At 44.5% G+C, this 57,671-nt stretch carries 53 protein-coding genes (2 of these 53 cut by a window edge); 11 read left to right on the top strand and 42 right to left on the bottom strand.

Annotated features, from left to right (window positions below; translation table 11 throughout):
• The 3 genes from ACTD55_RS12560 to arcA form a co-directional block, all read left to right on the top strand.
• On the top strand, nt 1-754 hold the final stretch of the coding sequence (locus ACTD55_RS12560; RefSeq protein WP_438864681.1) for an ATP-binding protein. Its footprint begins 890 nt before the window's first position; 754 of the gene's 1,644 nt are visible here — the last part of the coding sequence; the start codon falls outside the window, past its left edge; the stop codon is at nt 752-754.
• Nucleotides 751-1,281, top strand: a complete 531-nt coding sequence (locus tag ACTD55_RS12555; RefSeq protein WP_438864680.1) for a YfiR family protein — start codon at nt 751-753, stop codon at nt 1,279-1,281. Before ACTD55_RS12560 ends, ACTD55_RS12555 begins: the two co-directional genes overlap by 4 nt.
• A gap of 178 nt (nt 1,282-1,459) precedes the next feature.
• Nucleotides 1,460-2,167 (top strand): two-component system response regulator ArcA, encoded by a 708-nt coding sequence (arcA, locus tag ACTD55_RS12550; protein WP_438864679.1) that lies wholly within the window; start codon nt 1,460-1,462, stop codon nt 2,165-2,167.
• A 33-nt stretch (nt 2,168-2,200) separates the two neighbouring features.
• On the opposite strand, the gene ACTD55_RS12545 is transcribed toward arcA, so the two are convergent.
• Complete coding sequence (locus ACTD55_RS12545) at nt 2,201-4,192, bottom strand: methyl-accepting chemotaxis protein (RefSeq protein WP_438864678.1); 1,992 nt, start codon at nt 4,190-4,192, stop codon at nt 2,201-2,203.
• Between the two features lie 153 nt (nt 4,193-4,345).
• Nucleotides 4,346-5,677 carry a metalloprotease PmbA gene (gene pmbA / locus ACTD55_RS12540; protein WP_438864677.1) on the bottom strand — a complete coding sequence of 444 codons (1,332 nt, stop codon included), beginning with the start codon at nt 5,675-5,677 and terminating at the stop codon, nt 4,346-4,348.
• A 64-nt stretch (nt 5,678-5,741) separates the two neighbouring features.
• Here pmbA and yjgA point away from each other — a divergent pair, with 64 nt between their 5' ends.
• Nucleotides 5,742-6,260, top strand: coding sequence for a ribosome biogenesis factor YjgA (gene yjgA, locus ACTD55_RS12535; protein ID WP_438864676.1), 519 nt, complete (start codon nt 5,742-5,744; stop codon nt 6,258-6,260).
• 96 nt (nt 6,261-6,356) lie between these two features.
• Here yjgA and tldD read toward each other — a convergent pair whose 3' ends face one another.
• The 28 genes from tldD to ACTD55_RS12395 all read right to left on the bottom strand — a co-directional run bounded on the left by tldD (nt 6,357) and on the right by ACTD55_RS12395 (nt 37,476).
• A complete protein-coding gene (gene tldD, locus ACTD55_RS12530; protein ID WP_438864675.1) occupies nt 6,357-7,802 on the bottom strand; it encodes a metalloprotease TldD in 1,446 nt (481 codons plus the stop codon).
• Between the two features lie 30 nt (nt 7,803-7,832).
• Complete coding sequence (locus ACTD55_RS12525) at nt 7,833-8,642, bottom strand: carbon-nitrogen hydrolase family protein (RefSeq protein WP_438864674.1); 810 nt, start codon at nt 8,640-8,642, stop codon at nt 7,833-7,835.
• Nucleotides 8,642-12,499 (bottom strand): YhdP family protein, encoded by a 3,858-nt coding sequence (locus ACTD55_RS12520; protein ID WP_438864673.1) that lies wholly within the window; start codon nt 12,497-12,499, stop codon nt 8,642-8,644. Before ACTD55_RS12520 ends, ACTD55_RS12525 begins: the two co-directional genes overlap by 1 nt.
• Nucleotides 12,496-13,962 carry a ribonuclease G gene (gene rng / locus ACTD55_RS12515; RefSeq protein ID WP_438864672.1) on the bottom strand — a complete coding sequence of 489 codons (1,467 nt, stop codon included), beginning with the start codon at nt 13,960-13,962 and terminating at the stop codon, nt 12,496-12,498. The genes ACTD55_RS12520 and rng overlap by 4 nt, the downstream gene beginning before the upstream one ends.
• Nucleotides 13,952-14,548: a Maf family protein gene (locus tag ACTD55_RS12510; RefSeq protein WP_438864671.1), complete on the bottom strand. Its 597-nt coding sequence runs from the start codon at nt 14,546-14,548 to the stop codon at nt 13,952-13,954. Before ACTD55_RS12510 ends, rng begins: the two co-directional genes overlap by 11 nt.
• A complete protein-coding gene (gene mreD / locus ACTD55_RS12505) occupies nt 14,545-15,027 on the bottom strand; it encodes a rod shape-determining protein MreD (RefSeq protein ID WP_438864670.1) in 483 nt (160 codons plus the stop codon). Before mreD ends, ACTD55_RS12510 begins: the two co-directional genes overlap by 4 nt.
• Nucleotides 15,017-15,883: a rod shape-determining protein MreC gene (gene mreC, locus ACTD55_RS12500; RefSeq protein WP_438864669.1), complete on the bottom strand. Its 867-nt coding sequence runs from the start codon at nt 15,881-15,883 to the stop codon at nt 15,017-15,019. The genes mreD and mreC overlap by 11 nt, the downstream gene beginning before the upstream one ends.
• A 94-nt stretch (nt 15,884-15,977) precedes the next feature.
• Nucleotides 15,978-17,021 carry a rod shape-determining protein gene (locus tag ACTD55_RS12495; protein ID WP_416307209.1) on the bottom strand — a complete coding sequence of 348 codons (1,044 nt, stop codon included), beginning with the start codon at nt 17,019-17,021 and terminating at the stop codon, nt 15,978-15,980.
• A 199-nt stretch (nt 17,022-17,220) separates the two neighbouring features.
• Nucleotides 17,221-19,113, bottom strand: a complete 1,893-nt coding sequence (locus tag ACTD55_RS12490; protein WP_438864668.1) for an SUMF1/EgtB/PvdO family nonheme iron enzyme — start codon at nt 19,111-19,113, stop codon at nt 17,221-17,223.
• A gap of 153 nt (nt 19,114-19,266) precedes the next feature.
• The gene (locus tag ACTD55_RS12485; protein ID WP_438864667.1) at nt 19,267-22,086 is read right to left on the bottom strand and encodes a DUF6701 domain-containing protein; all 2,820 of its coding nucleotides are present in this window, start codon (nt 22,084-22,086) and stop codon (nt 19,267-19,269) included.
• Between the two features lie 3 nt (nt 22,087-22,089).
• Entirely contained in the window at nt 22,090-22,518 is a 429-nt protein-coding gene (locus ACTD55_RS12480) for a type II secretory pathway protein (RefSeq protein WP_438864666.1), read from the bottom strand.
• Nucleotides 22,490-23,299, bottom strand: coding sequence for a PilW family protein (locus ACTD55_RS12475; RefSeq protein WP_438864665.1), 810 nt, complete (start codon nt 23,297-23,299; stop codon nt 22,490-22,492). The genes ACTD55_RS12480 and ACTD55_RS12475 overlap by 29 nt, the downstream gene beginning before the upstream one ends.
• The gene (locus ACTD55_RS12470; RefSeq protein WP_438864664.1) at nt 23,299-23,844 is read right to left on the bottom strand and encodes a type IV pilus modification PilV family protein; all 546 of its coding nucleotides are present in this window, start codon (nt 23,842-23,844) and stop codon (nt 23,299-23,301) included. The genes ACTD55_RS12475 and ACTD55_RS12470 overlap by 1 nt, the downstream gene beginning before the upstream one ends.
• Nucleotides 23,831-24,268, bottom strand: a complete 438-nt coding sequence (locus ACTD55_RS12465; RefSeq protein ID WP_438864663.1) for a type II secretion system protein — start codon at nt 24,266-24,268, stop codon at nt 23,831-23,833. The genes ACTD55_RS12470 and ACTD55_RS12465 overlap by 14 nt, the downstream gene beginning before the upstream one ends.
• A gap of 31 nt (nt 24,269-24,299) precedes the next feature.
• Nucleotides 24,300-24,827, bottom strand: a complete 528-nt coding sequence (locus tag ACTD55_RS12460) for a prepilin-type N-terminal cleavage/methylation domain-containing protein (protein WP_438864662.1) — start codon at nt 24,825-24,827, stop codon at nt 24,300-24,302.
• Nucleotides 24,828-24,896: 69 nt separating this feature from the next.
• Nucleotides 24,897-25,487, bottom strand: coding sequence for a prepilin-type N-terminal cleavage/methylation domain-containing protein (locus tag ACTD55_RS12455; protein WP_438864661.1), 591 nt, complete (start codon nt 25,485-25,487; stop codon nt 24,897-24,899).
• Nucleotides 25,488-25,533: 46 nt separating this feature from the next.
• A complete protein-coding gene (locus ACTD55_RS12450) occupies nt 25,534-26,046 on the bottom strand; it encodes a hypothetical protein (RefSeq protein WP_438864660.1) in 513 nt (170 codons plus the stop codon).
• A complete protein-coding gene (locus ACTD55_RS12445; RefSeq protein WP_438864659.1) occupies nt 26,046-27,275 on the bottom strand; it encodes a type II secretion system F family protein in 1,230 nt (409 codons plus the stop codon). Before ACTD55_RS12445 ends, ACTD55_RS12450 begins: the two co-directional genes overlap by 1 nt.
• Nucleotides 27,276-27,278: 3 nt before the next feature.
• Nucleotides 27,279-29,033 (bottom strand): GspE/PulE family protein, encoded by a 1,755-nt coding sequence (locus ACTD55_RS12440; RefSeq protein ID WP_438864658.1) that lies wholly within the window; start codon nt 29,031-29,033, stop codon nt 27,279-27,281.
• A 1-nt stretch (nt 29,034) separates the two neighbouring features.
• Nucleotides 29,035-30,117 carry a tetratricopeptide repeat protein gene (locus ACTD55_RS12435; protein WP_438864657.1) on the bottom strand — a complete coding sequence of 361 codons (1,083 nt, stop codon included), beginning with the start codon at nt 30,115-30,117 and terminating at the stop codon, nt 29,035-29,037.
• Nucleotides 30,114-31,022, bottom strand: coding sequence for an ExeA family protein (locus tag ACTD55_RS12430; RefSeq protein WP_438864656.1), 909 nt, complete (start codon nt 31,020-31,022; stop codon nt 30,114-30,116). Before ACTD55_RS12430 ends, ACTD55_RS12435 begins: the two co-directional genes overlap by 4 nt.
• A 3-nt stretch (nt 31,023-31,025) precedes the next feature.
• The gene (gene mshL, locus ACTD55_RS12425; RefSeq protein WP_438864655.1) at nt 31,026-32,726 is read right to left on the bottom strand and encodes a pilus (MSHA type) biogenesis protein MshL; all 1,701 of its coding nucleotides are present in this window, start codon (nt 32,724-32,726) and stop codon (nt 31,026-31,028) included.
• On the bottom strand, nt 32,716-33,069 hold the full coding sequence (locus ACTD55_RS12420; protein WP_438864654.1) for a hypothetical protein: 354 nt from the start codon (nt 33,067-33,069) through the stop codon (nt 32,716-32,718). Before ACTD55_RS12420 ends, mshL begins: the two co-directional genes overlap by 11 nt.
• A complete protein-coding gene (gspM, locus tag ACTD55_RS12415) occupies nt 33,070-33,738 on the bottom strand; it encodes a type II secretion system protein GspM (protein WP_438864653.1) in 669 nt (222 codons plus the stop codon). It lies immediately after the preceding gene.
• Entirely contained in the window at nt 33,725-34,345 is a 621-nt protein-coding gene (locus ACTD55_RS12410) for a PilN domain-containing protein (RefSeq protein ID WP_438864652.1), read from the bottom strand. The genes gspM and ACTD55_RS12410 overlap by 14 nt, the downstream gene beginning before the upstream one ends.
• Nucleotides 34,335-35,279, bottom strand: a complete 945-nt coding sequence (locus ACTD55_RS12405; RefSeq protein ID WP_438864651.1) for an MSHA biogenesis protein MshI — start codon at nt 35,277-35,279, stop codon at nt 34,335-34,337. The genes ACTD55_RS12410 and ACTD55_RS12405 overlap by 11 nt, the downstream gene beginning before the upstream one ends.
• A 274-nt stretch (nt 35,280-35,553) precedes the next feature.
• The gene (gene ssb / locus ACTD55_RS12400) at nt 35,554-36,114 is read right to left on the bottom strand and encodes a single-stranded DNA-binding protein (RefSeq protein ID WP_438864650.1); all 561 of its coding nucleotides are present in this window, start codon (nt 36,112-36,114) and stop codon (nt 35,554-35,556) included.
• 15 nt (nt 36,115-36,129) lie between these two features.
• The gene (locus ACTD55_RS12395; protein ID WP_438864649.1) at nt 36,130-37,476 is read right to left on the bottom strand and encodes an MFS transporter; all 1,347 of its coding nucleotides are present in this window, start codon (nt 37,474-37,476) and stop codon (nt 36,130-36,132) included.
• A gap of 246 nt (nt 37,477-37,722) precedes the next feature.
• On the opposite strand from ACTD55_RS12395, the gene uvrA reads away from it, so the two are divergent.
• From uvrA to ACTD55_RS12375, 4 genes are all read left to right on the top strand, one after another.
• The gene (gene uvrA / locus ACTD55_RS12390; protein WP_438864648.1) at nt 37,723-40,545 is read left to right on the top strand and encodes an excinuclease ABC subunit UvrA; all 2,823 of its coding nucleotides are present in this window, start codon (nt 37,723-37,725) and stop codon (nt 40,543-40,545) included.
• Between the two features lie 15 nt (nt 40,546-40,560).
• Nucleotides 40,561-40,959, top strand: coding sequence for an acyl-CoA thioesterase (locus tag ACTD55_RS12385; protein ID WP_438864647.1), 399 nt, complete (start codon nt 40,561-40,563; stop codon nt 40,957-40,959).
• Nucleotides 40,960-41,070: 111 nt separating this feature from the next.
• Entirely contained in the window at nt 41,071-41,733 is a 663-nt protein-coding gene (locus tag ACTD55_RS12380) for a methylamine utilization protein (RefSeq protein WP_438864646.1), read from the top strand.
• Nucleotides 41,714-42,982 (top strand): hypothetical protein, encoded by a 1,269-nt coding sequence (locus ACTD55_RS12375; protein WP_438864645.1) that lies wholly within the window; start codon nt 41,714-41,716, stop codon nt 42,980-42,982. Before ACTD55_RS12380 ends, ACTD55_RS12375 begins: the two co-directional genes overlap by 20 nt.
• Before the next feature lie 9 nt (nt 42,983-42,991).
• Here ACTD55_RS12375 and ACTD55_RS12370 read toward each other — a convergent pair whose 3' ends face one another.
• The 4 genes from ACTD55_RS12370 to ppa form a co-directional block, all read right to left on the bottom strand.
• Complete coding sequence (locus tag ACTD55_RS12370; protein ID WP_438864644.1) at nt 42,992-44,611, bottom strand: methyl-accepting chemotaxis protein; 1,620 nt, start codon at nt 44,609-44,611, stop codon at nt 42,992-42,994.
• A 224-nt stretch (nt 44,612-44,835) separates the two neighbouring features.
• The gene (locus tag ACTD55_RS12365; RefSeq protein WP_438864643.1) at nt 44,836-45,297 is read right to left on the bottom strand and encodes a DUF3299 domain-containing protein; all 462 of its coding nucleotides are present in this window, start codon (nt 45,295-45,297) and stop codon (nt 44,836-44,838) included.
• Nucleotides 45,294-46,529, bottom strand: a complete 1,236-nt coding sequence (locus ACTD55_RS12360; RefSeq protein WP_438864642.1) for an MFS transporter — start codon at nt 46,527-46,529, stop codon at nt 45,294-45,296. The genes ACTD55_RS12365 and ACTD55_RS12360 overlap by 4 nt, the downstream gene beginning before the upstream one ends.
• Before the next feature lie 135 nt (nt 46,530-46,664).
• Nucleotides 46,665-47,213 (bottom strand): inorganic diphosphatase, encoded by a 549-nt coding sequence (ppa, locus tag ACTD55_RS12355; protein ID WP_438864641.1) that lies wholly within the window; start codon nt 47,211-47,213, stop codon nt 46,665-46,667.
• Between the two features lie 270 nt (nt 47,214-47,483).
• Here ppa and ACTD55_RS12350 point away from each other — a divergent pair, with 270 nt between their 5' ends.
• Nucleotides 47,484-49,478, top strand: coding sequence for a sodium-translocating pyrophosphatase (locus ACTD55_RS12350; protein WP_438864640.1), 1,995 nt, complete (start codon nt 47,484-47,486; stop codon nt 49,476-49,478).
• Nucleotides 49,479-49,548: 70 nt separating this feature from the next.
• Entirely contained in the window at nt 49,549-50,541 is a 993-nt protein-coding gene (locus ACTD55_RS12345) for a glutaminase (protein ID WP_438864639.1), read from the top strand.
• A 50-nt stretch (nt 50,542-50,591) separates the two neighbouring features.
• Here the strand turns inward: ACTD55_RS12345 and trhA are convergent, their stop codons facing one another.
• Together trhA and ACTD55_RS12335 are read right to left on the bottom strand one after the other, a co-directional pair.
• Nucleotides 50,592-51,260, bottom strand: coding sequence for a PAQR family membrane homeostasis protein TrhA (gene trhA, locus ACTD55_RS12340; protein ID WP_438864638.1), 669 nt, complete (start codon nt 51,258-51,260; stop codon nt 50,592-50,594).
• 106 nt (nt 51,261-51,366) lie between these two features.
• The gene (locus tag ACTD55_RS12335; RefSeq protein ID WP_438864637.1) at nt 51,367-52,335 is read right to left on the bottom strand and encodes a class 1 fructose-bisphosphatase; all 969 of its coding nucleotides are present in this window, start codon (nt 52,333-52,335) and stop codon (nt 51,367-51,369) included.
• Nucleotides 52,336-52,662: 327 nt separating this feature from the next.
• Between ACTD55_RS12335 and ACTD55_RS12330 the strand changes: the two genes are divergently transcribed.
• Nucleotides 52,663-53,292 carry a flavin prenyltransferase UbiX gene (locus tag ACTD55_RS12330; protein ID WP_438864636.1) on the top strand — a complete coding sequence of 210 codons (630 nt, stop codon included), beginning with the start codon at nt 52,663-52,665 and terminating at the stop codon, nt 53,290-53,292.
• Nucleotides 53,293-53,305: 13 nt separating this feature from the next.
• Here the strand turns inward: ACTD55_RS12330 and ACTD55_RS12325 are convergent, their stop codons facing one another.
• From ACTD55_RS12325 to ACTD55_RS12300, 6 genes are all read right to left on the bottom strand, one after another.
• Complete coding sequence (locus tag ACTD55_RS12325; RefSeq protein WP_438864635.1) at nt 53,306-53,677, bottom strand: VOC family protein; 372 nt, start codon at nt 53,675-53,677, stop codon at nt 53,306-53,308.
• Nucleotides 53,678-53,718: 41 nt separating this feature from the next.
• Nucleotides 53,719-54,471 carry a gluconate 2-dehydrogenase subunit 3 family protein gene (locus tag ACTD55_RS12320; protein WP_438864634.1) on the bottom strand — a complete coding sequence of 251 codons (753 nt, stop codon included), beginning with the start codon at nt 54,469-54,471 and terminating at the stop codon, nt 53,719-53,721.
• A 1-nt stretch (nt 54,472) separates the two neighbouring features.
• The gene (locus ACTD55_RS12315; RefSeq protein WP_438864633.1) at nt 54,473-56,152 is read right to left on the bottom strand and encodes a GMC family oxidoreductase; all 1,680 of its coding nucleotides are present in this window, start codon (nt 56,150-56,152) and stop codon (nt 54,473-54,475) included.
• Complete coding sequence (locus tag ACTD55_RS12310; protein ID WP_438864632.1) at nt 56,152-56,853, bottom strand: 3-keto-disaccharide hydrolase; 702 nt, start codon at nt 56,851-56,853, stop codon at nt 56,152-56,154. The genes ACTD55_RS12315 and ACTD55_RS12310 overlap by 1 nt, the downstream gene beginning before the upstream one ends.
• Nucleotides 56,854-56,966: 113 nt before the next feature.
• Nucleotides 56,967-57,632 carry a CotH kinase family protein gene (locus tag ACTD55_RS12305; protein ID WP_438864695.1) on the bottom strand — a complete coding sequence of 222 codons (666 nt, stop codon included), beginning with the start codon at nt 57,630-57,632 and terminating at the stop codon, nt 56,967-56,969.
• A 16-nt stretch (nt 57,633-57,648) separates the two neighbouring features.
• Nucleotides 57,649-57,671 carry the 3' portion of a CotH kinase family protein gene (locus tag ACTD55_RS12300; RefSeq protein WP_438864631.1) on the bottom strand. It continues 736 nt past the right edge of the window, so 23 of the gene's 759 nt are visible here — the last part of the coding sequence; its start codon lies off the right edge, out of view; it ends in the stop codon at nt 57,649-57,651.

Raw genomic sequence — 57,671 nt, 5'->3', positions numbered from 1 at the left:
TTCGTTAGGTGACATGGTGGCGGGTATTGCCCATGAGGTGAATACGCCTATCGGACTAGGTGTTACCGCATCAACCATGATGATTGATCGGATTAACCAGATTCAACAAGACTTTGACAACAAGACCCTCAAAGCCAGCGCGCTAGAGAAATTTCTGGCCGAGAGTAAAGAAAACCTTAACATTGTTTATCGCAACCTTAATCGTTCAGCCGACCTGATTTCCAGCTTTAAGCAAGTTGCCGTTGATCAAAATAACGAAATTAACCGAACATTCCGCGTACATCAGTTAATTGATGAAATTTTATTGTCATTACGCCCGCGTTTACGTCAAACCAAACACAATATTGTTATTACTTGTGATGAACAGTTAATGGTCGAATGTAAAGCAGGACCTTTACATCAAATATTAATCAATCTGATTATGAATTCATTAATTCATGGATTTGAATTTATTGAAATTGGCACCATCAACGTAAGCGTAGAAATGCCAAGCAATGACAAACTTTGTATCACTTATACCGATAATGGCAAGGGCATGCCTGATGAACTAAAAAAACGTATTTTTGATCCATTTGTTACCACTAAACGCGGAAAAGGTGGCAGTGGCCTTGGCATGCACTTGGTTTTTAACCTAGTCACACAAGGTTTGGGAGGAACCATTAATGTTGAAAGTGAAGTGGATCATGGCGTTAAATTTGTTATTACCTTTCCAGTAATCAAAGTCGAATCTCCCGAGCAGGAGAACGACTTATGAAAGCACTATTGAAAACCACTATCAGCGCAGCTTGTTTGCTGTCTGCCTTTTCTTCAATGGCCGCCAACTTGAAGCCGGCACAAATTCGCGCCCCGTTACTTTATCATCTGGCCGAATTCACCCGTTTTCCTGCTGATAGATTATTAAAACAAAAGATTAATATGTGTTTTTTAGAAACACCGCCTTTTGCCCATGCCAAAGAACTTGAGAAGGCGAAAAAAGTCACGGTTAATGATACTCCACTGGATATAATTAAATTAACCAGCATCGATAGCATATCCACAAGCAACTGCCATTTGTTGTTTGTCTCTGAACCATACGAATCAGAACAATTAATTGCCCAACTTCAGCAGATTAATCAGAAAACATTAACCGTCGGAGAAAGCCTGTCGTTTGTAAAAGACGGTGGGGTAATGTCGATTGTACCGGGTAACACGACAATGAAAATTGTGATTAACATGCAGCAATTAAAAGATTCACCGTTTAAAATAAATTCAGCGGTGGTGAACTTGGCAACGCTTTATTAACGTTTAAGGAGCGGGTTATCTTTCCTGTTGAGCAATAAACATTTTTCTATAAAGGTAAAATAATGGTCATTGTGAAAGATAAACAGACGCTAAGTTATAAATAATAATTCCAATGGTGAATTGTTATGCCATTATCTGATAAACTCTATACAGATCATACATTAAGGCTGGAAAAAAGATGCAAACACCAATCATACTCATTGTAGAAGATGAAATTGTCACCCGAACCACTCTCAAAAGTTTGTTTGAAGCGGAAGGTTATCAGGTACTAGAAGCTGAAGACGGTGAACAAATGCATGATTTGTTTGCTAATAACAATATCAATCTGGTCATTATGGATATTAACCTTCCAGGTAAAAATGGCCTATTGTTAGCCCGGGAAGTGCGCGATCGCAAAAATATAGGTTTAATCTTCCTGACCGGCCGAGATAATGAAGTTGATCGTATTTTGGGGCTGGAAATCGGTGCCGATGATTATTTAACCAAGCCATTCAATCCTCGCGAATTAACCATCCGCGCGCGTAACTTGCTATCCCGTACCTTGAATAATAATGAAGATGCGGATTTACCTAGCCGGGTTAATTTCAATGGCTGGAGTTTAGATGGCGATAGTCGCAGTCTTGTTTCTCCAGATAAAGTAGAATTCAGACTGCCACGCAGTGAATTCCGTGCCATGCATTTATTTTTACGCCATCCAGGCAAGATACTGACCCGTGAACAGTTGATTATGGAAATGACCGGCCGCGAATTGCGCCCCAATGACCGTACCGTGGATGTCACCATCCGCCGGATCAGAAAACATTTTGAATCTGTTCCTGGTGCAGAAGAGCTAATCGACACCATTCACGGTGAAGGTTATCGTTTCTGTGGGGCGGTGGATAATTAAGCCCTGTTAAAGAATCAACTAGCCGCCTCTGATTTAGGCGGCTTTTTTGTGTGTAACAATAGGGTTTACTTCACGACGCTCAGTCGCGGAGGTAATGTTTAACGAGTCGTTAATCGCTTCAATCTGCAATTTAACATCAATCACAATCTGTGCAGCTAATTCCCCTTCACTACTCACTTGTCGCTGCACTCCATCCATTTGCCGCTCAAATTCCTGACAACACACCGCCTGATGATTTGCCTGTTCTTTTACACTCATCGATAATGCCGACACCACCTCAGCCTGCGACTGCACTTCACCGGCAGTAAACATTAATTGCGTGGCGGCCGTATGTTGCTCCGTACTGGCATCCTGAATTCCGGCAACATGTGATGCCAATTCCTGATTAGACATAGTCAGTTCGCTTAAAATGTCGGTGACGTCACGTAACGAATCCTGAGTACGAATGGATAGCGCCCTGACTTCATCAGCAACCACTGCAAAACCACGACCATGAACCCCGGCGCGGGCAGACTCAATTGCGGCATTAAGCGCCAGTAAATTGGTTTGTTCAGCAATATTACGGATCACGCCCAGAATACTATCCACTTGAGATACCGAGTGAGTTAGTTGCGATAAAGAATCAAGACTACTTTCAACTCTAACTGCGGTTTTCTCATTGGCATCAATCAGTTTGGCGACATTTTGTTTACTGTGAATCATTGCCTGCTCGGTTTGTTGGGCGTTATTTTGTACATCTGTAGACAAGGAATTTAACTGTTCAATCATAGTGGATAACTGACGCAACCGATCCTTGGCTTGGACAACATCAGACTGGGTAACATGAACACTATCGCTGATGCCTATCACTTGCTGCTCCATCACATTCAAAGCTGAAGAAACAATATGTAACTGCTGTTCCCTATCCTGATTTTGTTGTGCCAAACTGTCCAACAATCGGTTGAAATAAATCGCAATTTTAGCCATTTCGTTTTTTCTGCCCGTATTACTCAATGGTCTAAATTCACCGGATTCAACCAGATTTTTAAAACTACTTGCCAATTGGTTTACCGGTTTCAATATTTGTAGTCGTTGACCGATGTAAATAGCAATGGTGATGACGAATAAAAATAAGATAACACCCAGCATAACAAGGCTAACCGACTGATTATTGGCTTGTTGTAGCGCTTTAATCCGGCTCTCCGCTTGTTCCAGATTAATCGTCAGATTGTTTATATCGCTGCGCAGTTCACTAATAATGGCATTGCGCTCAGTCATTAATGTCACTGTATTGTCCAGCTCTTTAGGATAACGCCGAATCAAACTGGCTAACTCAGCAATAATTTCTTCACCCAGATCGTCGTTTTCCACTTCTCCTAAAGTAAATTCATCCTGCGGTGCAGGTTCGCCGAAGATATCCAATAACCGTCGCTGCTCGACCAGTTTAATTTCTTGCTGCATCTGTTCATTTTGCTGTAATAATGCTTCTAGCGTATGACTTTCACCTAATCCGATATAATCCTCTCGAAAATGAGCTAAGCGCAAGATATTGGCAGATAACACTTGGGCACTATTAATCTGTTTAATCGCCACATCCGGATAATTAACTAATCCCTGTATTGCATATTCGGTCAAGCTCTGAGCATAACTGGCCATTTCATTTTCAGCATTAAGCAACAACATCTGTTGATTACCGCTCATTTTACCTAATGCGCGATAGCGAACCTGCAAGTTTTGTTTTAGTTGCGCTATCTGCTGATTAATATCTCCAACAATAGTGGGGTCAAACTCAGCCAAAATAGGTTCTACCTGTTCGACCAGCAACTGTTCCGCTTCCGTTAACGTTACCGTATTCCCGTTACCTAAATACACTTCGATCAAACGTGGGAAAGATACTGTTAGCAAATAACGCACCTGCTGATATTGTTCAATTTTTTGTTGGGTTAAGGTCACGGAGCTGGCTGCCCAATAGATAACCGAAGTAAGAATAACCGTAGTGCTGAGCAAGGTAATCAGGGTACCACGGGCAAAAGTAGATATTTTCATGATGGCCTATACATCTGGCTACCCCAACCTATCAATACATCGATTAACTAGATTAATTGATGTTCTGACCGGCTTTACGGGTGTTGTGCAAGGCCACCAAGTTTATGTAAGTAAGATGACAAGAATATGACATCTTCTGTCCGAGGGTGCTTATCAGGCACCGGCTATCTGCATTTGTTCCACCAATACCGAACCGCACTGGATACTGCCACGAACATCGGTATCGCTGCCAATGGCAACAATATTGGCTAACATTTCTTTTAAATTTGCAGCGATAGTAATTTCTGCCACCGGATACTGGATTTTACCATTTTCAACCCAAAAGCCTGCGGCACCGCGCGAATAATCGCCAGTGACAATATTTACGCCTTGGCCCATTAATTCAGTCACCAATAATCCGGTTCCCATCTTCGCCAGCATTTGCTCAAAATCCAGACCACTATGGCTGACCAGCCAGTTATGGATCCCACCGGCATGGCCATTGGTGACCATGCCCAATTTACGAGCCGAGTAACTGGTCAGCAAATAATGTTGCAACACACCTTGACCAATAATATCCATATCATTGGTTTTAACCCCTTCACTATCAAAAGCCGAGCTGGCTAATCCACCTATTAAATGTGGACGCTCAGCAATATCACACCAGCTTGGCAACACCTGCTTGCCCAGATGGTCGAGTAAAAAACTGGATTGACGATAAAGACTGCCGCCACTAATCGCGCTAACAAAATGACCAAACAGGCCAGCGGAAATCTCGCGATGAAACAATACCGGGCTTTTACGAGTCGAAAGTTTTTGTGCACCCAAGCGCGATAAGGTGAACTCTGCCGCTTCCTTACCTATCTGTTGTGGACTGGCAAGCAGGTCAGCTTGTCGAGCAACGGTATAGCTATAATCACGTTGCATATCCTCGCCTTGCTGACCGATAACAACACAACTTAAGCTATAGCGGCTGCTAGGAAAGCCAACATTCAGACCATGACTATTGCCATACACTTTCACCCCAAGATTGGCGTTATATGATGCGCCATCGGAGTTTACGATACGGGGATCCGCATCCAGCGCAGCGGTTTCTGCTTCGATTGCCATTGTCATTGCCCGTTCAGGATCAAGCTCAGTCGGATAATAAAGCTGCAGATCTTGCGGATTAAATTCCATCAGTTCTCGTTCGGCTAATCCGGAGCAGGGATCTTCACCAGTGAAGCGAGCGATTTCCACCGCTTTGGTCACGGTACTTTTTAACGCAGCGGGGCTCAAATCAGCGGTTGAGGCACTGCCTTTACGCTGGCCGTTATACACCGTAATACCTAACGCACCATCATTAGTGTATTCCAGGGTCTCAACTTCTTTAAGACGAGTGCTGACCGCAATGCCTTGTACATTGGTCATACTGGCTTCTGCTTGACTGGCTCCAAGCTGTTTGGCCAAACTTAGTGCATCATCAATAATGCTTTGAATTTCAGTTAATTTTTGTGGGGCATTCATGAATTCGCCAAGGATAGTAAATAAGAGTTACAATTGCCGTTAGTGTACCACTAAAAAAAGTCGGATGATGGACAACAATTTTGAAGATATAGACTCGCAAGACGAGTTTAAAAGTAAAACTCAGCTCAAGGCCGAGATGGTTGAAGTACAGAAAATTGGCGAAAAGCTAGTTACCCTAACACCGGGAGTCTTAAAAAAGCTCGAGCTGGATGCCGAATTGCTCGATGCAATTATGCTAGCCAAACGGATCAGCGGCACCAAGGAAGGCTGGCGACGTCAATTGCAATTTATCGGCAAGTTAATGCGCAGTCGCGATGTCGCCCCAATCCAATTGGCTTTAGCCAAGATTGAAAATAATCATCAAGAAAACAATAAGAAGTTTCATCAGTTAGAAACATGGCGAGATAAATTGTTACGGGGTGGTGATCATGCCGTGAATGATTTACTGATTGAACAACCCCATTTAGACCGACAAAAGCTGCGCAGTTTAATCCGCCAGGCCGCTAAGCAACAAAAAGAAAACAAGCCCCCTAAAGCGGCACGAGAGATTTTTCAGTATCTTAAGGAAAATGTGAAGAGTTAAGAAAATAGCGTCATGTGGCGACCTTTAAGCCACCTGCCCAAAGATTGCATCCCCGCTAACAACCAGCGGGGATACACAGATAATTCCCAAGAACTGTTAAGCCGTTCCACCTACGGTAAGTTCGTCAATTTTTAGACTGGGCTGACCGACACCAACGGGAACGCTTTGGCCATCCTTACCGCACACACCAACGCCTTTGTCCAACGCGACATCATTACCAATCATGGATATTTTTTGCATCGCCTGTGGGCCATTACCAATTAAAGTGGCACCTTTAACTGGTGTGGTAATCTTGCCGTTTTCTATTAAATAGGCTTCCGAAGTAGAAAAAACAAATTTACCTGAGGTGATATCCACCTGACCACCACCAAAATTAGGCGCGTAAATACCTTTTTTAATCGTTGCGATAATCTCGTCCCGCTCATAGTCTCCACCCAACATATATGTGTTGGTCATACGTGGCATAGGTAAATGAGCATAAGATTCACGTCGGCCATTACCCGTGGGAGGAACCGACATCAGGCGCGCATTGAGTTTGTCCTGCATGTAATTTTTTAAAATGCCATCTTCAATCAATACATTGTATTGGCTAGGTGTACCTTCATCATCCACGGTTAACGAACCACGGCGATTAACTAAGGTTCCATCATCTACCACGGTACAACCTTTAGCGGCTACCTGTTGTCCTATACGACCACTAAAATTAGAGGCACCCTTACGATTAAAATCGCCTTCCAGGCCATGTCCAACCGCTTCATGTAGCAACACTCCCGGCCAACCATTGCCTAATACCACAGGCATCAAGCCGGCAGGTGCATCGATGGCTTCAAGATTTATTCTGGCCATGTGCAAGGCTTCATCGGCTAGTTGTTGAAAACGAGGTACCCCTTCATCCAGTTCATAAAAATAGCCATAACCAAAACGTCCACCCATACCCGAACTGCCCCGCTCACGTCGGCCATTACGTTCAATCAGAATGGAACAATTTAAGCGAATTAACGGGCGTATATCAGTGGCAAAGGTACCATCCGTGCCGGCTACTAAAATTTCTTCATAGACCCCGCTCAGGCTAACAATCACCTGCGAGATCCCTACTTCCTGTTCACGGATATAACGATCAACCGATTGTAGCAAGCCAATTTTCTCCTGCTCGGTTAAACCCAGTAATGGATTGTTGCTATCGTACAGGGGCTTATTTGACTGGGCTTTAAATGCTTGTACTGAATGGTTACCTCCACTGGCGGCAATACTGCGTGCGGCCTTTGCGGCATCATTTAATGCGAGTGGCGAAATTTGATCGGAATAAGCAAAACCGGTTTTTTCACCACTAACGGCACGAACCCCGACACCACGTTCAATATTAAAACTGCCATCTTTGATAATGCCATCTTCCAGCACCCAAGTTTCATGCTGACCAGACTGAAAATACAAGTCGGCAAAATCAGTATCATGCTGATAAATCAGTCCCAATGCCTGTTCCAAATCACTGCGTTGCAATTCTGCTTGGGTTAATAAATTGGTTTCTACCGAGTTCAACGGCATTACTCCTTAAATAGGGATAACATGTATAGACTAGAGGGAATCAAACTGTCCGGGATTAAGCGGCATCTTGGCCCGAATATTTTTAATATAATCCAAGTCGATTGAACTGATCACCAGCCCTTCGCCCTCTGTTTTTTCGGCTAATAACTCTCCCCAAGGGGAAAGAATTTGTGAATGACCGTAAGTTTGGCGGCCATTGGCATGAGTACCCGTTTGATTGGCCGCCACCATATAGCTCTGTAACTCAATACTGCGTGCTTTTAATAATGCATGCCAGTGTGCCGCGCCTGTCACATGTGTAAAGGCACTAGGCAATACCACTACATCAACCTTGCCCATGGCCTGGAATAAGTTTGGAAAACGCAAGTCAAAACAGACCGCCACACCAACTCGGCCAAAAGGCGAATCAAATACCACCACATTGTGCCCAGCTTGAGTATATTTGGACTCATGGTAACTGCGCGTGTTGTCATTGACTTCAACATCAAATAAGTGGATTTTCTGATACTCACTGACAAATTGCCCTTGATCATCAAAAATCAGTGTTGACGCACTATATTTATCCGCATTTTCTGTGTTTAACGGCATGGTTCCGGCCACAATCCAAACGCCGTACTGTTTTGCCAACCGTGATATTTGCTGTTGAATTGGCCCCTGATGTAAAGGTTCTGCAATATTCAGCAGGGATTTATCGGAACCACCAAAACAGACAAAACACTCTGGTAACACCAATAATAATGGCTCGGTTAATTCTAACTGGCTTAAGTATTTTTCCACTGTGGCAAGGTTTTCTTCAACGTTGATAGTGGAATTCATTTGTAATGCGGCCACAGCAACCATTAACCCACCCCTTTATCGTTATCAATAGAGTCCGGTATTGGCGCAGGTAAAATCAATTCTGGCTCTTCACCTTTGTCAGGCAGTGTATTCTTGGCGGGTAGCATAATTTCACGGCTATCCCGGCCAAGTTCCTTAAGTTGCGGCTCATCTAGAGTACCGGTCAATGAAAAATCAATACTCGACACCACTTTGGCCGAAGAAATCATTTCATCCAATGCCAGGGCGGCAATGGCCGTTGCCGGATTGACCATCCATGCCACAATGACTGGTAAACTAGAAGTAATTTTAGGGGTAAATGCAATCCGATAATTTAACTGTTTAGTGGGTAAATCGGTATAGCCTTTAAGCTGCATCTCGCCCGCAGCACCATCAATATTCGAGTCGTTAGTATTCACCCGGCCATTATTAACCAAAAAAGTGCCGGTCATTTTGTCGTAGAAAAAACCTTTGGTGAATACATCTCTAAAATCCAGTCGCAATTTACGCAGCAGGGAATCCAGACTCAGTATCGAAAATATTCGCGCCCCTTTATCACTCACCTCGGTTAGATAACCATCTCCCAATCGCCAGTCCACTTTGCCATTTAAGCTGGCATAATTGAATTGCTGAGGTGCACCTTGCCAGCTCAAATCAAACTTGATATTGGCATCTGAGTCACGGATCCCCGAATTGAGTTCATAATCCTTGAGCAAATCACCAAAATCCTCACTATTGAAATCGCCCGATAGTGCCGTAATTTGGTTGCCTTGCGCATTATACCATTTGCCTGTGGCTTGCAGACGGGAATCATCTTTATGCAAACTTAACTGATCAATTTGCACCCCGTTAGAGATACGTGAAAGAGATAAGTCGACCTTACCCAAATCATATTGCTGATAGCGACAACGCTGACATCGGAAACGTAATGGTGGAAACTGGCTAAGATCGGGCTGACTAAAGGTATTCGTTCCCTGTGTTTTTATTTCTTTCCAGTCGACCAAATTAATATAATCAGCGTCAATATCTACCCCTTTGCCTAACCAGTCATGATTAAGGGTAATATCCATTTTCAGCTCATGAGCCATGACATCAATCAGCCAATCTTCATTCTGAAGTTTTACCGTCGCAGCCACTTTATGGAATTGTTGCCCTAATGCGACAAGCTCCCCGGTATTAATAAAAATACGCTCCGGCTGGCCTAATACTGGCTTACCAGTGAGCGTGGGAGCCTGGTTAATCAGGCTATGCAATGCGGCATACCAGTGATCAAAATCAATACTGGGCAAATCGGCTGAGATACTGAAACCAACACCCATAGTCATAACCGGTTGAGTGCCAATGGCCAAATGGGCGCGGGAAAAACGTTTTTCCTGATGAGGTAAAATGCCGTCAAAATGCACTTGTTTACCAAGCGTGGCGTTGACCGTAGAAGCCAGTTGATCACCTTCAACTGTCAGACTAAAGGGTAACTTTTGGGTTGCCTGTTTACCAAAGGGAGCAGGTAACGTCGATGCCAGATTGGGTAATTCAGAATCGAGCTGAAAGTGATAGTCAAAACCTTGTTCCGGTATTGTCAAAGCCAGTGTCGCCTGCCAATCAGCAATGCCATTAATATAGTTGGCCAGCCCCGGATAAAACTCAGTTAACAATGCATCACTATCCCAATGCCCCGTCATTGCTACATTAGTCAAATAACCATCTGCCAGATCCTGTCCGTCCAGATCCAATAAAATGTCCTGTCCGGCTAATGTGGCGCGGATCCCCGTCGCCTGAATATGAGCGTTCTCAAAACGTATCTGACCGTTCAGTTTATCAAAAGCCAAATCCAGACTATCGAAATACACCGGGGTATTCACTAAATCCACTTTGCCGCTAGCGACCACTTCTTCATCAGTAAAGGGAATATGTAAATGAATAGTAGTTTGTAACGGTCCGGATAGCTGAATTTCCTGTAGTGCCTTGCCCACGCTATCGGCCAGACCGCCTTTTAACATCATGGCGCTGACTTGTTCCGCGGCAGCTTGAGTGGCAATATCGATACTCAACAATCCATCTGCAGCCAACACCGGAATATCCGCAGCTAATGACTGCATCGGCACATCCATTAGACGTCCTTGCTGGCTGGACATCCACAAGCCTTGGTTTTCAAACAATAAATTTAACTGTAATTGCTGCAGATTTGGCCAGTCGCTATCAAAGTCAAATTCCGCCCCATCGATATCGACATTAGCTTGAAAAATACCTTGCTGATGCTCAAAAGGATAATCGCTGGTTGAGCCATTCCAGATAATATCCGCGCCCTGCATTGTTCCACTGACTAAGGCTTGATTCAGATAACGATAGGTATTTTCCCCCATCAACGATTCCGGGAATAACTGTCTCACCTCAGAGACTGGCATTGGTGCAATATGGGAGCTAATTGATAACCAGTCATCCTTACTTTGGTAGGCAAAGCTAAGATTGAAATTAAGCGATGAACTGGCAAAAGTTATTTCAGGGGCATCCAGTTCAATGCCTTGTTCTGAACTATTTATAAACGCTTGTGCGGTGAATTGTTGGTAAGCTTGAGGGTGTCCCAGTAACTGGGTCGATTCAAGTTGACCATCCTGACCATGAATAACCAATTGCCCTTGGTGATACTGCCAGTTAAACCCGAGTTGTATATCTTGCAATCCCGGGATATTTCCCCACTCCTGCGTCGTAATCTGGGCTAAATCCAGCTTGGCTTTTACCCCCTGCTCATCCACATATAGTGCCGCTTGTGTCACAACGCCTTGAGGAGACAAATGTTGCAAAGCGCTGGCGATACCGCTATCCGTTAATACTGCCACTGCTGGTGAGAAAGGTGCGATCGGAATATCGTGCAAATTCAAGGTTAAATTGCGATTTTCATCCAGATAACCGGTAGCAGAGAGTATGGCATGGGTATTGTCACCGCTACGTGCACTAGTCGAAAACTGCAGGTCATTAAGATTAATTAACCAGCCATCAGTATGAGCTCGGGCGGTTAAATAGCCCCCTTGTAAATTAATTGAAGTCTGTTGTTGGTCATCCCAGCCAAACTGGCTATCGCCTAATTGACCGAGTACATCGACGACTTTGGAATTCTGAATGTCGGCCCATAATTTAAAATTGACCCGATTTTGTTTAAAAGGGGTATCACCGGGCACCACTTGCTTGATCCATGGTGATAAATCCAGATCTTGCGCATCCGCATAAAAAGTGCCATTTAATTCACTGTTTTTACCGAACAGATCCAACACAAAACTGGCCGAATTACTGGTTAAATCGGCGACTTTCATTTGTCCAACGCCTTGGTGACGCTCACCTTGGTTAATCCAGCCCAAGCGTTGAATGGAAATTTCCTGACTATCCTGTTGATTAATAATCGTTAAACTACTGTCAATTACAGAAAAACGCTGTAATTGTTCCAAGAACAGATTGCGCAACGCTGTGACTATAGGAAAGTCGGTACTATCCGTGGACGTTTGATTGGCATCGATGACCATATTTAAACCAATCAAATTAAAACGTTTGGATACGAGTTGACGAGCGCGAACACTGGCCCAAAAGTCCACATCGATCTGGGTTTTATCGATAGTCAGGTGGATTGGGGACTTTTCTCCATTGATTAGCTGAATATTATTAATTTCCAAAACCGGTCCGACACCGCGCCAGCCAGCATCAATATGACCGATTTTAACCTCAGTACCGTATTGGGTAGAGATCCAGTCAGCTATGGTGTGTTTTTGTCCTTCAAGATAAGGGAGTGAATAACGTAGCAGACTAATAGACACAGCTAAAATGACGATCAGCACGGCGCTGATCATCCATAATTTTCTTAACAAATAGCCGACATAAAAGCCTACTGGCTTCACATCATCACCACGTCGTAATTCTCCTGACTATAAAGTAACTCGGCATGCACTTTAATTTGTTTGCTAACAAACACTTCAAGCTCTGCCAGCATATGAGATTCATCGCCCAACAACGCATCAGCAACCGCCGGGGACGCATAGACAACAAATTTATCCGCAGCGTATGCGCGATTAACCCTTACAATTTCACGCATTATCTCAAAACAAACAGTTTCTACTGTTTTAACAAAACCACGGCCCTTACATACTGGACAACCACCACAGAGGATATGTTCCAAACTTTCTCGGGTTCTTTTACGCGTCATCTCCACTAAACCCAAGCTGGTAAAGCCATGGATATTGGTTTTAGCGCGATCTTTAGATAAAGCCAACTCGAAGCTATGCAATACTCGGCGCTTGTGATCTTCATCAACCATATCGATGAAATCGACAATAATAATCCCGCCTAAATTGCGTAAACGCAGTTGGCGAGCGATGGCCAAAGTGGCTTCACTATTGGTATTAAAAATAGTTTCTTCCAGGTTTCGATGTCCCACTGACGCACCGGTATTAATATCAATAGTGGTCATGGCTTCGGTTTGATCGATAATCAAATAACCGCCTGATTTTAGATCGACGCGCTTTTCTAATGCACGTTGCACTTCATTTTCCACATCAAACAAATCGAAAATGGGACGGTCACCACGATAATGCTCCAACAACTTGCTCAGCTCTGGCACATAGTCTTTAGTAAATTTTTGCAATTCGGCTAAGGTCAGTTTTGAATCAACCCGAATCCTGTCCAGCTGAGCGCCAACAAAATCCCGTAAAATACGGCTGGTCAGGGTTAAGTCTTCATGCAATACGTTTGTCTTGCGACTTTTTTTACGTTCCTGGATTTTTTTCCATAAACGCCGTAAAAATTCCGCATCCTGCTTTAACTCGGCTTCCCCAACACCTTCGGCGGCGGTACGTAAAATAAAACCACCGTCCTCGGTATTAAATTTTTCGACAATATTCTTGAGTCGGAGCCGTTCGGCTTCATCATCAATTCGCTGTGAGACTCCAACATGAGCGACACCAGGCATAAACACTAAATAGCGTGCAGGGATGGTAATATCGGTGGTCAATCGTGCACCTTTGGTACCAATCGGATCCTTAATCACTTGCACCACAATTTGCTGACCATCACGCACCAACTCTTTAATATCGGGTTGCTGGAACTGGCTACTATCCACTTCATCAGCCAGTTCGCTGCGCACTACAATATCAGCGGCATGTAAAAACGCGGCTTTATCCAGACCAATATCCACGAAAGCCGCTTGCATTCCGGGCAATACCCGACTGACTTTACCCAAGTAAATATTGCCCACCAAACCTCGTTTGGTATGCCTCTCGACATGAATCTCTTGCAAAATACCGTTTTCAATCAAGGCGACGCGAGATTCTGAGGGGGTGACATTAATAATTAATTCAGCACTCATAACACTTAACTCCCGCTGCGCTTAATAATTCAGCCGTCTCATACAACGGTAGTCCAACTACAGCGCTATAACTGCCCGCGATATGAGTAACAAATTGACCGGCTAATCCCTGAATGGCGTAACTACCCGCTTTATCGCGCGGTTCCTGGCTATCCCAATACCAATCCATTTCTTGCTGTGACAAGGTTTTAAAACGCACCTGTGTTTCCACTAAAGCGCTTGTTAAGCCATTGTGTGCAAACAATGCAACCGCCGTCAGAACTTTATGCTCGCGGCCTGATAACAGCTTAAGCATGCGCATAGCATCTTCTCTATCCTGAGGCTTACCCAAAATAGCTTGATCTACCACCACGCAGGTATCTGCCCCCAACACCGGTTTAGTTATTGAGGATTGTTCAGTACTTAATTGAGATTGGTTTAGCTGACCTTTTTGCGCTTTACCAACGGCCATTCTAAGCGTGTAATCTTGAGGATCTTCGCCTTTAACAGGCTGCTCATCAATTTGAGCATCTACTAATTCAAACTTAACCGCCAACTGCTTAAGCAATTCAGCTCTGCGTGGAGACTGGGACGCAAGCAGGATCATTCTACACTCAATTGACGGCGGGTTTTACGCAACAGCATAAATACCCATGGCCAGAAAAACATGCTGGTAACCACAGGCCATAAATAATCAAACAAGAAATAAATATCGGTCAACAAATGTTGTAGCCAGAATACCACTAAATGAAATAGCGACGACATTACGCCCATAATTAACGCTTGCTGCCAAACCGAATAATTACGTAAACGCTGATAATTAGCCGCCAGAATAAAGATAACCAAACTCATGGCAAAGCAATGGATACCAAGGGTTGTACCCAGCAAAATATCCATAAACAGGCCATACAAAAAGGCAATCCCAACATTCACCCGGGTGGGTAGAGCTAACGTCCAATAAGATAACACCAGTAATACCCAGTCTGGACGAAACTTATCCACCAGAATCGGTAATGGCATAATTTGCAACATTAAGGCGGCCATGATGCTCATAAAAATGGCATAGTTTCTAAACTTAAGGCTCATCCTTTTCTCCCTTTTTTACGACCGGCTCGCTGGGAGAATCCGTTGGCCAGAGCAATAACAAATATTTTATCCGATCCAACTCAGCCACAGGTGTGGCAATAATAGTGGCAAATGGCTGGCTTTCGTCATGGTCAATTTTACTGACTTTGGCCACTGGATAACCTTCAGGAAAAACATGCCCCAATCCAGAAGAAAATAATAAATCACCCACTACAATGTCAGTGCTATGTGGCACATGATTAAGGATTAACGCATTAAGTTGCCCCGAGCCCGAAGCAATCGCCCGCACGTCGTTACGCGCTACCCGAACCGGAATCGCATGTGTAAAATCTGAAATCAGTAAAACACGGCTATTGGTGCTTGCCACGTGTAATACCTGTCCCACCACACCATTATCGTCCAGCACCGGCTGGCCTTCGTACACACCGTCAATAGCCCCTTTGTTAATGACAATTTGGTGACTAAAGGGGTCGTTATCCACCGCCATCAATTCAGCCACCATTTTACGGACATCTTTACGTACTGGAGAGCCTAACAATGCTCGCAAACGTTCATTTTCGTCTTCAAGTAAATTGAAACGTTGCAGCGCTTCGCTCATTAGCATGTGCTGTGATTTTAAACGGCTATTTTCTGCCAGCAGTTTTTGTTGGGAAGTGACACGTTGTGACGTCCAGTTTAATAATTCACCGGGCACATTAGCGATATACTGCAGAGGACTAACCAGCGAGCTAAGATACATTCTGACCGAACTAAACCCGTCCAGACGCAAGTCTACCGCCATCAATACAATCGACATGATAAGAGCAAGATAGAGTCTGCTTTGTAAGGAAGGACCGCGAGCAAAAAGGCTATTCATCGGGTGTTACATCTTCATTTTCGTCACACTCACCGCAGTCAGTGTGACGTATTTTTGGTTGTGACTTTCTGGCGACCATAGCCGCCCTGTAAACTTATTCGTAACTGAACAGATCACCGCCATGTAGATCAATCATTTCAAGTGCTTTACCACCGCCTCGAGCCACACATGTTAGTGGATCATCGGCAACTACAACCGGAATTCCGGTTTCTTCCATTAATAAACGATCTAAATCTTTAAGCAATGCACCACCACCGGTTAACACCATACCGCGTTCGGAAATATCCGACGCCAGTTCGGGAGGAGATTGCTCCAGCGCCACCATCACCGCAGACACGATTCCGGTCAATGGTTCTTGCAAGGCTTCCAGGATTTCATTGCTATTGAGGGTAAAACCTCTGGGTACGCCTTCGGCCAAGTTACGGCCGCGCACTTCGATTTCCATGACTTCTTCACCAGGGTAGGCGGCACCAATTTCATGTTTAATCCGCTCAGCAGTGGCTTCACCAATCAATGAACCAAAATTACGACGAATATAGTTGATAATCGCTTCATCAAATTTATCCCCACCAATCCGCACTGATGAAGAATATACAACCCCATTCAATGAGATAATCGCGACTTCGGTCGTACCACCACCAATATCCACCACCATCGAGCCTGTTGCTTCGGAGACCGGTAAACCGGAGCCGATAGCCGCAGCCATGGGTTCATCAATTAGATAAACTTCGCGCGCTCCCGCACCTAATGCAGATTCCCGAATGGCACGACGCTCCACTTGCGTTGAACCACAAGGGACACACACCAATACACGAGGACTGGGACGCAAAAAATTATTATCATGCACTTGCTTGATAAAGTGCTGTAACATTTTCTCTGTCACATGGAAGTCAGCGATAACACCGTCTTTCATGGGACGAATCGCTTTAATGTTGCCGGGGGTTCGTCCCAACATTTGTTTGGCCTCATGACCAACTGCAGCAACACTTTTAGGGCCACCGGCCCGTTCTTGACGAATAGCCACAACTGATGGCTCATTCAATACAATTCCCTGATCTTTAACGTAGATCAGCGTATTAGCCGTTCCCAAATCGATAGATAAATCATTGGAAAACATACCGCGAAGCTTTTTGAACATGGAAACAATCTGTCCTGTTAGTGATATTTCATTACAACGTCAACTGTACCAACGCCCCTAGAACAGGGCAATAGACAGGATAAACATAGACGAAAAACGCGTATTTAAACAGTATATTAAAGTTTATATTTACGCGCTCTTCAGACAATCATTTTAACTACCGATCCCGGCATGCCGGGAGAAGGAGTATCAGAGTCAACTACTTTTGCTGTTCTCTCAATACTCGGAAACCAATATAGTTGGAACGGAAAGCCGGATCCATTTCCATTCGGGTTGATACCCGCGCCAATCTGGGTGCAAAATCCCAGGCACCACCGCGCACTACAGCACCACTTTGAGAGTTAGTACTGGTTGTCCACTCCCAAACGTTACCGGCAGTATCATATAATCCAAATCCATTACGCTTGAATGAAGCGACAGGAGCACTACTTACATTTGACCATTGGCTTCCACACCAGCCACAATTCGCATTATCAATGCCAATGCTGTCACCCCACCAAAAATCACTTTCTTTACCTGCACGAGCGGCATATTCCCACTCAACTTCAGTAGGTAAACGATAGGTGTTACCACTTTTTTCAGTTAACCAATTCACGTACGCCTGTGCATCTTGCATGCTTAAACAGACAGCAGGGTGGGTATCATTTTGAGTAAACCCGGGAGTACGCCAATTCAGCTGCTCACGCCAGATAGGCTCACCACCTTCGTAATAAGCACATCCACGATCTTTTTCAGCGTCAGTTACATAGCTGGTTTGCTCTACAAACTTTTTGAAATCGGCAACGGTGATTTCGGTTTCACTGATTCCGTAGGATTCAATAATCTCTTTGGTCACGACAGGTCGCTCATTTGCAAGCCCAACTCCGCTTAAGTCTCCCATCCGAAATGAACCGGCAGAGACCACAACCAGATTAGGCCCGGCAATATCACCGGCTAACATGTCCTGAATTTTTTCGCCTTTGTTGAAAGCATATTGAGTTCGTTCTAACTCAACTTTTAAAGTAGTACTTTGCGTCATGTCCAAGGTTTGTACATGCGACTGATAACCACGTTTAACCACTTCCACTTCATGTGGGCCAGCTGGCAACATGATTTGTAATTTAGTAGAACCGTAGCTCACACCATCAATAAAGACTTCATCATCATACACATTGGAGCGCAATGTCAGTTCATACATAACAGATTCATCCGTGTTCACACCGGATACCTGGGTAATCTGTTGCTCAACCACTTCGCTGGTAGGCTCTTGCCCTTTTTGGCTAACGCAATAACGGCGATCCAGTCCTAGCAAGGCACAACCTTCGTTACGTTTTAGCGTACCCTTGATTTCGACTGCCATGCTAACCGAGAAATCACCCAAGCCACTGAAGCTGTTATTGGTTACTTCACTACGAATAATCTGTACATAGCCATCGGAATATGGACGATGTTGTTTAGCTTCAACTGATTCCGTCAAGCCTTCATAGACTTCATCCAAAAAGCGTTTAGACGCTTTCTGCTTGGCCATATTTTTACCGCGCTCCATACATTTAGCGATAGTTTCTTCGCGGTCACAAGTTAATTGATGACTGACTAATACGGTATCCTGACGCCCAAACTCACGATATAAACGATCGACACGGGCAGTATTGTATTGCTCTTTTAAGCCTTCCAGTTTGTTCAACAAACTGTGCTTGGCCAAACGAATATGTTCAACCTTATTTAATTGAGTTTGCCAATCATTATATTTTTTGGTGATGGCGTCTTTGTTATCTTTATGCGCTTTAACAGCGGCAGAATAGGCTTGTCTGGCAGAATCAATATTTAAGGAAGGATCTTCGACTAGTTTTTCATAGGCCTGATTCATTTCATTCAATGCCCGCAGTCTGTCCTGTTCAAGAGCTGCACTACGATTACGTAGCTTACCTAACTCTTGTTCCAGTGCGCGAGAGGCATTGATTTCAACATCTAAATTCTTGTTATAGTTATCAAATTCAGATTGCTTTTGCTCTATTTGCTGTTCAATTTCCGCTACGCTTAAATTAGCAGATACAGCAAATCCCGAGCAGGTTAAAAGTGTTACGGCCACGGCCAAGTGTACTAATCGATTCATTATTCCATTCCAACTTTTGCGCTAAAGCAAACTACTTTATTGTTTTTATGGTTTGCTGCCCATGGACGCTGACCCGGGTACAACAATACCGCCTATGCTATTGAGTTGTCGAGAAAAGCGCAAGTATCGCTCATAACTATTATGACTAACAACTTAATTAAATACTTCGCGCCAATTAATGATCCGGTCATTACCCCGATATTGTCCAAAGGTGATAATCGCAGATGGCGGTTGAATAGTACCATCTCCGTCCCAGTCAAAAAACAAATAATCGGGCTGCTCCAGTAATAAGGGAAATTCCAGCTGATTCCCCTCTCCGGGTGACGCAATGGTTATACTATCGGACAAGCTTGTTGATTTACCAGCAGAAAATGTCCCTGAACCACTTCTTGTCGGAATATCGGTCGGTTCATATTGCGAATGCACCTCATCCAACTGCGTATCAGCGGCATCAAATACAGTACAACTGTCATCCGTATTGATTGCCCACTTGGCACTGTCGTTATAATACTGAGTCATCATTGATAAGCTTAAAGGCTCGGTTTCTGGACCGTACGCGTTTTCCATCACTAGTCGACCATAGCGCATATTAGCCCCATCAATATTTTTAATACTAAATATTTGGCAATCGGCAACTTTATCGGGAGCATAATCGGTTTCATAACACACACCGTCACTGTCCGTGAGATAAGCTGCACTAAAATCAATTTGTATTCGACCTTCAAAGGGAATACTTGGCATGGCAAGTTTGGGATAAGTGATACCAATAGGTGCCATAGTGGTATCGTCAACCGGTTTGATAAATACGTCAAGGTCGCCCACACTGCTTTGCTGGCTGTTTACCACACTAGGATCAACCTCCGGCATTTCACTAAAAGTAGAGGTATCGGCAAAAACAATGTCGCCAGCCTCGACATTATCCGGTGTCAGCTTTTGTACCCCATCAATATAATTTTGGATATTTTCCCCTAATGCATTTTTAGCGACGATAGTCAGCATGGGATGGTCATCCAGTTCAACCCGTTGCCCGGTATAACTAAATTGGTTCGCGTCACTAGTACAAGTATTGATTAATTTTGGGCTGTTTGAACTGACTCCCAAATAAGCCGGAGTAAAGCGGCCTATGGAGGCAACATTATTGGCCGCGACGGTTTGACCGAAATAATTATCATCAATCATTTGCAAATCAATACTGCCCGCTTCGCTGTAATAAGCCTGCAAGTCAACTGATTGGCCTAAGTTCATATTAAACAAGCTATTCGTCACCAGACTATAGGTTGTTTCACCGTTATTCACCGAAGCAACGAAAGACTCGCCGGTCACTTGTGTATTAGAAAAAACCAACTGCCCTTGGCGACCCGCATCAGGCGTTATTTTATGCACTAAGGCTTTTAATTGTGAGGGCTGATAATTTGGCGTTATAACCCCTTGTGCTCCGATTGCCAGCATCGATAAACCAAAATTAATCCCGGCAACATTGACCGCTTGAATATCGGCCACCACTTTTAAGGTTGGCACTACCACAAACTCATTACTGCTGCCTGACGCAAGATCAGCACTATCTTTAACGAGTAATTTAATTTTACCTGCATCATCATAGCGCAGTGTATTGGCAGGGATCACTGCCTGACCATTAGTATTAAACGTCAGTCCGCTATTGATAAAACTCTGTGGATTATTGATTGTACTCCCACCGAGTTGAAGCATATTACTGTTACAACTGGCGGGCTGGCTGCAGCCTATCGCCACTTGTAACGTTTTACCGGACAAATTAGCCGCACAACTCGCATCAGCATTATTACTGACGACAATGTCTGTTGCCATTAACTGTTGGGAGGCCTGGTTAGGAATATTAGTGACAGTATTAGTCGTACCCCACGATACGCTCAACCCACCTTCAACAAACTCAACTTGGCAAGTATTTTGACTGCCATTAACAATACATGTTAAGGCTGACGAGGGGCTTGGGTTCGCATTATTAATACCTAATAACACTTGACCAGAGGTGCTCTTTGACAGATTTACCGAGGTACTTCCGGTAAAGCTCAAATTACTATTCGATAGCGTGCCACTGCTGTGCGTGAGCGTTAACGATGTCTGTTGATTAACCAAACTACTACAACTGTTATTGGCGCACGCTGATATTTGCACGGAAGATTGGCCACATGTATATCCCGTACCAGCAAAACTTAATTGATAGTGATCAACCGCGATTGAAGGTGTGCATGGACCGGAGTTAGGCCCATCAGGCCCATCCAGATCACACTGTTTATCATCATCTATACCGTTGCCATTATCATTTACCTGATTGGCATTCACATAACCGGTGACGGTGCCATTATTATTGACACTACCAGTGGCATTAATATTGCCATCAATGACCGTATTATTGCCGTTGATATTGATATTGTTCGTTTTAATATTGCCGGTTACCGTAACATTATTACCGACGTTAATATTTTGTGCGGTCAAGTTACCAGTAATATTAGCGTTGCCATCAATATTTATTGTCGAAGCAGTAATATTACCGATAACGGTACTGTTATTGCCTAAGTTAAGATTGCCCGAAACCACAATATTGCCGGTCATCGTGGCATTATTATCATTGTTGACCGAGTTTACCGAACCTGAAACCGTTAAGTTAGCATTGATAATAGCGTTGTTCCCCGGGTTTAAATTTCCGGCGACAACAATGTTCATATCCGATGCTTGCCCACCGGCATTAACTTCAAAACCATTACCGAAAGTAAAATCACCGCTAATATTCAATCGGATCGGCTGTTTCAACACAATACTGTCTTTATTGCCAAAAATCAGATTACCGCTGCAATTAACATCACTACCACTAACACTGCAATAACCTCCGGGTAACTTGGACGCACCTGAAGGAAGGGTATATTTGGCTGCCCAACTTAAGGGGGTAACAATGCTGCACAGCAACAATATTAATGTTATGCGAAAAAAATAACCCATGCTTTAGTCTATCACTTCAAGTTTAATAGTACGGCTTGTCTTAACCTCACCCACCTCGCAAGTACCGGTGCTGGAAAAGGTAAACAACAATCGATTACCACTACTCATAGTATAACTTTTCACCCCGCAACTGCGGCTGTAGCCACAATTTTCCAAACCGGGGATATTGCTAAAGGTTTTGGAAGTAACATCGCATTGCGTGATATCAGCCGGACCAGTATGGGGGAAGACCTTTAATAATTGATCTTCCAAGCCGCTGTGAGCGGCCATTTTGGCGCGCAAACCATACACTTCAGCCACCACAGCCTCAGCAGAGTTACTTAACATTGATGACATCGCCAAACCCATAACGCTCATTACAATAATGATAAACACACTCATCACCAGCATACTGCCGCGTTGTTTAAGGGGCATTAACAATATGGATTTCATTACTCAACTCCACCCTTTCGTCATCTTTACCAAGCTGAAGCAGCACACGCACATAACCGTTACGCGCTAAACTGGCATTGGCCACGCTAAAAGGCTGCTCCGCGGGTATACCGATATCATTTTGCAAATTATCCGCCATCAGGACTCCACTGCCCAGATCTGATATTAACAAAGATTGATTAGTTAAATACCCGTAGTCCTGATAACGCCATAATTGTCCTGAGCGTAAACAGTAACTCACAGGTTGATTAATAATATACAAGCGCCGAGCGGGTGAATGTCCGGCAAAACTGAAACTACTCGCCAAGGTAATGGTCGTTAACGCCGGCTGCGGATCACTTGGTGGTATGGCGCTAATTAACGCTCTTTTTTGTTGGTTGCTGTCATAAACGTCAGCAACAGATACAGGATAAACCAAGGCATATACTGGTGTGTCCGGAATGTAGTCGGCCGGGTAGATTGCCCTAATACTGGTACTGGCATCGGGAAATACTGGTAATTCATCATAATAGGTGCTGCTATTAGTCTGCACAAACTCGATGCATTGCACAGAACTAGCGTTATCTATCACCCTTACGCTATTCGGAACGGCAGCACGTAATTCCCGGTTTAAACGTTCCACCACAAAACGACTGGAAGATAACAACGAATCCCGGCTGGTAACATCATTAAAAATTTGTGTACCAAAACGCAAAAAACTGGTCACCCCTGTAGCGACTATCGCCAAAATAACCATGACCATAATCAGTTCAATTAAGGTAAAACCACGTACGCGCTTCATCAGTAATTAGACCGAAAAGTAGTAAAACTAATATCGTCGTTATTAGGTGTGGTAACGGTAACCCGAATCAACTTATTATTGCGCACCACGTTATCGTCGATACCATCTCGGTTTCTATCGTAAAACACCTTCACTCGCAGGCTAAATCCACGATAACGATCCGCCAAACTCTGTCCTTGCGAGTCTGCGATCACCACCAAATCATTGTAGTCATCTACATCATTAAATTGCTCGCGGGTCTCATACACTCCAGCACTAATTAAATCCGGCCCGAGTTGAGCGACTGGGGTACATGTACTCGTTTCGCAATGCAAATACCCCCCCGTCCGGTCTGACTGTTGGTCAAAGGATTTGGCGATAATTTCATTTAGCAAAGACTGAGCTAACTCTGTGGCTTTCACCTGATAAATTGGCTCAACGCTACGACTGGACTGGGGCAAAATAGTACTCATCACCAGCACTAACGCCAGGCTAAACAGGATGATGCCAATGACAAGTTCAATCAGATTAAAGCCCTGCTGATGAAAGGGCCTATTGGCAGGCATGAACATAGCCTTCAGTTTCAATACAGACTTTCGCGGTCACGCTATCGCTTAAAGATATTTGGCATCTGGTAGGGCAGATACGCTGATTAATCACATTGACCGGCTGACCTAAACCATTGAAACCGATGACATTAAGGCCATCGGTCACACTGAGGGTCAGTTCAGAACCAACCTGCTGTTGCAGGTTTAAACTATACGGCGCGCCACTATCGGCAAAGTGACTGGTATCTTGCATTGCTTGTTGCTGAACTTGTTGCAACGCCGACACCAGTTGTTTTTGCACAACATATTCGTTAATGCCACGGCCATCCTGAAAGCGACTGACCGCTACCACCGATAAGATGCCTAAAATTATGACCACCACAATCAGCTCAATTAGGGTAAAGCCATAACCGGTCGGTAACGCAAAAACACGAGCTTTCAAACCAATTACCTAGTCATGATCCCACCGATAATTAACAACCGGTAGTAACCGATCCAATCACCGGAGGAGTGCTGCTGGTGGCTTCAATATAATATGCGTAACAAGTGCCAGGATCCGTACCAGCAGTCGGAGAAGCTAATGTAGTAGGGTAAACAAACACCACTGGATTCGCCGTCATCGTACCTACCGCCCCTTCCAAACCTGATGCGTCATCATCCTGAGCAATCGTAAAATCAGCACTATTTATATCCAACAGCGCGACCCAATCCGTAGTAGCATCGGCACCTAAATACAGAAAATCAATATCGGCAGCGGCAAGTGAACCCCCATCATAAGTCACTGCCATATCCTGTTCATCAGCGTTGGTAATACCCTTAACTAATGCTTTGGCATGCACTACTGAATTAATAGTATTCAACGATGCTCTTACTCCTTCGATGGTGGCGCCACGGGCGTCTTCTTGAAGATCAATAAATTTCGGCGCTGCAGTGACCGCCAAAATACCCAAAATCACGATCACTATAATCAATTCTATTAATGTAAATCCACGTTGTTGCATTGTTACATACCTCAGTTATCTAAAAATTATCCTTCAAATTTATAGTGTAAACATCCTGCTTACACCGTTTTATTCGTTGTTACTGAAAAAGAACACCTGACCGATTCGCGGATCATAATAAAATCCATTACCAACACTATTATCGCTCGGCTCAACTTGCAGATTTTTAATGGTGCGGGTTAGGTAGTAATAACACAGGTCATTGCCTCCTGCGGCACCACCGGCAATCACTTTGGTAAAGTAGCGAATGTTGTCAAAAGGTTTAGCGTTCCAATTCGTGCTAATAGTGGGAGCGCTTTGCATAATCAGGCTAAAAATCGCCTGGCAGTCATTATTATCAATACTGGTATCTTCAGTATTATTGGTCGTTAAGCCGGTTGGATAACCGGTATTTTTATCCACGCCAATTTCAATTCCATCCACAACAACATTGGTCACGTTACTGGACTGATTTTCTTTTGGTCGACCATCGATTTCCCATTGGGCGCGAACCAATCCTACTCCGGTGGCAAATCCGCCCATCACGCCTTCCACGGTCGCATCTTCGGCCTGTTCGGTGACATCCAGCATCAAAGGTAAGGCGGTAGCGGCTAAAATCCCTACCAATACAACAACAATCACCATCTCGATTAGCGTAAAACCAGTCTGTTTAGATTGCATTGTCTTTGCTCCCACTTTTGTTCTTAGTTGATTATCTAACATATTGTTATACATTAGTTTTTAGTACTTTACCGGTATAAATTTGATAGTCAAAATAAGGTCCGGTAGGTAAGCGATAACGACACATGGACTGCAATGCATCATCATCATTTTGCACCCCATCAAAATAATCTGCGATCACATGAAAGTTATTCACCGTCATGGGCACATCCAAAACCGCTCGCCATAATTGTTCGCAGCCTTGTCGATTAGGTGTGGCCTTCGGCCAACCTAAATGACTCATGGGTATCGGAGATCGATTCACCTCTTTACCTTCGGCGTTATATTGCACCAATAATACGCGTGGTGGATTGCCTTCGGCCTGCCATTGCCAGTGAGCATTGACGACACTTTTAGCAAAACTGTCCGCCAGTTTGCCCATCGCCAATTTTTTTAGATCCGGTTCACTACGATAAAAATAACTGACCAAGCTCCCCATAACGATAAGCACTAAAAGCACCACCACGATATTGGAAAATAACGAGCGTAGATTTTCATCCGCAGCTTCATTTTTGTTCATCACTTGCCCTTATACGCATTGGCCATATCCCACATGGGGGTGAAAATCCCCAGCGCCAGAATCAGCACCATAATAGCCACAATCACAATTAAGATGGGCTCAATTCGGGCAGTCAGGTTTTTAATATCGTAATCCACTTCTCGTTCGTAATAATCCGCCACATCGGTCAGCATTTCATCCACTTGGCCAGTTTCTTCACCCACACCAAACATTTGCAATACTAAAGGTGTAAATAAACCGCTGCTATGTGAAGCTCTTAATAGGCTATCGCCTTTTTCTATATCGCGGCGCATACCAATAATCTGTTTGGCCATAAAACGGTTATCCACGGCATCGGCCACCAGATTCAGCGCAGTAGTCAATGGCACGCCGGAACGTAACATCATCGCGAAACTGCGAGAAAAGCGCGCCAATAATGAACGCTCGATGATATTACCTATCAACGGCATGCTGACTTTTAACTTATCCCAGCGATAAGCACCTTGCTCGGTTTTGAGATAATGACGAGTCCCGAAGACAGCAATGAGCACTCCCGCCAATAAGTATGGCCATTTCTGCACAAAAAAGGTCGAGCTGGCAATTAATACTTGTGTCATTAAGGGTAGATCAGCGCCCAATTTTTTAAACATTTGCGCAAAAATGGGGATCACAAAAATATTCAATATCACAATCGCGACCAACACAGCAATAATGACAAAACTGGGATAACGGGTAGCGGCTTTAATTTGCTTACGGGTTTCCTGCTCACTTTCCAAATATTTAGATAGTTGTAAAAACACTTCATCTAACTTACCGGTGTTTTCTCCCACATGGATAACACTGACAAATAACTGGCTAAACACTTTGGGATAACCGTGCATCGCACTGGATAATGTGCGGCCTCTTTCTAATTGCTCGCTAATCCCCCTTAAGGTAACTTGCAGTCTTTTAGAGGTGGTCGTTTCGGCTAACCCGCCAATGGCGCGTAAAATAGGAATACCCGACTTGGTTAAGGAATACATTTGCCGAGAAAAAATAGCCAGTTCGTCCAGACTTACCCGGCGATCCCACAGCGACCACTGAATATCTCGACTCTTGGCACTGCCATGCTCTGATTTTAAATTGATATTGATTGGAATAACCTGACGACGAATTAAAATATCGGCAGCCGCAGACTGATCAATGGCCTCGACTTCCCCCTGATTTAATCCGCCATTCTGATCTCTGCCAGTGTAGATAAATATAGCCATGGCTTATTCCAGTTCCAGATCCGATGGACTGGCCGGCAAATGGCTATCCTCATTCGCGTGTTCATCGGCCACCATCTCAACCAGGCGTAAAATCTCATCCACAGTGGTTTGCCCTTCGCGAGCATAATTTAATGCGGCTTTAGCTAAAGAGGCATACCCCGGGCTGACTTTTGCTGCATGAGCAAACATCACCGTATCTGAATTTTTTAGCGCATCCATCATCGATTCGGTCATTTCTAACAACTCGAATACGCCTACGCGACCTTTATAACCCGTATGCAAACATTTTTGACAGCCCATGCCTTTTTTAAACGCAATGGTTGCGGCCTGTTTATCAATATTGGCTAACCAGAATTTTTCATCGGCCGAAGGCTGATAATCGGTTTTACACTCAGTACAAATTTTACGAATCAAGCGCTGGGCCACGATGGCTCTTAATGAACTGGCCACCAGATACCCCGGTGCGCCCATATCCAATAGGCGAATAGCACTGCTAATGGCATCGTTGGTATGTAATGTAGATAACACTAAATGACCGGTTAATGCGCCACGCAAACCTATTTCGACAGTCTCGTTATCACGCATTTCCCCCACCATAATAATGTCGGGATCCTGACGTAAAGTGGTGCGTAAAACCTGAGAAAAATCCAGACCAATCTGGCCATTGACTTGCACCTGATTAATCCGCGGTAACCGATATTCAACCGGATCTTCTACAGTAATAATTTTTACCCCCGGCTGATTAAGCTGGGCTAGAGCCGAATAAAGTGTGGTGGTTTTGCCTGAACCGGTAGGCCCAGTCACTAAAATCATGCCGTGAGGGCGACCAAGCAACAAGGTAAAACGCTTGATCATGTCAGCCGGCATCCCCGCCTGTTGCAAGCTTATTAAACCTGCCGACTGGTCAAGTAAGCGCATCACGACGGACTCGCCGTGTTGCACCGGCATAGTCGACACCCGTACGTCGATGCGGTGACCTTTAACACTGATATTAGTACGACCATCTTGTGGTAAACGGCGCTCAGAAATATCCAGACGCGACATCAGCTTTAACCTTAAAACCAACGCCGCAGCAATGTTGTGTTCTTTGATGATGTTTTCCTGTAACACACCGTCAATGCGCTGACGAATACGCAACATCCCTTCATCTGGCTCAATATGAATATCCGACGCCTGCATTTGAACCGCTTCTTCAAAAATAGATTGCAGCAAACGCGCCACCGCAGTGTCTTCTTCGCTGCTGACACCGGACATAAAATCAAATTCTTGATCACCCTGATATTCACTGGCCAGTTCCTGAGCGAAAGAAGCGATTTCTTCAGTTCGTCGATATAAATTCTCATAGGCCGATAACAGTTGTGACTCCATCACAACCGCTACTTTAATTGGTTTGGGTAATAAATTACCTAATGCATCCAACGCCGCCAGATCAGCCGGATCACTCATGCCTATTAATATATGATCAGGATGTTCTTCGATGGCCAACGCACGATAACGACGCGCCTGTACTTCAGGAATAAGTTTTACCGTTACCGGATCAAGGCGCAGCGAAGCAATATCTAATAACGGTACTTTAAGCTGTTGGGCTAAAAAGCTATGCAAACGCTGCTCGCTAACCAGACCCAACTCCATCAGCGCTTTACCCAACTTGCGACCGGTAGTTTTCTGGTTATTTAATGCCTGCTGTAATTGTTCCTCATCGATGACACCTTCGTGCACCAATAAATCGCCTAGCCGCATTTTTAATTTAGGTTGCATATTAGCGCCTCAACAAAGTAATACGTTGCTGAGCAAAATCCTGCACCGAAGGCTGTAATTGCGCCGAATTCAGTACATGCTGGTAAGCATCAATCGCCAGTTCATACTGGGCGAGCCGATCAGCCGCGACGGCCAATCCCAACCACCATTTGCCATTGTGCGGCTCGGCTCGGGATAAAATAGAATAGGCTTTTAACACTTGTAATTGATCGCCCTGTTGATCGGCAATATTGGCAAGCAATGCGTAAAAATCAGAATGTTGGACAGCGCTGGGCTGATATTCATTTAGGATCAGTAACGCTTGTTCGGGGCGTCCTTGCTGAACTTCCAGACGAGCCAACATCATGCGTAAGGCCACATCTTGATTGTCCAGTGCCAAACCGCCTTCCAATACCTGCTGGGCATCAATGATTTTACCCTGTTGATTGAATAAATTAGCCAGCTTTTGCCGGGCTTTACTGTGCTCAGGATCAACACTAATCAACTGTTTTAACAATTCAATCGCTCGGTTATTGTCCGGTTCAGCCAATGCTGCCTGAATACGACTTTGCAATTGTTCAATGCGTTGTTGTTTAGTTAACACCACCGGTTTAATGGTTAACGAGGCAGCAGGAGTGGATTTTTCCACTGCGGGTTGGACTATGTCGTCTTGTGGTATGTCATCTTGTTCAATGCGACGACTTTGCCGTTGTGTTGCAGACTCACTATCTGAACTTGCCACTGATGCTTCAGATGAATCATCCATAACGACACTATCATCAATGCCAACACTCGGCTGACTGACTGGCAGACTCTGCCCGGTTCGCGGATTTGAATTACGCACAACCGGCTCTGCACTTTTTACTGGCAGTTCGGGGGAATCAATAACGGGAGTGGCTTGCACCGTTTTTTGTGCCACTGGCTTGGCTGATGACGAATGGTTTAGCCAAGTTATTACAGCATAAGCAATTAAAACCATAAGTAACAAACTGATGGCTAACCACAGCAATACATTACGTTTTGCCGGTGGGGTGTATACCGCATTGGTACTCCCCTGATTCTGTCTGTAATCCAGATCTTGCAGCATTTTATTAATCACACTCACAGGAGCATCCCCTGCTGATAGGCAAACCAGCCACCCGCCGCCAGTATCAGCAATCCCAACATGCCCACATACCATAAGCGACTGGCTTTCAATGGAGATGCCGAATCGGTATCTTTTATGGCCAATTTAATGTGTTTTTTACTGATATTAATAACCCCTTCGCCATACGCCAACATCAGCGCTTTGTGACATAACACGTTGACAATTCGCGGGGTTCCACCACTGGCTTTAAACAGCATCCGGCAACAGCGGCGATTGAACGCTTCACCGCCTCGATAACCGGCCACCGTCATACGATGTTTTACATAATGAAACAGCTGATCTTCATTCATACTGTCCAGTTGATAGGTAAAAGTAATACGCTGTTTCAATTGACGGAGTTCAGGCTGAGCCAGTTTGTGATCCAGCTCCGGCTGACCAAATAACACCACTTGCAATAATTTGCGCGATTCGGTTTCCAGATTGGTAAATAGCCGCAATGCTTCCAGACTTTCGATGGGCAAAGCCTGAGCTTCATCAATAATTAAAATAACGCCTTTATTGTGCTGATTAATATCAATAATGCGTTGCTGGATTTTTTGGGTAAATTCTTGCTGATCGGCGTCTTGGCTAAGCACCACCCCCAGTTCGGAGGCCACTGCACGACGCAACTCAACCGGAGATAAATAAGGGTTAGGCAAATAAGCCGTGACGAAATGCTCCGGCAATTCGTTGAGCAATTTCCGGCATAATAAGGTTTTACCTGTCCCGACTTCACCAGTCACTTTGATAAACCCCTCGCCAGAGCGCAACGCGGTCAGCAAAACCTCTAAGGCTTGCCGATGACTAGGCAACCCATAAAAGTAGCTCGTATTGGGCGTTAGCGTAAAAGGCAGCTCTTTGATACCAAAGTGATACAAATACATAAACTAGTGGCTACTCGTCCAATCGGTAATATGTTGCTGGGATTGCTGTAATTGTTGCCTCCAGGTATCGGCACCAACCACCGTCGGTTTAAGCAGAATAACCAGTTCTTTTTTCACTTCGCTATTTTGCTTACTCTTAAATAAATTACCTAATATAGGTATGTCCCCTAACAACGGCGTTTTAGATTCAGTTTTGCTAATGACCGATTGCATCAGCCCGCCTATTACCACAATTTCACCAGAATTCGCCCGAATAACCGTATCAGACTCACGAATATTACTTTGCGCCAATGGCAGAACAATTTGCTCTTTGTTTAAGGTCAGCACTTTTTCCTGCTCTTTGGTATCAATGACGGAAGGATGTACATGCAGCATTACCCCTCCGTCTTTATCAATTTGCGGCGTTACATCCAATGCAATTCCGGAGAAAAACGGAGTTAATTCAATATTAGGGGTACTGGAGGTACTCGTCGCGGTAGAAGTTAACTGACTGGAAACATCAGTGACAAAATATTCATCATTGCCCACTTTAATTACCGCTTTTTGATTATTGGTTGCCGTCACTCGTGGACTGGATAGTACTTGCACATTTCCCTGAGTCGACAATAAAGACAAAATACCGGTAAAGTCCTTATTCAAAATAGAAATACTGGTGATCCCGCCAATCGCAGTACTAATGGCATTTCCCGCAATTTGACCGGTTAAATTAAATGGCAACTCAGTATTATCAATTGTAGTCACATTGTTATTAGCAGATGCAGCCTGTGAGCCCAACGTTGCCACTTGTTGCCAATTGATGCCTTGTTGATAATCGTCATTAAGCACCACTTCAATAATACGAGCTTCCAGTACCACCTGACGCTGGATATGTTGTTCTGAGGTGTGCAGATACTCTTTGACGGTACGGATTTCATCCGGCATGGCACGTACAGTGACTAATCCGGCCTGGGGAGAAACGATAACTTGGCGCCCTTGCTCTTTGCCAATCAGGGTTTGCAATGAATCTTTCAGTTGCCCCCAAAAGTCAGTATCGGTATTAGTGGTAATATTGGTGCCGTTGCTGGTCTGATTATTGCCACCATAGCTATTGCGTTGACTGGCATTAGAACCGGTATCGCCCAATGCACTACGGGTAGCATTACTTTGCGAGCTAAAATTATTATTCTGGCCATTCTCGTTTTGAGTGACACCACCAGAATTCACTGTCGAACGGGTCATACCATTACGTTGCATCAACAAATAATTAACCGCAAAGGTTTCGGTGCGCATTCCCGCTGGATAAATACGATACACATTGCCAATTTTTTGAATATCATAACCATAAATTTCACTAGTAATGTCAAACAGTTCCGTCAAGGTCACCTGCTTAAGATCCAGCGAAATAGTGCCTTTCACCTCCGGATGAATAGCCACACTATATAATGTGCCTTTAATGACCCCCGCAAAAAAACGTTGGGCATCAACATGATCGGCTTTAATGTCATAACGCGGCTCACCATAGAGCTGATTGTCACTAGCGGACTGTTCAGGTTTAAGAGCATTACGCACATCACTAGGTAATTCTTTGAGTGCTGGCCGGCTCGCTGGCTGAGGCTGCTGCTCTATAGCTTGTTGCATGGCGCTTTGCACAGGTGTCACTTTTTGACTTTGGCAGCCAGCTAAAAGCAGTACAAAACTGAAACCGAAAAGAGTTTTAAAATTCATTGGCAATATCTTGTTTTATGTTGATCGATTGCATAGCAAATGTCTTTACAACATCACCTCGTGACAGGGTGACCGAATCACTATTAATCGCGATTACTTTTATATTATCCCAACCGTCACCAATACTAAGTGTTTTGCCATTAACAATGGCGTAGCGAGTCTGTGCAGACGCAAAAATAGCTGACACTCTGATGTTTGGAAAATCACCATTGATTAAATCAATCGCTGACTCGCCCCCCATTGTTACCCGATTTTGTGGCATAGTAGGATCACGTAATTCTGTTTGTTGTGCCATCACTGTTACGCTAAATAACATCAGCACATACACAAAAAACTTTATCATTTAAATACCTATAAAGGCTTGGTTGGTACTTAGTGTATACAATTCAAGTTCCACTGTACCAACAGGATAATCTTTTACCCGGTAATCAAATTTTCGCCAATAAAACTTCCATGGGGAGTTCGACAGACGCTGTAAATATTGCTGAATACTGAAATACTTGCCTTCCAGAATCAGTTTCACCCCGTGCTGATAAATTTGAGTATTAGCATTCTTGTGCTCACCCTGCTGCGTTAGCATTGTTGCAGGTATCGAAGTCATACTCACTAATTTAATGTCCTGACTATTATTTAATACATTCGATAACAGTTGCGGCATTTGTTTGGCTGACACCAGATTAATGGTTTGTTCTGTTAATTGAACACCTAAACTGACCTGACGTTTTATTAACGACGCAATTTGTTGTTTGAGTACCTCGTCAGGATCAACCTGTAACACTTGCTGTAATTCCTGGATTTGGACATTCAAATTTTCGGTTTGCAGTTGCGCCTTTTTATTCTGTTGCTCAGCGTTGTTTATATCTATCAGCTGTGGCTCGATAACCCACCAATACCCAGAGAAAAGAATAAAGATCAAACCTGCAGCCAATATCAGTGATTTTTCACGAATACTGAGCGCGTAAAATTTATGACTCAACGACATTTGAGGCTTTGTCACGTTACTTTTTGCCACGCTTTTGCTCCTCATCTTGCTGTTGAGTCAGGTCAGTTGCTATCACAAAATGTAACTGCTCATCCTGTTGTCGTTGAATTTGCGCCTGACCAAAGTCTTGTCCGGCAAAAAACGTCGATTGACCTAATTTTCTTAACCATATTGGAATAACACTCGGATCGGTCACCCGGCCTTGCAGATAAACTTTATTATTTTCAACCTTAATCTGAGTTAACCATAAGTTGGGCTGATGTATCGACGCTAAATCAGTCATGATGGCCGGGAAGTTTTGGCTCTCCAACCCATCCAGTTGATTAATCGCCTGCACCACGTATTGTTTATCGTGAATGTCTTGTTTCAATTCACTAATTTTCGCCAGTAGCTGCGGATCCTCTTTGCGTTTGGATAATTGCTGACTCAAATCCGTTAAACGCGTCTGCAACATGGCATTTTGCGCATTTTTTTCAGCTAATTGATCTTTAACCGAGGTGGCGTTTTGTCCCACCCAAAACCAGATGAACAGCATTAACAACAAGGCAGCAGTCCAAACAAAAGACACAAAATTTAACGTAAATAACGCTACTTTGGGTCTAAGTTCATCAACGAACAAATTAACTCTACTCTTCATCGGCCACCTTCAGCGATGATTCAGCCCGCATCAAACCAGCCCCAAGACTAGTAAAATAGGCATGCTTAGTATTTAAACCGGGGGCACAGTTAATATCTGGTGTAGCAGGCTCAACTTGTATATAAATAAGCTGCTGCAATACTTCGGCTATTTCTTGCTGAAAATCCGTATCCAGTACTAAACCGACTTTACGAATTGGAGCTTGGTGTAACTGGCTCTCGAAATAGTCCATAGAACGCTGAATTTCAAGTGCCAGTGTTTCGAGCAATCCTTGCTGCAGTTCTTCCATGGTTAAACTGGATAGCAGTGCATAGCCTTTAAGACGGCGAGTAAAATAGAGCTTTCCCGCATAAATAATATTTAAATACAGTTCTTGCCCCACATGTTGACCAAGAATAATTTTAGCGTCGTCATGGTTAGGAAATAACTCACACATGGCCATTTCTTCAATACTGATGGTATCGAGCTGCAAATTAGCATGACTAAGGTGGTTAATCAGTTCTAGTACCTGCGCTTTGGGCATTGCTACAACTGATACTTTATTGGTACCGGCAACTTGAGCAGGATGCTCAAAATAATCAATCACCACTTCACTATTGTCGCTGAGCAAGTCTTTAACTGACCAGCGTAATGCCTGTCTTAACTCACTCTCGTCAACCGAGGGACGTTCAACTTGAAACAGTTGATAATGCTGGTGAGACACCACCACTTTGCAAGGACTATTCTGCAAGCCAAATTGCTGTACCCATTGCTTTAATTTAACTGGCCAGTTGTCTAATTCGATAAAATGCTGCTTGATCCAGCAACAAGGGGATTGACGATGATCAAAGACGCTTATATGAATGCCTAATTCAGCCACTTCAATCCCCACAGAGCAATAACCCGCCTGAGGATTTAGATACTGTTTAATAAGACCGCGCCAACCGATATGCATAAATAAATACTAACACACAATTTTATAATTATAGTTTGCGCTAATATAAACCATTTAAATCGCTGAAGGGAAAGAATATCTATACAAAACGTAGGGTTATCGAATATGAAATCATTCTGATGGCCAAGAAATATTGAGTTTTATCCATGCCGTTAGTTCGAATCCGTTATCTACCCTAACAAATCACCAGGTTATGATTCGTATTAAGTATAAAAAAACCCTGTAAAAACAGGGCTTTAATTTCATTTTGCTTTACAAACAAAAAATTGACGGATTAGAAGGGTATATCATCATCAAAATCAAAGTCCGGTTCAGCCATCGGTGGAGTATTTTGCTGAGCAGGTTGGTTTTGTGGGCGACCTTGTGGTGCTTGTCCGCTACCTTGATTAGGATATTGTTGATACTGTGGCTGTTGATTCTGTTGTGGTTGTTGACGCTGCTGACTTTGCTGGTACCCGCCTTCAGACTGACCTCGACCACCACCAGTCCCGCCACCTAACATTTGCATAACGCCATTAAACGGATCCAGAACGATTTCGGTTGTATAACGATCTTGTCCGTCTTTATCCTGCCATTTACGTGTTTGCAGTTTACCTTCCACATATACCTGGCTACCTTTTTTCAGGTATTCACCGGCAATCTCGGCTAACTTGCCAAACATGGACACGCGATGCCATTCGGTTTTTTCCTGAATCTGGCCACTCTGGTCTTTCCAGCTTTCAGAGGTTGCTAAGGTTAAGTTGGCTACCGCTTTACCGTTAGGGGTGTACCGCACCTCAGGATCTTGTCCTAAGTTGCCTACCAAGATGACTTTGTTAATTCCGCGACTTGCCATGTGTTCTCCCGATTATTATGTCTCACCAGCTATCTGTCTGGCTTGCTGCAAGTTAAATTTTTGATCCTCGACTTTAAGATAAGCCGTTTGCTCTTCAAGGATAATAGTGACATCTTGTACACCACTGAGCGCCGTTAACTTTTGGGCTATCTGTTGGGCTGTACCATGCTCTAAATTCAACGCTAGTGTATAACGTTTCGACCTTCCGGATCCATGTAAACCTGACAGTAATGGCAGCCACAGTAAACAAACCGCCAGTGCCAGGGCAAACACTAACTGACCGCTAAGCTCCTGATTAATGACTCCTGCCAGTGTGCCGCCTAAAAACGCACCAAAAAACTGAAAGCTGGCATAGATCCCCATCGCTGAGCCTTTTTTACCTGCCGGGGAAATACTCGAAACCAATGCGGGAAAATTCGCTTCGAGAAAATTAAAACCGATAAAAAAGAGTAATCCCAAGCCCATCAATACCGACAAGGGCAACGCTAACCAAATAAAACCGGCAAATGACAGGGCTAATAACATCACCGCTAATTGCAGTGGTCGTCCGGGAGGAAGGCGTTTACTCAAACTCATCAAGATGACTAATCCAGCCACCGACAAAATTAAAATAGGTAAATATAGTTCCCAATGTCTGGCGAGTGGCCAACCGGCTTGACTAATCAGGCCAGGCAATTGCGTAAAGAGCAGCGTAATCATCATATGCAGCAGCAACACACTCACATTGAGTCGAATAAGCTGGTTATCGCTGACTAATGATTTGAGATCGGACAAAATGGGCAGTGTATCGCGACTAGGAGCCATATTAATCGCATCTGGCACGACAAAATACACCAATGGGATCGCCAACATACCAAGAATAGCGGTTAAGTAAAAAATACCGCTTAAACCAAATGCCCCGGTAATAATTGGCCCTAAAATCACAGCCAAGTAAAAGGAAAAACCAATAGAAATACCAATAACAGCCATCATTTTGCTACGTTGGCTATCACGGCTAACATCACCCGCCAATGCCATTACTGCACCGGCAATCGCGCCGGCACCCTGCACTATACGGCCAATCACTACCCACATTAATGAATCGGCACTACCGGCAATCCAGCTACCCAGCACGAACATTACCAAGCCCCCCATAATAACGGGCTTACGGCCAATACGATCAGATAACATGCCCATGGGAATTTGCAAAATAGCTTGAGTAAGACCATAGCCGCCAATGGCTAATCCCACTAACATTGGCGAATAATCGGAAAAATTCTGCCCTAAAACCGCGATAACCGGCATCACCATAAATAAACCCAGCATCCGTAAAACGTAAATGGAGGCAAGTGAAATCGCTGCTTTTATTTCTAATTTATTCAACGGCTTATCAAATACAATTGGAAAAGATGCGGGATTTTAGCATATTCGAACTGGGGTCAAAACCATTCTACTCCCATGTAGGCGTCAAATTTTCGTAAAATATATTTAGCTAATGACATCACTCAATTGGTCGCAAAACAGCGGCTATATGGCGCTTCATTTATATCAAGATGCGTTGTTTAATAGAATTTGTCTGGCTGATTATGCGATACTGGCTGTTTTCACTTTCCGGCAATTCAAGGCGTTATGGATAAAATAGAAGTTCGCGGTGCCCGCACCCACAATCTAAAGAACATCAGCCTCGACCTCCCTCGTGACAAACTCATCGTTATCACAGGTTTGTCAGGTTCAGGAAAATCGTCACTGGCCTTTGACACTTTGTATGCAGAAGGTCAGCGCCGTTACGTTGAATCCTTATCCACCTATGCCAGACAATTTTTGTCGATGATGGAAAAGCCCGATGTGGACCACATCGAAGGCTTGTCACCTGCGATTTCCATCGAGCAAAAATCTACCTCACATAACCCGCGTTCAACGGTAGGAACCATTACCGAAATATACGACTATTTGCGTTTATTGTTTGCTCGTGTGGGTGAGCCTCGCTGCCCTGAACATCAGGTACCATTGGACGCGCAAACCGTCAGTCAAATGGTTGATCGGGTTCTCGCTCTGCCTGCCGACAGCAAATTAATGCTGCTAGCGCCGATAGTGCAGGATCGTAAAGGCGAACATATCAAAACACTCGAAAGTCTCGCCGCTCAGGGCTTTATCCGTGCCCGGATTGACGGAGAAATTTGTGACCTTTCCGATCCCCCCACCTTGGATTTACACAAAAAACACAGTATTGAGGTGGTGGTCGATCGTTTTAAAGTACGGGAAGACTTACAACTACGCTTGGCTGAATCCTTTGAAACAGCGCTAAATTTATCTGCTGGTACGGCCAAAGTCGCATGGATGGATGAGCCGGAAAAAACCGAGATGGTATTTTCATCCAACTTTGCTTGCCCACATTGTGGCTATAGCATGACTGAATTAGAGCCACGTTTATTCTCGTTTAATAATCCCGCGGGTGCGTGCCAGAGCTGTGATGGTTTGGGGACCAGTCAATTTTTTGATCCCCAGCGGATTATTACCAATGATGAGTTAAGCCTTTCCGGCGGTGCCATTCGCGGCTGGGATAAACGCAGTTTTTATTATTTCCAAATGCTTCAGGCAGTGGCGGATCACTACCAATTCGACTTGACTCAGCCCTTTGCTCAAATGGACAAAAAAGCTCAGGAATTAGTCCTGTTTGGCAGTCAAGGTACTGCGATCAAATTTAAATACATCAATGACCGGGGCGATGTCATTGAGCGTAAACACGCTTTTGAAGGGATTATTCCCAACATGCAGCGTCGGTATAAAGAAACCGAATCCAACGCGGTACGCGACGAGTTGGCCAAGTACCTCAGTCAGCAACCTTGCAAAAGCTGTGGCGGTACCCGTTTGCGTGAAGAAGCCCGCAACGTATTTGTCACCGAGACCACTTTACCCCAAGTTGCGGATCTATCGATTGCCGATGCGCTGAGCTTTTTTAACCAACTTGAACTTTCTGGCAAACGTGGACAAATAGCTGAAAAAATACTGAAAGAAATCAATGATCGACTCAGTTTTCTGGTTAACGTTGGATTGAATTATTTATCCTTGTCCCGCAGTGCAGATACTTTATCCGGTGGTGAAGCACAACGTATTCGTCTGGCGAGCCAGATTGGGGCAGGTTTGGTTGGTGTTTTATATGTACTGGACGAACCTTCTATCGGTCTGCATCAGCGTGATAATGAGCGCTTACTTACCACTCTAAATCATCTGCGTGATTTAGGTAATACCGTCATTGTGGTAGAGCATGATGAAGATGCCATTCGTGCCGCGGATCATATTGTTGATATTGGCCCCGGTGCCGGAGTACATGGCGGTGAAATAGTCGCTCAAGGCACATTGGATGATATTAAAAATAATCCGGCATCACTAACCGGTAAGTTTTTAAGTGGTGAAGAAAAAGTCGACGTTCCGGCCAAGCGCACCCCCATTACCGAGCAAGGCTGGATCGAACTTAAAGGGGCCACTGGCAATAACTTGCAAAATGTTGATTTGAAAGTACCAATTGGTTTAATGACCTGTGTCACCGGGGTATCAGGCTCGGGTAAATCAACATTAATTAATGATACTTTTTATAAAATCGCTCATCGTGATCTCAATGGTGCCACCACCGGCGAACCTGCGCCTTATTTGTCTATTAGCGGCCTGGAGAAGCTGGATAAAGTAGTGGATATTGATCAAAGTCCGATTGGTCGTACACCACGCTCCAATCCTGCCACTTATGCCGGTATTTTTACTCCGATTCGAGAGTTATTTTCCGGCACTCAGGAATCACGTTCACGGGGTTATAAACCGGGGCGTTTCAGTTTTAATGTCAAAGGCGGACGCTGCGAAGCCTGTCAGGGTGATGGGGTGATAAAAGTAGAAATGCACTTTTTGCCTGATGTTTATGTCCCTTGTGATGTATGTAAAAGCCAGCGTTACAATCGCGAAACGTTGGAGATCCAGTACAAAGGTAAAAATATTCATGAAGTACTGGAAATGACCGTCGAAGATGCACGCCAATTCTTTGATGTGATCCCGGCTATCTCACGTAAATTACAAACCTTGATGGATGTTGGCCTGTCCTATATACGCCTTGGTCAAGCCGCGACGACCCTATCCGGCGGCGAAGCCCAACGGGTAAAATTAGCTAAAGAGTTATCTAAACGGGATACCGGTCAGACTTTATATATTCTGGATGAACCTACTACTGGCTTACACTTTCAAGATATAAAACAATTACTTGAAGTACTGCATCGTTTGCGTGATCACGGTAACACCATGGTAGTTATTGAGCATAATCTGGATGTGATTAAGACCGCTGACTGGATTGTCGACTTAGGTCCGGAAGGGGGCTCTGGTGGCGGCCAGATTATTGCCGAAGGTACGCCGGAGCAATTGGCAGAAATGCAGCAATCCCATACTGCACGCTTTCTTAAACCCTTATTGTAATCGATAGGTGTAGTGATGTTATCGGAACACTTTAACGTCCGTTTTTACGAAACCGATGCCCTGCAGCATGTGAGTAATACGGTGCTGGTGGGCTGGTTTGAAGCTGCTCGTGAACCACTGTTTAAAATTTTTAATCCACAATTGAGCTTAACTAACTGGCCATTGATTTTGGCCAGTTATAAAGTGGATTTTATCGCACAAATTTTTTATGGCAGTGAGGTTGAAGTCAAGACCGGTATCAGCCGTTTGGGTAACAGTTCTTTCGAGGTTTACCAGCAAGTTTGGCAAAACGACAAACTGTGTGCCGAAGGCCATACAACGATGGTTCATTTTGATTATCAGACTCAAAAATCGGCCGCGATTCCGGCCACAATAAGACAACAATTACAGGCACTTATCACGACTAACTCCTAGACTAGGGTCGATGCCGAAAGCAGTAAAACATTTGCATTATCAACCGTTTTTGCATTAGTTTGGGGGTATCTTGTTGTTAAACATTACCATTGATTTGGATTGACGTTCGATATGCGAAAGACAGGATTTGTCCAACTATTACTCATTTTGATGATTTACGTTGTTGCTGATGCTGCCGCCGCTCAACTAGACGTTTTAGTACAAAACCCTGATGGCAAACCCTTAGCCAATATTGTGGTATATCTGGAGCCTACAGATAAAAGTGCAATGCCGGTGAAAGCCGCTCCCAAAGATCATAGCGCAATCATGGATCAAATCGACAAACAGTTTAAACCTCACATACTTGTCGTACAGAAATCCGCTTGGGTAAATTTCCCCAATTCCGATTCCATCAAGCATCATGTTTATTCTTTTTCAGATGCAAAAACCTTCGAGTTAAAGCTGTATAACGGGGGTAGCGCCTCGCCCATTCAATTTGATAAAAGCGGTGAAGTCGCGCTGGGCTGCAATATTCATGACTGGATGTTGGGTTATATTTACGTGGTTGATACCCCTTGGTTTGGCAAAACCAATAAGCTGGGTAAAATTAGCCTGAATGTACCGGTTGGGGAATATCAGTTGAAATTCTGGAGTCCACTGCTTGAAGTCGTAGATCAAGGCTTCTCCGAGCGAATTCAGGTACAACAAGATAGTACTAAAACATTGATGCTTAAGGACCATTTACTTCCTGCTCTGGTTGAATATGAAGATGCCGATGAACTCACTGCGTATTAAACCAATGCGAATAAAATTATTGGCAACGTTTGTCATTGTTTGGGGATATAGCATCCTCTCCACTAGTCAGGCTCAATCCATACAAATAAATGGATTAATTGAAGCTGGCTATGTTGATGCTCAATACGATAACTCCTGGTTAAAAAGCTGGATGGAAGGCGGTGTAGGCGTATTGCGTTTTAATCAGGATGACCAGTTTGTTCTTTCTCAGGCAGTGCTTGATATTAAAGGCGATGCCGTAGGGAATATTAGTTACCACATGGTCGCTAATTATTATCCCGATGGAGATAGTCACCTCGGTTTAAGTGAAGCTTTTTTAACTTATGCCCCGCTAAGTCGAGGATTAAAACACCAGCTAAAAGTAGGGATGTTTTATCCGGCCATGTCGTTAGAGAATGTCGATATTGGCTGGAATAGCCCTTACACATATAGTTTTTCTGCGATCAATGCCTGGGTTGCCGAAGAAATACGCACGCTCGGTGCCGAGTGGTCAGTGACACGATCAGGGCGAAAACACCATAGTCCACACAGTTTTACTGCCGTGGCATCGGTATTTAAAGCGAATGATCCGGCTGGTACTTTACTAGCTTGGCGTGGATGGGCACTGCATAACCGGCAAACCATGCTCAACGAAAAAGTTTACTTCGCGGACTATTTTCAGTTTGGCATGTTTGACAAACCCTTTCCCGATTACCTCACCGTCAGCGAAGAAACCGATGGTCGCTGGGGATATTATCTGGGGCTCAATTGGCGTTATCTGCAAAGCACCGACCTGCGGGTTTATTATTATGATAACAACGCCGACCCATTAGCCATTGAAACCAATTGGCAATATGCCTGGGAAAACCGTTTTACCTCTGTTGCACTACAACACAAATTCACCGATCAGCTGCGCATACTGGCACAATGGATGGATGGTAAAACCGGTATGGGTACACAGGATAAAGGCGTCTATGCCAATTTTTCATCATGGTATCTATTAGCCAGTTATGAATGGCAGCAACAGCGGTTTTCGATTCGTTACGATAACTTCGACGTAACAGAAACCGATAACAATCCAGCCGATCCCAATAATAGCAATGGCGACAGTATCACTATTGCATGGCGATATACTGTGGACAACCATTGGAATATTGGAGCCGAATGGCTCAGCGTGACGAGCAACAATCAAAACCGTACATTATGGCGAAACTGGCAGGCTGAGAACAAGCAACGCCAGCTTATGTTGCTGGCGCAGTATCGATTTTAACTGTTCAATTTAGACTTTAAACTGGCGGGCAATGGCTTCAAGATTCGTCGCCAATTCGGCCAATTCCGCACCGGCTTCAGCTAACTTGCCTGAACTATTCGACGTTTCTTCAGTGCGCTGATTAATTTCATCAACATGGTTAACAATAGTATTAGAAACCGACTGCTGTTCTTCGGTTGAACGGGCAATCTGATCATTCATTTGACTGATACGGCTGATAGTATCGGTGATTACCGACAAACTACTGCCAGCTTTATTCGCGGTTTGCACACTTTGTTCTGCACGTTCAATCCCTTTATCCATCGCTGATACTGCATGTCTGGCGGCCGATTGTAGCTGTTCGATCGTTGTCTGGATTTCTTCGGTGGACTTCTGTGTGCGGGATGCCAATGTACGTACTTCATCAGCAACAACCGCAAAACCACGACCTTGTTCTCCGGCACGAGCCGCTTCGATCGCCGCATTCAAAGCCAATAAATTAGTTTGTTCGGCAATGCCTTTAATGACATCTAATACCACCCCAACCTGATTGGAATCGGATTCGAGTTTCTGAATGACGTCGCCAGTTTCTTTAACATTATTAGCTAGGTCTTGAATACTGCGTACTGTGCTATCCACGACATTCTGACCATCTTTGGCAGCACCGGACGCATCATTAGCCGCACTGGACGCTTCTGCGGCACTTTCTGCCACCGCCGAAACTGAGTGGCTCATATCATCTACCGCTCGTTTTGCGCTATCAGCAGAATGACGCTGTACGTCAATAATCTGATTGGTTTCCTCAGTTAAGTGGTTTAGATCCTGCGCTAATTTAGACAGTGGCAACGTAGTATTAACGATATCGCGCACCACCCCTTGCAGTTTTTCCATAAACTGATTAAACCATTTCACCAATTCGCCAATTTCATCTTCAGAATTGGTTTGGATCCGCACGGTCAAGTCACCGTCTTCCTGGGCAATATCCCGCAATGAATCAACTACTTTAACAATACTTCCCCGAATACCTTTAACAATCGGAATAGCGGTAGCAAACAGTAATAGCGTGGTTACCACGCCCATAATAATGCCTAAATAAATAATTGAACTGGCAGCATCGTTAGAGTCTTGAATAGCATTTTCGAAAGCCGCTAGACGGGCAGCGGTAAAGTGCTTTAAGTTAGCCGTAGTCTGCTCAAAACCATTGTTCATTTTGGCTGAAAGTTCACCAATTTTAGAAAAATCGGCGGTGTTATTAACCATGGATTCAGACACGCCAAATGCAACTTGAAAATATTCTTCAAAATTGTTCAGAATTTTATCTGCTTCTGCGCTGAGCTTGGGATTAATCGATTTGAGTTGATTCAGATTGTCACGAGTCGATTCGGCATAAGTTTTGGCGTTAGCTAATGCTTCTTCATCACCGGTAGTAACTGCGCTACTCAGTGTATCCCGGACTTTTTCCATCAAAACCAAGGCACTATTACTGGTTTGAAGCGCGGGGAATTCAACGGTTTTGGCATCTTCCAGTAATGCCACATTATTCAATGACGTATTGGTTGATATAACAAGGTAGACAATAAAGCTGACGGTACCAATGATAGGGATCAGAAATATTTTCTGAGCAATAGACATACGCAACATAAAATTCATACGGACTTCAATCCTTATGCAAAATAAAGGGGGTTATCTTCCTATCGCCTATTTAGGCTATTGCCCATCCGCACACAGACAGGCAATAAAAGATTTACTAACCCTTTATATCGACAGAAAATCGTTAATATTTAACATCTTGCTTATTCAAATCAATCTTAGTCAAGATTAACAAATAAACAAAACATCAATCGATTCAATCACTCTGTCCCTGGATACAACCACTATCCTTCATAAGGTAAAACCTGATTACCCGCCAGGCTGTAACCTACCGTTGCAATATCTCCTGACCACTCTTGGGTAGACAGCGTACCGACTATCCAGACCGGATCATATAAATTCTCAATTTTTATGCCTTGGCTAAAAGTAACATGCACTATTTGATTGGCAGGCGGGGGAGGAACATGGATACAAGCGCCAAAATAGGGTACTAGCAGAAATTCGGTCAGATTCTCTTCATCCCCTTCCAGCGGCACCACAAAGCCCGGAATTTTTACCTCTAAACCATTATATTCTGCCACAACTGGTGCGTGTTGAGATTGCTGCGCAGTGCCGCCTTTGGCGTTATGATCGACTTGCTGTTCAGGTAACACATAGTCTTTAGGGATCAAATCTTCCCAGAACAGTTCTTTTGTCTCGGCCATCGCCAGCATGGGAATTAAACACAATAAAAATAGTTTTTTCATTTTGTGATCTGCGCTTGTGTAGGTTGAACTTCAAGACTGGGTGTATTCGCCCACCCCAGTAAATTACATTTGACCTCTGCACCGGGCATCGGCAGGTTAGGGATATTCAATGCCAGCAACAAAGAGCATAAGGTGAATCCAGTACCAATCATAAAAACCAGTGCGGGGGAACTTAACCACACAATACCTAATAACGCTGGAATAATCACTGCCGCAATGTGATTAATGGTAAAACTCACCCCGGAAGTAGATGCAATATCGCGCGGGTCGGCAATTTTTTGTAAATAGGTTTTCATCGCAATGGCCATGGCAAAGAATAAATGATCAACCACAAACAGAGCACCGGCCACAGTGGCGTTTTCGACCAAGGCATAACCGCTAAACAGTAAGGCTAAGCCAGTATATTCAATGATAAGAGCCCTGCGTTCACCAATGCGGCTAATCCACTTACCGATTGTGGGAGCAAATAGCAGATTAAACACATAGTTGATCATAAACAATAAACTGATATCACCAACCGAATAAGCAAATTTTTCGACCATCATAAACGCGGCAAAAACCACAAAAATTTGCCGACGGGCACCACTGAAAAATGTCAGACAATAATACAACCAGTAGCGTTTGCGCATTAGCAATTGCTTATGTTGAGTAGAAGGCTGCTTAAATTGAGGAAAAGCCAGCCACAATAACAGGCAAATTAGCAACCCTGCTCCCCCGGCGAGCATATAAACCGCATTATAACTCACCCCTAAGCCTTCCATTAAAATCCAGATAAGCCCGTATGCAAGTAATGATGCAAACCCTTTCACCGCAAGTTGTTTGCCCATAAAGTGGGCGCTGTCTTCTTTTTTCAGCCACTGTAAAGTAAGGGACTGATTGACAGTCTCAAAATAGTGAAAACCAACCGACATTAAAACCGTGGTGCAATACAATCCAATCTCAAACGGAAACCAACCGGTCAACGCCACTCCAACCGACATCAACGCCAGTGAAACCAGGGCAAACAATTGTTCTTTTATGACTAATAAAACAAATATGGCGGTAAAAGCTAAAAAGCCGGGAATTTCCCGCAAACTTTGTAAAATACCAATTTCAGCACCGCTAAACTGGGCCTTTTCAATGACAAAATTATTTAATAACGCATTCCAGACAGAAAACGTTAAAGGCATGACAAAAGCCATCGCCAGCAGCAAATATTGAGGGTTATTTCGAAAAGAACGAAGGGTTGACATAGATATTGAGAGCACCTGTATTTATCTCAAACTGATACAACCTGAATATACCCGGTTTGAGCATCAATCTATTGTTACATCACGACAAACAAAAAAGCCAGCCTACAGGCTGGCCTTTTGAATTACTCAGATAAATTAAAAAGCGGGCTTTTGTTCTTCAGTTTCGTAACGCTCAACACTGGAAACAATTTCAGCTTTAGCTGCTGCCGCATTATCCCATCCATCAATTTTAACCCATTTATTAGGCTCTAAATCTTTATAGTGGGCAAAGAAATGCTCAATCTGATTTTTAAGTAACTCTGGAACATGATCAATTTCGGTCACACCGCGATAAATAGTGGATAATTTATCTGCCGGAACCGCCAAGATTTTCGCATCGGTGCCAGACTCGTCGGTCATATTCAGCACACCAACTGGGCGACAACGAATAACCGAACCAGCCAACAACGGGAAAGGGGTCATGACTAATACATCGACCGGATCACCGTCTTCAGACAGCGTATGCGGAACATAACCGTAGTTAGTTGGATAATGCATACAAGTGGCCATAAAACGATCAACAAAAATCGCACCGGATTCTTTATCGACTTCGTATTTGACCGGATCAGCGTGGGCTGGAATTTCGATAATTACATTAACTTCTTCAGGCAGGTTTTTACCCGCCGGTACTTTATTAAGACTCATCTGTCGTCTACCTGCAATGGTGAAATTTTTGAGCGCGAATTATATAGACTTAGGCGCACTGATTCAAAGGCATTGGTGAATATTTCCGCGCTTTGGCCAATATTTGTGATTGTCACCGACAAAAGCCACCGTTATAGTTAATCCGTATTAAAAAAATACTAACAATAACAAAGCGTGTTCTTGCCGGGTCAGGTTTATTGTTAACTAAAAACTTGTCATGTTGTTCTGCAAGAAGTTGTCGCTCTTTGTGTCACACTTTTAGGGGACACTATGAACGAAATGTTATTACTACCGCCAGCTCTTGGCCTTGCCGGTTTGCTCTGCGCACTGGTTATCTACTTTCTTATTACCAAACACAACGTCACTAATGCAGCTATCGCCAAGATTGCCGATGCCATTCATTTAGGTGCAATGGTATTTATGCATCGTGAATACAAAATGTTGCTGATTTTTTCTGTGATCCTGTGCGCTATTTTATATTTTGCGCTGGGGCAAAATACCGCCATCGCCTTTGCGGTAGGCGCAATCTGTTCTGCGCTCGCAGGTTATATCGGCATGTTTACCGCCACTAAAGCTAATGTCCGTACCACTCAAGCAGCCCATGATTCAGGTTCAGCACAAGCCTTATCCATCGCGTTTATGGGCGGCTCAGTAATGGGTCTGTGCGTAGCAGCCATGGGCTTGTTAGGCTTGGGAATATTGTATTGGTTTTTCGGTGGGGACCCCCACACAGCTCATGTTATACACGGATTTGGTATGGGCGCGTCTTCTGTGGCGCTGTTTTCTCGGGTAGGTGGAGGTATTTTCACCAAAAGTGCCGATGTCGGTGCCGATTTAGTCGGAAAAATCGAAGCCGGTATTCCTGAAGATGATCCCCGTAATCCCGGCGTTATAGCCGATAATGTCGGTGATAATGTCGGTGATGTTGCCGGCATGGGATCGGATATTTTTGAATCCTATTGCGGCTCAATGATCGCCACCATCGCCATCGCTTCAACCATGGCTCTAGACATGATGGGGGCTCGTGAAGATCTGATGTTTTTGCCTTTGGCGCTCGCATCGGCCGGCCTGATTTGTTCGGTATTGGGGATTATTTTGGTCAATCTGCTGTCATCCAGTAAACCGGAAGTGGCATTACGCGCAGGTACCATGTCTGCCGCCGTGTTATTTATCATCGCTGCCCATTTTGTGATTAGTTATCTGCAGATTTCCAGCCACGTTTGGTGGGCAGTAATATCCGGGGCAGTCGGCGGGATTATTATTGGTTTAGTGACCGAATATTATACCGCATCCACCCCGGTTAGACGCATTGCCAAATCCGGTGAAACCGGCCCCGCCACGGTGATGATCACCGGCTTGTCCGTGGGGATGCAATCGGTGGTGATTCCGGTATTAACTATTTGTGCCATTATCTATGCCTCTACCGAACTGGCCGGATTATACGGTGTTGGTATTGCCGCTGTGGGCATGCTGGCTACTGTGGGTATTACCATGGCTATTGATGCCTATGGCCCCGTCGCCGATAACGCCGGTGGCATTGCAGAAATGGGGGGATTGGGTGAAGAAACCCGCAAAATTACCGACTCTCTGGATGAACTGGGTAATACTACCGCAGCCATAGGTAAAGGCTTTGCGATCGGTGCTGCTGCGTTGGCTGCACTGGCAATTATTGCCGCATTTATCAAAACCATGACTTTTCACTACCCCGAGTTCACCCTTAATCTGGGTAACCCTAAAGTGCTAATCGGCCTGTTTATTGGCGGGGCAATTCCATTCTTAATCGCTTCGATTACCATGACAGCTGTAGGGGATGCGGCCTTTGAAATGATTCAGGAAATACGTCGCCAATTCAGAGAAATCAAAGGTTTAATGGAAGGTACTGCCGAGCCGGATACAGGCCGTTGTGTGGATATCGCCACTCAGGCCGCACTGAAAAAAATGATCCTGCCCGGGGTGATTGCCGTAGCAGCGCCACCGGTGGTGGGCTTTGGCTTGGGTGCCTATGCCTTAGGTGGTATGTTAGGCGGTGCTTTATTAGGTTGCGTCTTAATGGCGCTGATGATGGCCAACGCAGGTGGTGCGTGGGATAACGCCAAAAAACACGTTGAAAAAGGTAACTTTGGGGGCAAAGGATCCTCTGTTCATGCCGCTACGGTTGTGGGTGATACCGTGGGTGACCCGTTCAAAGACACCTCTGGACCCGCCATGAACATCCTAATCAATGTAATGGCTATTGTCAGTCTGGTGATTGCACCACTGTTATAACGGAATATTGGCAGGTCGCAAAAGCCGCTCTGTTATGAGCGGTTTTTTGCTGCTAGGCTGAAGTTATGCAATGTCGGTTAATCTACAAGGCAACACTATTAGTATCACTGATCAAAATACTCATCATTTAGCCAATCAGATGCTGGACACACAAGCATTACCGATGATTCTGCAACAAATTCACCAGGATGTGATTGAGGAATACGGTAAAGGTAATGTCGCCGATTATATTCCTGCTTTGGCAAAGGTGAATCCACATCAATTCGGCATGGCAATACGCACCGTGGACGAACAGGAATTTTCCATTGGGGCTGCCGATACGGCCTTTTCGATTCAGAGTATTTCCAAGCTGTTTACCTTAATGCTGGCACTGGATATTGTCGGTGATGATTTGTGGAAAAGAGTCGGACGTGAGCCCTCCGGGATGCGTTTTAATTCATTGGTATTGCTCGATTCAGAAGGAGGTATTCCGCGTAATCCATTTATTAACGCAGGCGCAATGGTTGTCACCGATATTATTGCAGCCAGAAGCGCTGCACCGGCTCGACGTATTGAGGAGTTTATTGCGTCGTTATCGGGTAATGATGCTAACCGAATTGATCAGCTTGTCGCAGCAGGCGAGCAAGCAACCGGATACCGTAATATTGCTATTGCCAACCTACTCAAAGGCATGGGTAATCTGGAAGCCGAAGTAGAGCAAACTCTGGATTGTTATTTTAAGCAATGCGCAATGACCATGAGTTGTCGTGACTTGGCCAGAGCCATCGAATGTTTAGCCAATCGTGGTCGCTCACATTTTAAATCCAGCTTTCATGGAGAAAAAATGGATAAGCGCATTAATTCACTGATGCTCACCTGTGGGTTATACGATGCGGTCGGAAATTTCGCTTATAATGTCGGACTACCGGCTAAAAGTGGTGTAGGTGGCGGGATTGTAGCGATATGCCCAGGTCAGTATAGCGTGGCAGTCTGGGCGCCAGAACTGGATCATTACGGCAACTCAGTTTTAGGTCAACTAGCTCTAGAAAAACTGACCTTCTACACCCACACCTCGATCTTTTAGATCCAGTGCGTTTATCATCATGACGCAACAGTCCATGTTTCACTGCCTGTTTAGTTATGCTGTTGTGGAAGGTAGGCTATGTTGTACATCGCAAACCAATGGCATAAAGCCGCGGCAATAATAGTCAAATGGAACAATTCGTGAGGCCCCAGTACTCCGTCAATAATCATTGGCCAGCGAGCGTAATCCAGCAGTGCTCCTAAGGTATAAAATAGTGCCCCGCCCACGATGAGTCTGGCAACCCGTTGGTTTATCGCCCATACCTGAGTTACTGTGAATATTCCCATCCATCCCATCGCCAGAAAGAATGACAGCAACAAACCTTCAGACATTTGATCAAAAAAGATTGCCGTCAGTGTCAGACCGGTGATCGCTAATAACCAGATAATACACAACGGTAACCAGCGAGAGCGTCCACGCAATAGAATGATGTGAAATGGGGTGAACGAGCCGGCAATCATGGTAAAAATGGCGGTATAATCCAGTATGCGCAAAACATAATTGGCTTGGCTGCCTTTTTCTAGTAGATGATATACGCCGCTCAATGCAAACATGGCAACCGCAAAAAAACTGAATATTGCTAAACTAACCTGTCGGGCAACATTGCCCCGTCCGCGGTATAAGATAAAAACAGCCAGAATCAGAAAAACACCCGCTGCCAACAGATGCGAAATAGCATTAACCGGTTCACTAAAGCCTGGAACGGGAATTATCGACATAGTCACTCCTGTTTTATCTGGTGTATAGAATGCCCTAAACGAAGCACATAATAAAAAGCCGGTAATTGAATATCACCGGCTTTTTAATTAACAGGCCAAGTTATGGCTAGTTGTAATATTTCAGACAGGCTTCTACTTCCTCTTTGGAGCCTAAAATCACCGGCACACGTTGATGGATCTCTTTAGGCATGACTTCCATAATACGTCCTTCACCGGTATCGGCAAGGCCACCGGCCTGTTCCATCAAAAATGCCATTGGATTAGCTTCATATTGCAAACGTAACTTACCGGGAATTGCCGGATTACGTTTATCAAAAGGATAGGCAAAAATACCACCCCGAGATAATACCCGATGAATATCACCCACCATCGCCGCTACCCAACGCATATTATAATCTTTGCCGCGGGGGCCTTCGCTACCGGCAATCAAATCAGCCACATAATTTTGCATGGGTTCTTCCCAGTGCCGCTGATTGGAACTATTGATTGAAAATTCACTGGTCTCGGCCGGTACCTGTACATTAGCCTTAGTGACCAGAAATCCACCATGAGTTTTATCCAGTGTATATAGGTGAGTACCGCGTCCGGTTGTCATCGCCAGCATCGTCGATGGACCATATAACACATATCCCGCCGCAACCTGCTGTGTACCGGGTTGTAAAAATGCTGAAGGATCCGTCGTATCCATCCACTGTGGGGCATGCATTATCGAAAAAATAGTGCCGATCAGGCTATTAATATCGGTATTAGAGGAACCATCAAGCGGATCGAAACTAACCAGATATTTTCCATCTGGTGCGCAACCAATCACATTATCTTCTTCTTCAGAAGAAATCGCCTTGACGTAACCCGATTCACTTAAAATATCACGCAGAATATGGTTAGCAATCACATCCAGCTTTTTCTGACGCTCACCCTGTACGTTATCACTCAAAGTTGAACCAAGTACCCCCGCCAATGCGCCTTGACTGACCCGGAAAGAAATTTCCTTGCAAGCTGCCAGTAAAGTACGAATCAATAGGATCAGTTCAAGAGGACAGCCGTCTTCTTGTAGTTGTGCATTAAGTCTTTTCATTGTTGCTATTAGCCTTAGTGTTATTGGTGTAGGGGTAAAATAGGTTTGTCACTGTTATTCGTAACTTAAACCATGGTGCTGCTTGATTATTATTATTTGACCTGAACGTCGAATATGTCGCTAAATTATGGTGTGATTTAATTTTAACGGCACTTCTTATCCGCTGTTCCGGTCATTTATACAGTCCACTGAATTGTACTGCTTTTATATCGATAACTCATTAATCAGCTTAGTAAAATTCACTTTGATTCTGTAAACTTGGTTATATCTAAATCAACAGGGTTGTGCCCGTGCTACACTCCCACACACTTCACAATGGGATTGAATATGACTCAAAAAAAACGCAAACAAATTACCCTGGCGATCACTGGCGCATCGGGTGCACCCTACGCGCTACGCTTATTGGAATGCTTACTCAAGGCAGATTATCAGGTTTTTCTATTAATATCCTCGGCAGCGCGTGTTGTATTCATAACTGAACAAAATTTTAAAATTCCGGCTAATCCAGACGCTGCAAGCCAGTTTTTTGCCGAGCATTTTAAGGTAACAACGGAACAAGTGCGTGTATTTGGCAAAGATGAATGGTTCTCACCCGTCGCGTCCGGCTCTGCCGCACCCAAACAGATGGTAGTGTGTCCCTGTTCAACCGGCACGTTGTCAGCGATTGCCACTGGTGCCAGTGATAATTTAATAGAACGCGCAGCTGATGTAGTCATCAAGGAGCGAGGTCAATTAATTCTAGTCCCCCGAGAAATGCCGCTATCCACCATCCATCTGGAAAATATGCTAAAACTGTCCCAAATCGGGGCCACCATCATGCCAGCCGCCCCGGGCTTTTATCACAACCCGCAATCAATAGATGATTTAGTCGATTTTGTGGTGGCACGAATTCTCGATCATTTAGGACTGGATCAGAATCTAATGGAACGTTGGGGGTACGGAAAGAGCGAGTCCTAAGTCCCCCAACGGGTTAAACATGTTGGTCAAATAAAATCGCGTTACCATCTGGATCAATCACCGAAAAATTGGCCGGACCGGATTCACCGCTAACCCCATTTTGCACAATATCAATTCCCTGATTAATCAGATGTTGCTGTACTTGCCGAATGTCGGTAAAGGTTTGCAGATTTTGTGCTCCCTGATCCCAACCGGGATTAAAGGTCAGAATATTGTTTTCGAACATTCCCTGAAACAAACCGATATTGGTATCACCATTTTTCATGATTAAAAAATTATGCGCCTGCTCACCGGCGTACACTTCAAACCCGAGTTTTTGATAAAACAGTTTCGATTTTTCAAGATCTTTGACTGCCAGACTCATCGAAAAACACCCCAGTTGCATATTGCTCTCCTTCGACACTATTGCGGTTAAGCAATGTAAGATTAAATGTCAGCCTGATAAGCATATGCACTTAATCCTAAATCAGCCAATACCTTTTCCAAATGCTGGTAAGCTTCTTCTGTGGGGCCCGGATAATCACCGGTAATCGGTACGTTGCCCATATAACCGATATCTTTGGTGCCTTCCGGCGTACAGAAAAATGCGGCTAACGCCAAACGGCGAAAACGTCCAAAAGCCGATGCAATACGTTTAAATTGTTCTGGGGTTTGTTCGTTGTCGTAAGCGATATCATCCATAATACTCAGGCGTTGCGAGTCCGTTAATGCCACAAAATGTTGCTTAAATCTGAGTTGAGACTCATCTTCAATCCAGGCCAAGGCAGAAAGAATGGTCACTCTGTCATTTTGCTGTCTGGCATAGGGCGCACTCACCCATTCATTAATCACATCCGGTACGTTGACTTCGGATGCTGATGGGACGTCTCCATCACGAGGGATTAAAATATCCGACAGCAATGCTGTCAACGTCAGTTGTTCAGCAGTTAAGGTCAATGGCCAGGGAGATTCGGGGGGTACGATCATATTCGGATCTTTACCGTAGCCCTTAACATTAACTGGTGCTAAATCGAGTTCCGGCCAATGTCCAGCAGTGATCTTGCTCGTTGTCTCGTCCACATCTGCACATCCTCCCAACAGCGGTAGCATCGCACCCGCCGCCAGTATGCCCATGCATTTCAACGACTGGCGACGAGTCATTCCCGATTGGTATTGTTTTGATTGCGGATTTACGGTCATATCAAAGCACTCCCTTATCGAGTTGTTGCCCTAACCAACTAGCGTTACGCATCGCCAAGGTCATAATAGTTAAAGTACAGTTTTTATGCGGATTGGAGGCAAATACCCCACCATCCATTATAAACAGGTTCGGGCAATCCCATGTTTGTCCCCATTGGTTGGTCACCGAATCCTGTGGAGAAGCCCCCATACGGGTGGTGCCGACTTCGTGAATTATTTGTCCACCTTTCAAAATCGCCTGCTCTGCTGGTGGTAAATCACCGACTTCAGCGCCCATCGTGGTCAATAGTTGTTTGGCGGTTTGTAGTCCATGCTCAATTTGTTTGAGTTCATGCTCAGACCATTGCCAGTGAAAACGTGCTACCGGAATTCCCCATTTATCGGTAACATTTTCATCAATATCCATATAACAATGCTCATTTGGCAACATCTCACCACGCAGCGAAAACCACACAAATGCACCGTAGTTATCCTTCACTTGTTGTTTTAATGGCAAACCATATCCCTGCACATCACCTTCAATACCTGCGCCAGGTTCACGGAAACGGCTACCGATTTCAAAATGGTAACCACGGGGAAATGCCAGCTCTCCCTTCTCTTGAGCATGATGTCCCCACCAGGGAATAAACAAGTGATTCGCGGTATGACCATCTTCATTATAAATAGGTCGCCCGCGCAACGCCGGGATCAAGGCACCAAGATCAGTACCGGTTGAATCCATCAGATTCTTGCCTACCTGCCCACTGGAATTGGCTAAACCGTTGGGGAAGTGGGCACTTTTCGAGTTGAGTAATAATCGCGCGGTTTCACAGGCACTGGCGGCTAATACCACGGCTTTAGCGGTCAGTTTTTTCTCGCTAGCGCTGGCTTTGTCGATATAGGTAACACCGGTCACATTACCCGATTCATCAATGTCTACCGATTTAACCATTGCACCGGTAATAACCTGTAAATTGCCTGTGGCTTTTGCCATGGGAATAAGTGAAGTGGTAGTTTGAAACGCCGCCCCAATCGAGCAGCCATGACCACAGGGGGTGGCATAAAAACAGGCAGCACGTTGATCTTTAGGACGAGTCAAAACGGCACGATGCATCGGTGCCACCGGAATCCCCAGCTTTTTGGCCGCGGCAGCAATCAGCAATTCGGTAATCCGTGGTTTAGGGGGTGGTTGCAGGATACCGTCACTGGAAGGCGGCATATCATCCAAGCCTGTATTGGTGCCACAGACACCGACCAGCTCTTCGGTTTTATCATACCAGGGGGCAATATCAGCATATTCAAACGGCCAGTCTGCGCCTAACCCATCGCGACTTTTGCCTTTAAAATCATGTTCACTAAATCGTAACGAGTAACGCCCCCAATGATTGGTACGCCCACCTAGCATGCGCGCCCGCCACCACATAAATTCCGAATCGGGCGCAGTCGTATAAGGCTCATTCGGTACCTGCCAACCCCCATCGACAGTGGCGTCATAAAAGCCAAAATTTTTGTCTTCATTACCCGCCCCCATTAACGGTGCCTCGCCGTTACGTTTAAACATCGGGGTTTCGGTTTTAGGATCGTAATCTCGCCCGGCTTCAAGCATCAGCACTTTGTGTCCGGCTTGAGTCAGTTGATAGGCTGCCATTGCACCGCCGGCACCAGAGCCGACCACCAATACCTCGTGATTGAAGCCACTCATTAGGGCAACTCTTTAATTTTAATATTTTTAAACCAAACCGGATTGCCATGATCCTGCAAGCCAATATGGCCATTGTCAGTTTGAGCAAAGCCTTGCCAGTCAGCAAATTTACTCTTCGCTACCAGTTCATTCCAACGTGGACTATCGATTTTGACCTCGGCGGTTTTTATGCCGTTTTGCCAAATCTGCAACAGCGAATGATCAAGTCGGATAGTGATCTGATTCCATTCACCGGCGGGCTTGTGTGATTCAACCGGTGAGGCAATCATGTCATACAGGGAACCGGATAAATGAGTAGCCAGTTTATTATCTTCGTGTCGTTGATTGTCTAAAATCTGAATTTCCGGCGCATGAGAAAAAATATACTTGCCGCTTTCATCCGCTCTTACAAAAATTCCGCTGTTACCTGCCTGTGAGATTTTCCAGTCCAGTTTTAATTCAAAATTCTGGTAAGTGGCTTTGGTAAGAATATCACCGCCTCCCTCGCCACTTAGCTTGATGGCGTTATCGTCGATGACCCATTTGTCACTTAAATCTGACCGTTGAAAATTTCGCCACTGCCCCAGATCATTGCCATCAAATAGCAATTTCCAGCCGTCTGCCTGCTCCTGTGCGGTTAATTGATTATCCTGACTGACGGAAGCAAAACTCACCATCATCATTAACATTCCCAACGTGAATGCATGGCGTACTGATTTCATGATTTATCCCCTGTTTTTATTATGAATTATCTTTACCCTATTAATCACAAACCATAAAGGTAATCTCAACTCTAAATGATATTGTTAACCTTAATTCTGGTTTAACTCAAGTACTAAAGATTGGCGATTTCACTATCCAGCCAATGCATGCGGCCGAGCAACCAGTCGTGTAAATAATTCACTTCATCATCATAGGTTTGTCCCACATAATTGTTTGGCCAAACATAATCACCCAGAATATCCCAACGGGCAAAATTGCGCTCAATAGCACCTGTTGATTGCAGATAAGTAGTCATATCCGCAATTCGCTGTTCGATATCAGCGTCAGACAAACTGGCAGCACGAAGTTGTGTCCAGCGCGTTTTAACCTGTTCAACAAAGCGCTCATCGTCCAAAAGACGGAACCACCAGAATGGCACCGGAAATACACCACCATCGCAACGCTGTTCAGAGCGATAAACCCACACATTATTTTCCCAGCCCTGACAATAATCAGCGTTACCAAAGGCCAGGTTGTAATCCCATAAAGGGCCCATGGATAACTTGGCATTCTTGTCTTTGTACAAGAACGTACTCAGGCGATAACCGTCCACGTTGCCGGAAATTTCGGTAGCAATAAAATAGTCAACGAAGCTGTCTACGTTGATAAAATGGCGATAACCCAATTCATCATCTTCAAAGTTGTCACCATTTAACGCGGCTTCAAAATCCTGAATATAGGCTTGAATATACGCTTTTTGCGGGTCGGTAATATCTTCCGGTTTGGGATAGTGATAAATAAAATGGTGTTTATTGTTATTTACCCCCCGAGCCTATCT

It is taken from the genome of Neptunicella sp. (assembly GCF_048268085.1).
In the GTDB taxonomy this organism is placed as follows: Bacteria; Pseudomonadota; Gammaproteobacteria; order Enterobacterales; family Alteromonadaceae; genus Neptunicella.
The sequence above is the reverse complement of the archived record's forward strand: the minus strand, read 5'-3'. Positions and strand labels throughout refer to the sequence as shown.

Excerpts from the sequence above, each read along its gene's own strand:
- ACTD55_RS12555 (WP_438864680.1), top strand. The coding sequence starts at position 751 with ATGAAAGCACTATTGAAAACCACTATCAGCGCAGCTTGTTTGCTGTCT.
- arcA (WP_438864679.1), top strand. The coding sequence starts at position 1,460 with ATGCAAACACCAATCATACTCATTGTAGAAGATGAAATTGTCACCCGA.
- ACTD55_RS12545 (WP_438864678.1), bottom strand. The coding sequence starts at position 4,192 with ATGAAAATATCTACTTTTGCCCGTGGTACCCTGATTACCTTGCTCAGC.
- pmbA (WP_438864677.1), bottom strand. The coding sequence starts at position 5,677 with ATGAATGCCCCACAAAAATTAACTGAAATTCAAAGCATTATTGATGAT.
- yjgA (WP_438864676.1), top strand. The coding sequence starts at position 5,742 with ATGATGGACAACAATTTTGAAGATATAGACTCGCAAGACGAGTTTAAA.
- tldD (WP_438864675.1), bottom strand. The coding sequence starts at position 7,802 with ATGCCGTTGAACTCGGTAGAAACCAATTTATTAACCCAAGCAGAATTG.
- ACTD55_RS12525 (WP_438864674.1), bottom strand. The coding sequence starts at position 8,642 with ATGGTTGCTGTGGCCGCATTACAAATGAATTCCACTATCAACGTTGAA.
- rng (WP_438864672.1), bottom strand. The coding sequence starts at position 13,962 with ATGAGTGCTGAATTAATTATTAATGTCACCCCCTCAGAATCTCGCGTC.
- ACTD55_RS12510 (WP_438864671.1), bottom strand. The coding sequence starts at position 14,548 with ATGATCCTGCTTGCGTCCCAGTCTCCACGCAGAGCTGAATTGCTTAAG.
- mreD (WP_438864670.1), bottom strand. The coding sequence starts at position 15,027 with ATGAGCCTTAAGTTTAGAAACTATGCCATTTTTATGAGCATCATGGCC.
- mreC (WP_438864669.1), bottom strand. The coding sequence starts at position 15,883 with ATGAATAGCCTTTTTGCTCGCGGTCCTTCCTTACAAAGCAGACTCTAT.
- ACTD55_RS12495 (WP_416307209.1), bottom strand. The coding sequence starts at position 17,021 with ATGTTCAAAAAGCTTCGCGGTATGTTTTCCAATGATTTATCTATCGAT.
- ACTD55_RS12490 (WP_438864668.1), bottom strand. The coding sequence starts at position 19,113 with ATGAATCGATTAGTACACTTGGCCGTGGCCGTAACACTTTTAACCTGC.
- ACTD55_RS12485 (WP_438864667.1), bottom strand. The coding sequence starts at position 22,086 with ATGGGTTATTTTTTTCGCATAACATTAATATTGTTGCTGTGCAGCATT.
- ACTD55_RS12480 (WP_438864666.1), bottom strand. The coding sequence starts at position 22,518 with ATGAAATCCATATTGTTAATGCCCCTTAAACAACGCGGCAGTATGCTG.
- ACTD55_RS12475 (WP_438864665.1), bottom strand. The coding sequence starts at position 23,299 with ATGAAGCGCGTACGTGGTTTTACCTTAATTGAACTGATTATGGTCATG.
- ACTD55_RS12470 (WP_438864664.1), bottom strand. The coding sequence starts at position 23,844 with ATGCCTGCCAATAGGCCCTTTCATCAGCAGGGCTTTAATCTGATTGAA.
- ACTD55_RS12460 (WP_438864662.1), bottom strand. The coding sequence starts at position 24,827 with ATGCAACAACGTGGATTTACATTAATAGAATTGATTATAGTGATCGTG.
- ACTD55_RS12455 (WP_438864661.1), bottom strand. The coding sequence starts at position 25,487 with ATGCAATCTAAACAGACTGGTTTTACGCTAATCGAGATGGTGATTGTT.
- ACTD55_RS12450 (WP_438864660.1), bottom strand. The coding sequence starts at position 26,046 with ATGAACAAAAATGAAGCTGCGGATGAAAATCTACGCTCGTTATTTTCC.
- ACTD55_RS12445 (WP_438864659.1), bottom strand. The coding sequence starts at position 27,275 with ATGGCTATATTTATCTACACTGGCAGAGATCAGAATGGCGGATTAAAT.
- ACTD55_RS12440 (WP_438864658.1), bottom strand. The coding sequence starts at position 29,033 with ATGCAACCTAAATTAAAAATGCGGCTAGGCGATTTATTGGTGCACGAA.
- ACTD55_RS12430 (WP_438864656.1), bottom strand. The coding sequence starts at position 31,022 with ATGTATTTGTATCACTTTGGTATCAAAGAGCTGCCTTTTACGCTAACG.
- mshL (WP_438864655.1), bottom strand. The coding sequence starts at position 32,726 with ATGAATTTTAAAACTCTTTTCGGTTTCAGTTTTGTACTGCTTTTAGCT.
- ACTD55_RS12420 (WP_438864654.1), bottom strand. The coding sequence starts at position 33,069 with ATGATAAAGTTTTTTGTGTATGTGCTGATGTTATTTAGCGTAACAGTG.
- ACTD55_RS12410 (WP_438864652.1), bottom strand. The coding sequence starts at position 34,345 with ATGAAGAGTAGAGTTAATTTGTTCGTTGATGAACTTAGACCCAAAGTA.
- ACTD55_RS12405 (WP_438864651.1), bottom strand. The coding sequence starts at position 35,279 with ATGCATATCGGTTGGCGCGGTCTTATTAAACAGTATCTAAATCCTCAG.
- ssb (WP_438864650.1), bottom strand. The coding sequence starts at position 36,114 with ATGGCAAGTCGCGGAATTAACAAAGTCATCTTGGTAGGCAACTTAGGA.
- uvrA (WP_438864648.1), top strand. The coding sequence starts at position 37,723 with ATGGATAAAATAGAAGTTCGCGGTGCCCGCACCCACAATCTAAAGAAC.
- ACTD55_RS12385 (WP_438864647.1), top strand. The coding sequence starts at position 40,561 with ATGTTATCGGAACACTTTAACGTCCGTTTTTACGAAACCGATGCCCTG.
- ACTD55_RS12380 (WP_438864646.1), top strand. The coding sequence starts at position 41,071 with ATGCGAAAGACAGGATTTGTCCAACTATTACTCATTTTGATGATTTAC.
- ACTD55_RS12375 (WP_438864645.1), top strand. The coding sequence starts at position 41,714 with ATGAACTCACTGCGTATTAAACCAATGCGAATAAAATTATTGGCAACG.
- ACTD55_RS12370 (WP_438864644.1), bottom strand. The coding sequence starts at position 44,611 with ATGAATTTTATGTTGCGTATGTCTATTGCTCAGAAAATATTTCTGATC.
- ACTD55_RS12365 (WP_438864643.1), bottom strand. The coding sequence starts at position 45,297 with ATGAAAAAACTATTTTTATTGTGTTTAATTCCCATGCTGGCGATGGCC.
- ACTD55_RS12360 (WP_438864642.1), bottom strand. The coding sequence starts at position 46,529 with ATGTCAACCCTTCGTTCTTTTCGAAATAACCCTCAATATTTGCTGCTG.
- ppa (WP_438864641.1), bottom strand. The coding sequence starts at position 47,213 with ATGAGTCTTAATAAAGTACCGGCGGGTAAAAACCTGCCTGAAGAAGTT.
- ACTD55_RS12350 (WP_438864640.1), top strand. The coding sequence starts at position 47,484 with ATGAACGAAATGTTATTACTACCGCCAGCTCTTGGCCTTGCCGGTTTG.
- ACTD55_RS12345 (WP_438864639.1), top strand. The coding sequence starts at position 49,549 with ATGTCGGTTAATCTACAAGGCAACACTATTAGTATCACTGATCAAAAT.
- trhA (WP_438864638.1), bottom strand. The coding sequence starts at position 51,260 with ATGTCGATAATTCCCGTTCCAGGCTTTAGTGAACCGGTTAATGCTATT.
- ACTD55_RS12335 (WP_438864637.1), bottom strand. The coding sequence starts at position 52,335 with ATGAAAAGACTTAATGCACAACTACAAGAAGACGGCTGTCCTCTTGAA.
- ACTD55_RS12330 (WP_438864636.1), top strand. The coding sequence starts at position 52,663 with ATGACTCAAAAAAAACGCAAACAAATTACCCTGGCGATCACTGGCGCA.
- ACTD55_RS12325 (WP_438864635.1), bottom strand. The coding sequence starts at position 53,677 with ATGCAACTGGGGTGTTTTTCGATGAGTCTGGCAGTCAAAGATCTTGAA.
- ACTD55_RS12320 (WP_438864634.1), bottom strand. The coding sequence starts at position 54,471 with ATGACCGTAAATCCGCAATCAAAACAATACCAATCGGGAATGACTCGT.
- ACTD55_RS12315 (WP_438864633.1), bottom strand. The coding sequence starts at position 56,152 with ATGAGTGGCTTCAATCACGAGGTATTGGTGGTCGGCTCTGGTGCCGGC.
- ACTD55_RS12310 (WP_438864632.1), bottom strand. The coding sequence starts at position 56,853 with ATGAAATCAGTACGCCATGCATTCACGTTGGGAATGTTAATGATGATG.